This window comes from Nocardia sp. NPDC005825 (assembly GCF_040630175.1).
In the GTDB taxonomy this organism is placed as follows: Bacteria; Actinomycetota; Actinomycetes; order Mycobacteriales; family Mycobacteriaceae; genus Nocardia.
The window spans coordinates 1-55014 of the sequence record NZ_JBEXXC010000022.1 but is presented as its reverse complement, the minus strand read 5'-3'; the positions used below and the strand labels follow the sequence as shown (position 1 = coordinate 55014).

General features: G+C 69.4%; 58 protein-coding genes and 1 pseudogene (1 of these 59 only partly in view). 28 read left to right on the top strand and 31 right to left on the bottom strand.

Annotated features, from left to right (window positions below; genetic code table 11):
- Positions 1-175 carry the 5' portion of a CoA-acylating methylmalonate-semialdehyde dehydrogenase gene (locus tag ABZ382_RS34310; RefSeq protein ID WP_357097739.1) on the bottom strand. The gene continues 1325 nt to the left of window position 1, outside the view, so 175 of the gene's 1500 nt are visible here — the first part of the coding sequence; the start codon lies at positions 173-175; its stop codon lies beyond the left edge, outside the window.
- Between the two features lie 138 nt (positions 176-313).
- On the opposite strand from ABZ382_RS34310, the gene icmF reads away from it, so the two are divergent.
- The 4 genes from icmF (at position 314) to ABZ382_RS34290 (ending at position 6355) form a co-directional block, all read left to right on the top strand.
- Positions 314-3523 (top strand): fused isobutyryl-CoA mutase/GTPase IcmF, encoded by a 3210-nt coding sequence (icmF, locus tag ABZ382_RS34305; RefSeq protein ID WP_357097737.1) that lies wholly within the window; start codon positions 314-316, stop codon positions 3521-3523.
- 192 nt (positions 3524-3715) lie between these two features.
- Entirely contained in the window at positions 3716-4093 is a 378-nt protein-coding gene (locus ABZ382_RS34300; RefSeq protein WP_357097735.1) for a hypothetical protein, read from the top strand.
- Between the two features lie 146 nt (positions 4094-4239).
- Positions 4240-5316, top strand: coding sequence for an amidohydrolase family protein (locus tag ABZ382_RS34295; RefSeq protein ID WP_357097733.1), 1077 nt, complete (start codon positions 4240-4242; stop codon positions 5314-5316).
- A 52-nt stretch (positions 5317-5368) separates the two neighbouring features.
- A complete protein-coding gene (locus ABZ382_RS34290; protein ID WP_357097731.1) occupies positions 5369-6355 on the top strand; it encodes a methyltransferase in 987 nt (328 codons plus the stop codon).
- A gap of 28 nt (positions 6356-6383) precedes the next feature.
- Here the strand turns inward: ABZ382_RS34290 and ABZ382_RS34285 are convergent, their stop codons facing one another.
- Entirely contained in the window at positions 6384-7022 is a 639-nt protein-coding gene (locus ABZ382_RS34285; RefSeq protein WP_357097814.1) for a TetR/AcrR family transcriptional regulator, read from the bottom strand.
- Positions 7023-7156: 134 nt separating this feature from the next.
- On the opposite strand from ABZ382_RS34285, the gene ABZ382_RS34280 reads away from it, so the two are divergent.
- From ABZ382_RS34280 to ABZ382_RS34265, 4 genes are read left to right on the top strand one after another with little or no spacing between them, the layout of a single operon-like run.
- A complete protein-coding gene (locus ABZ382_RS34280; RefSeq protein ID WP_357097729.1) occupies positions 7157-7993 on the top strand; it encodes an SDR family NAD(P)-dependent oxidoreductase in 837 nt (278 codons plus the stop codon).
- Between the two features lie 22 nt (positions 7994-8015).
- On the top strand, positions 8016-8942 hold the full coding sequence (locus ABZ382_RS34275) for a ferritin-like domain-containing protein (protein ID WP_357097727.1): 927 nt from the start codon (positions 8016-8018) through the stop codon (positions 8940-8942).
- Positions 8939-9478: a hypothetical protein gene (locus ABZ382_RS34270; RefSeq protein ID WP_357097725.1), complete on the top strand. Its 540-nt coding sequence runs from the start codon at positions 8939-8941 to the stop codon at positions 9476-9478. Before ABZ382_RS34275 ends, ABZ382_RS34270 begins: the two co-directional genes overlap by 4 nt.
- Complete coding sequence (locus tag ABZ382_RS34265) at positions 9472-11010, top strand: NAD(P)/FAD-dependent oxidoreductase (protein ID WP_357097811.1); 1539 nt, start codon at positions 9472-9474, stop codon at positions 11008-11010. Before ABZ382_RS34270 ends, ABZ382_RS34265 begins: the two co-directional genes overlap by 7 nt.
- Positions 11011-11035: 25 nt before the next feature.
- On the opposite strand, the gene ABZ382_RS34260 is transcribed toward ABZ382_RS34265, so the two are convergent.
- On the bottom strand, positions 11036-11803 hold the full coding sequence (locus ABZ382_RS34260) for an SWIM zinc finger family protein (protein ID WP_357097723.1): 768 nt from the start codon (positions 11801-11803) through the stop codon (positions 11036-11038).
- Positions 11800-14634, bottom strand: coding sequence for a DEAD/DEAH box helicase (locus tag ABZ382_RS34255; protein WP_357097721.1), 2835 nt, complete (start codon positions 14632-14634; stop codon positions 11800-11802). The genes ABZ382_RS34260 and ABZ382_RS34255 overlap by 4 nt, the downstream gene beginning before the upstream one ends.
- A 198-nt stretch (positions 14635-14832) precedes the next feature.
- On the opposite strand from ABZ382_RS34255, the gene ABZ382_RS34250 reads away from it, so the two are divergent.
- Complete coding sequence (locus tag ABZ382_RS34250) at positions 14833-15195, top strand: hypothetical protein (RefSeq protein WP_357097719.1); 363 nt, start codon at positions 14833-14835, stop codon at positions 15193-15195.
- A 104-nt stretch (positions 15196-15299) separates the two neighbouring features.
- Complete coding sequence (locus tag ABZ382_RS34245) at positions 15300-15962, top strand: HNH endonuclease family protein (protein ID WP_357097808.1); 663 nt, start codon at positions 15300-15302, stop codon at positions 15960-15962.
- Here ABZ382_RS34245 and ABZ382_RS34240 read toward each other — a convergent pair.
- Positions 15903-16469 carry a helix-turn-helix domain-containing protein gene (locus tag ABZ382_RS34240; protein WP_357097717.1) on the bottom strand — a complete coding sequence of 189 codons (567 nt, stop codon included), beginning with the start codon at positions 16467-16469 and terminating at the stop codon, positions 15903-15905. The genes ABZ382_RS34245 and ABZ382_RS34240 overlap by 60 nt on opposite strands.
- 123 nt (positions 16470-16592) lie before the next feature.
- Here ABZ382_RS34240 and ABZ382_RS34235 point away from each other — a divergent pair, with 123 nt between their 5' ends.
- Positions 16593-17333: a class I SAM-dependent methyltransferase gene (locus ABZ382_RS34235; RefSeq protein ID WP_357097715.1), complete on the top strand. Its 741-nt coding sequence runs from the start codon at positions 16593-16595 to the stop codon at positions 17331-17333.
- Positions 17334-17351: 18 nt separating this feature from the next.
- On the opposite strand, the gene ABZ382_RS34230 is transcribed toward ABZ382_RS34235, so the two are convergent.
- From ABZ382_RS34230 to ABZ382_RS34220, 3 genes are all read right to left on the bottom strand, one after another.
- Entirely contained in the window at positions 17352-18173 is an 822-nt protein-coding gene (locus ABZ382_RS34230; RefSeq protein WP_357097805.1) for a sulfurtransferase, read from the bottom strand.
- 150 nt (positions 18174-18323) lie between these two features.
- Positions 18324-19532 (bottom strand): benzoate/H(+) symporter BenE family transporter, encoded by a 1209-nt coding sequence (locus ABZ382_RS34225; protein ID WP_357097713.1) that lies wholly within the window; start codon positions 19530-19532, stop codon positions 18324-18326.
- Between the two features lie 63 nt (positions 19533-19595).
- Complete coding sequence (locus ABZ382_RS34220; protein ID WP_357097711.1) at positions 19596-20096, bottom strand: Lrp/AsnC family transcriptional regulator; 501 nt, start codon at positions 20094-20096, stop codon at positions 19596-19598.
- Between the two features lie 179 nt (positions 20097-20275).
- On the opposite strand from ABZ382_RS34220, the gene pdhA reads away from it, so the two are divergent.
- From pdhA to ABZ382_RS34205, 3 genes are all read left to right on the top strand, one after another.
- Positions 20276-21355: a pyruvate dehydrogenase (acetyl-transferring) E1 component subunit alpha gene (pdhA, locus tag ABZ382_RS34215; RefSeq protein WP_357097709.1), complete on the top strand. Its 1080-nt coding sequence runs from the start codon at positions 20276-20278 to the stop codon at positions 21353-21355.
- Positions 21352-22335, top strand: coding sequence for an alpha-ketoacid dehydrogenase subunit beta (locus ABZ382_RS34210; RefSeq protein WP_357097707.1), 984 nt, complete (start codon positions 21352-21354; stop codon positions 22333-22335). The genes pdhA and ABZ382_RS34210 overlap by 4 nt, the downstream gene beginning before the upstream one ends.
- Positions 22336-22397: 62 nt before the next feature.
- Positions 22398-23768, top strand: coding sequence for a dihydrolipoamide acetyltransferase family protein (locus ABZ382_RS34205; protein WP_357097802.1), 1371 nt, complete (start codon positions 22398-22400; stop codon positions 23766-23768).
- Here ABZ382_RS34205 and ABZ382_RS34200 read toward each other — a convergent pair.
- Together ABZ382_RS34200 and ABZ382_RS34195 are read right to left on the bottom strand one after the other, a co-directional pair.
- Entirely contained in the window at positions 23765-24208 is a 444-nt protein-coding gene (locus ABZ382_RS34200; protein ID WP_357097705.1) for a thioesterase family protein, read from the bottom strand. The two genes, ABZ382_RS34205 and ABZ382_RS34200, sit on opposite strands and share 4 nt — an antisense overlap.
- A gap of 34 nt (positions 24209-24242) precedes the next feature.
- Positions 24243-25199 carry an AraC family transcriptional regulator gene (locus ABZ382_RS34195; RefSeq protein ID WP_357097703.1) on the bottom strand — a complete coding sequence of 319 codons (957 nt, stop codon included), beginning with the start codon at positions 25197-25199 and terminating at the stop codon, positions 24243-24245.
- A gap of 159 nt (positions 25200-25358) precedes the next feature.
- Here ABZ382_RS34195 and ABZ382_RS34190 point away from each other — a divergent pair, with 159 nt between their 5' ends.
- Positions 25359-26606: an MFS transporter gene (locus ABZ382_RS34190; RefSeq protein WP_357097701.1), complete on the top strand. Its 1248-nt coding sequence runs from the start codon at positions 25359-25361 to the stop codon at positions 26604-26606.
- Between the two features lie 3 nt (positions 26607-26609).
- On the opposite strand, the gene ABZ382_RS34185 is transcribed toward ABZ382_RS34190, so the two are convergent.
- Complete coding sequence (locus ABZ382_RS34185; protein WP_357097700.1) at positions 26610-27140, bottom strand: MarR family transcriptional regulator; 531 nt, start codon at positions 27138-27140, stop codon at positions 26610-26612.
- 59 nt (positions 27141-27199) lie between these two features.
- On the opposite strand from ABZ382_RS34185, the gene ABZ382_RS34180 reads away from it, so the two are divergent.
- Positions 27200-28639, top strand: coding sequence for an MFS transporter (locus ABZ382_RS34180; protein ID WP_357097698.1), 1440 nt, complete (start codon positions 27200-27202; stop codon positions 28637-28639).
- Between the two features lie 69 nt (positions 28640-28708).
- Here the strand turns inward: ABZ382_RS34180 and ABZ382_RS34175 are convergent, their stop codons facing one another.
- Genes ABZ382_RS34175 through ABZ382_RS34165 form a run of 3 tightly spaced genes read right to left on the bottom strand, consistent with a single transcriptional unit; the run spans position 28709 to position 30615 of the window.
- The gene (locus tag ABZ382_RS34175) at positions 28709-29347 is read right to left on the bottom strand and encodes a Type 1 glutamine amidotransferase-like domain-containing protein (protein WP_357097696.1); all 639 of its coding nucleotides are present in this window, start codon (positions 29345-29347) and stop codon (positions 28709-28711) included.
- A gap of 3 nt (positions 29348-29350) precedes the next feature.
- A complete protein-coding gene (locus ABZ382_RS34170) occupies positions 29351-30169 on the bottom strand; it encodes a maleylpyruvate isomerase family mycothiol-dependent enzyme (protein WP_357097694.1) in 819 nt (272 codons plus the stop codon).
- The gene (locus ABZ382_RS34165; protein ID WP_357097692.1) at positions 30166-30615 is read right to left on the bottom strand and encodes an HIT family protein; all 450 of its coding nucleotides are present in this window, start codon (positions 30613-30615) and stop codon (positions 30166-30168) included. Before ABZ382_RS34165 ends, ABZ382_RS34170 begins: the two co-directional genes overlap by 4 nt.
- A 325-nt stretch (positions 30616-30940) precedes the next feature.
- Between ABZ382_RS34165 and ABZ382_RS34160 the strand changes: the two genes are divergently transcribed.
- The 4 genes from ABZ382_RS34160 (at position 30941) to ABZ382_RS34145 (ending at position 34815) form a co-directional block, all read left to right on the top strand.
- The gene (locus tag ABZ382_RS34160) at positions 30941-32059 is read left to right on the top strand and encodes a Re/Si-specific NAD(P)(+) transhydrogenase subunit alpha (protein WP_357097690.1); all 1119 of its coding nucleotides are present in this window, start codon (positions 30941-30943) and stop codon (positions 32057-32059) included.
- Positions 32059-32376, top strand: coding sequence for an NAD(P) transhydrogenase subunit alpha (locus ABZ382_RS34155; RefSeq protein ID WP_357097688.1), 318 nt, complete (start codon positions 32059-32061; stop codon positions 32374-32376). The genes ABZ382_RS34160 and ABZ382_RS34155 overlap by 1 nt, the downstream gene beginning before the upstream one ends.
- A 3-nt stretch (positions 32377-32379) precedes the next feature.
- The gene (locus ABZ382_RS34150; protein ID WP_357097686.1) at positions 32380-33795 is read left to right on the top strand and encodes an NAD(P)(+) transhydrogenase (Re/Si-specific) subunit beta; all 1416 of its coding nucleotides are present in this window, start codon (positions 32380-32382) and stop codon (positions 33793-33795) included.
- A gap of 231 nt (positions 33796-34026) precedes the next feature.
- On the top strand, positions 34027-34815 hold the full coding sequence (locus tag ABZ382_RS34145) for a CPBP family intramembrane glutamic endopeptidase (RefSeq protein ID WP_357097684.1): 789 nt from the start codon (positions 34027-34029) through the stop codon (positions 34813-34815).
- Between the two features lie 318 nt (positions 34816-35133).
- Here the strand turns inward: ABZ382_RS34145 and ABZ382_RS34140 are convergent, their stop codons facing one another.
- The gene (locus ABZ382_RS34140) at positions 35134-35838 is read right to left on the bottom strand and encodes a polysaccharide deacetylase family protein (RefSeq protein WP_357097682.1); all 705 of its coding nucleotides are present in this window, start codon (positions 35836-35838) and stop codon (positions 35134-35136) included.
- Positions 35839-35900: 62 nt separating this feature from the next.
- Between ABZ382_RS34140 and ABZ382_RS34135 the strand changes: the two genes are divergently transcribed.
- Both ABZ382_RS34135 and ABZ382_RS34130 read left to right on the top strand, forming a co-directional pair.
- Complete coding sequence (locus ABZ382_RS34135) at positions 35901-36476, top strand: TetR/AcrR family transcriptional regulator (RefSeq protein ID WP_357097680.1); 576 nt, start codon at positions 35901-35903, stop codon at positions 36474-36476.
- A gap of 72 nt (positions 36477-36548) precedes the next feature.
- Positions 36549-37337, top strand: coding sequence for an SDR family oxidoreductase (locus ABZ382_RS34130; RefSeq protein WP_357097678.1), 789 nt, complete (start codon positions 36549-36551; stop codon positions 37335-37337).
- Here ABZ382_RS34130 and ABZ382_RS34125 read toward each other — a convergent pair whose 3' ends face one another.
- Positions 37338-37658 carry a co-chaperone GroES gene (locus ABZ382_RS34125; protein WP_357097676.1) on the bottom strand — a complete coding sequence of 107 codons (321 nt, stop codon included), beginning with the start codon at positions 37656-37658 and terminating at the stop codon, positions 37338-37340.
- A gap of 125 nt (positions 37659-37783) precedes the next feature.
- Here ABZ382_RS34125 and ABZ382_RS34120 point away from each other — a divergent pair, with 125 nt between their 5' ends.
- Both ABZ382_RS34120 and ABZ382_RS34115 read left to right on the top strand, forming a co-directional pair.
- Positions 37784-39103 (top strand): FAD-linked oxidase C-terminal domain-containing protein, encoded by a 1320-nt coding sequence (locus ABZ382_RS34120; RefSeq protein ID WP_357097799.1) that lies wholly within the window; start codon positions 37784-37786, stop codon positions 39101-39103.
- 46 nt (positions 39104-39149) lie between these two features.
- Positions 39150-39440: a GNAT family N-acetyltransferase gene (locus tag ABZ382_RS34115; protein ID WP_357097674.1), complete on the top strand. Its 291-nt coding sequence runs from the start codon at positions 39150-39152 to the stop codon at positions 39438-39440.
- A 4-nt stretch (positions 39441-39444) separates the two neighbouring features.
- Here ABZ382_RS34115 and ABZ382_RS34110 read toward each other — a convergent pair whose 3' ends face one another.
- Entirely contained in the window at positions 39445-39765 is a 321-nt protein-coding gene (locus tag ABZ382_RS34110) for a hypothetical protein (protein ID WP_357097672.1), read from the bottom strand.
- A gap of 318 nt (positions 39766-40083) precedes the next feature.
- On the opposite strand from ABZ382_RS34110, the gene ABZ382_RS34105 reads away from it, so the two are divergent.
- On the top strand, positions 40084-40608 hold the full coding sequence (locus ABZ382_RS34105; RefSeq protein WP_357097670.1) for a hypothetical protein: 525 nt from the start codon (positions 40084-40086) through the stop codon (positions 40606-40608).
- A 104-nt stretch (positions 40609-40712) separates the two neighbouring features.
- Here ABZ382_RS34105 and ABZ382_RS34100 read toward each other — a convergent pair whose 3' ends face one another.
- The 4 genes from ABZ382_RS34100 to ABZ382_RS34085 all read right to left on the bottom strand — a co-directional run bounded on the left by ABZ382_RS34100 (position 40713) and on the right by ABZ382_RS34085 (position 44415).
- Entirely contained in the window at positions 40713-41870 is a 1158-nt protein-coding gene (locus ABZ382_RS34100) for an acyl-CoA dehydrogenase (RefSeq protein ID WP_357097668.1), read from the bottom strand.
- Positions 41871-42012: 142 nt separating this feature from the next.
- Positions 42013-42708, bottom strand: a complete 696-nt coding sequence (locus ABZ382_RS34095) for a TetR family transcriptional regulator (protein ID WP_357097666.1) — start codon at positions 42706-42708, stop codon at positions 42013-42015.
- Between the two features lie 35 nt (positions 42709-42743).
- Positions 42744-43247 (bottom strand): 5-(carboxyamino)imidazole ribonucleotide mutase, encoded by a 504-nt coding sequence (gene purE / locus ABZ382_RS34090; protein WP_357097664.1) that lies wholly within the window; start codon positions 43245-43247, stop codon positions 42744-42746.
- On the bottom strand, positions 43240-44415 hold the full coding sequence (locus ABZ382_RS34085) for a 5-(carboxyamino)imidazole ribonucleotide synthase (protein ID WP_357097797.1): 1176 nt from the start codon (positions 44413-44415) through the stop codon (positions 43240-43242). The genes purE and ABZ382_RS34085 overlap by 8 nt, the downstream gene beginning before the upstream one ends.
- 169 nt (positions 44416-44584) lie before the next feature.
- Between ABZ382_RS34085 and ABZ382_RS34080 the strand changes: the two are divergent.
- A pseudogene (locus ABZ382_RS34080) lies at positions 44585-45064 on the top strand (GtrA family protein); the annotation flags it as partial.
- A gap of 34 nt (positions 45065-45098) precedes the next feature.
- Here ABZ382_RS34080 and ABZ382_RS34075 read toward each other — a convergent pair.
- The 6 genes from ABZ382_RS34075 to ABZ382_RS34050 all read right to left on the bottom strand — a co-directional run bounded on the left by ABZ382_RS34075 (position 45099) and on the right by ABZ382_RS34050 (position 50336).
- On the bottom strand, positions 45099-46451 hold the full coding sequence (locus tag ABZ382_RS34075; protein ID WP_357097662.1) for a HAMP domain-containing sensor histidine kinase: 1353 nt from the start codon (positions 46449-46451) through the stop codon (positions 45099-45101).
- Entirely contained in the window at positions 46448-47140 is a 693-nt protein-coding gene (locus tag ABZ382_RS34070) for a response regulator transcription factor (protein WP_357097661.1), read from the bottom strand. The genes ABZ382_RS34075 and ABZ382_RS34070 overlap by 4 nt, the downstream gene beginning before the upstream one ends.
- 38 nt (positions 47141-47178) lie before the next feature.
- Positions 47179-47592: a hypothetical protein gene (locus tag ABZ382_RS34065; protein ID WP_357097659.1), complete on the bottom strand. Its 414-nt coding sequence runs from the start codon at positions 47590-47592 to the stop codon at positions 47179-47181.
- Positions 47593-47705: 113 nt separating this feature from the next.
- Positions 47706-49016: a HAMP domain-containing sensor histidine kinase gene (locus ABZ382_RS34060; RefSeq protein WP_357097657.1), complete on the bottom strand. Its 1311-nt coding sequence runs from the start codon at positions 49014-49016 to the stop codon at positions 47706-47708.
- 87 nt (positions 49017-49103) lie between these two features.
- The gene (locus tag ABZ382_RS34055) at positions 49104-49781 is read right to left on the bottom strand and encodes a response regulator transcription factor (protein ID WP_040805082.1); all 678 of its coding nucleotides are present in this window, start codon (positions 49779-49781) and stop codon (positions 49104-49106) included.
- Positions 49782-49814: 33 nt separating this feature from the next.
- On the bottom strand, positions 49815-50336 hold the full coding sequence (locus ABZ382_RS34050; protein WP_357097655.1) for a PH domain-containing protein: 522 nt from the start codon (positions 50334-50336) through the stop codon (positions 49815-49817).
- 151 nt (positions 50337-50487) lie between these two features.
- Between ABZ382_RS34050 and ABZ382_RS34045 the strand changes: the two genes are divergently transcribed.
- Both ABZ382_RS34045 and ABZ382_RS34040 read left to right on the top strand, forming a co-directional pair.
- Complete coding sequence (locus ABZ382_RS34045; RefSeq protein WP_357097653.1) at positions 50488-51441, top strand: acyl-ACP desaturase; 954 nt, start codon at positions 50488-50490, stop codon at positions 51439-51441.
- 59 nt (positions 51442-51500) lie between these two features.
- Entirely contained in the window at positions 51501-52907 is a 1407-nt protein-coding gene (locus ABZ382_RS34040) for a protein kinase (RefSeq protein ID WP_357097651.1), read from the top strand.
- 30 nt (positions 52908-52937) lie between these two features.
- Here the strand turns inward: ABZ382_RS34040 and ABZ382_RS34035 are convergent, their stop codons facing one another.
- The 4 genes from ABZ382_RS34035 to ABZ382_RS34020 all read right to left on the bottom strand — a co-directional run bounded on the left by ABZ382_RS34035 (position 52938) and on the right by ABZ382_RS34020 (position 54968).
- Positions 52938-53738: a biotin--[acetyl-CoA-carboxylase] ligase gene (locus tag ABZ382_RS34035; RefSeq protein ID WP_357097650.1), complete on the bottom strand. Its 801-nt coding sequence runs from the start codon at positions 53736-53738 to the stop codon at positions 52938-52940.
- Between the two features lie 74 nt (positions 53739-53812).
- Positions 53813-54037 carry a hypothetical protein gene (locus tag ABZ382_RS34030; protein WP_357097648.1) on the bottom strand — a complete coding sequence of 75 codons (225 nt, stop codon included), beginning with the start codon at positions 54035-54037 and terminating at the stop codon, positions 53813-53815.
- A 161-nt stretch (positions 54038-54198) separates the two neighbouring features.
- Positions 54199-54543, bottom strand: coding sequence for a hypothetical protein (locus ABZ382_RS34025; RefSeq protein ID WP_357097646.1), 345 nt, complete (start codon positions 54541-54543; stop codon positions 54199-54201).
- Positions 54543-54968, bottom strand: a complete 426-nt coding sequence (locus ABZ382_RS34020; RefSeq protein WP_357097644.1) for a DUF1707 domain-containing protein — start codon at positions 54966-54968, stop codon at positions 54543-54545. The genes ABZ382_RS34025 and ABZ382_RS34020 overlap by 1 nt, the downstream gene beginning before the upstream one ends.
- Positions 54969-55014 lie beyond the last annotated feature (46 nt).

The following is a 55014-nucleotide window of genomic DNA, read 5'->3' as shown; positions in this document are numbered from 1 at the left end:
CCCAGGCGGGCTGCGCGGCGGCGGCGTTCGCGATGACCGCCTCGACCTCACTCTTGCTCGCCAGCGGCACCCGCGCCTGGACCTGGCCGGTGCTCGGGTTGAAGACGTCACCGAATGTGCCGGAGGTTCCCGGGACGTGCTTGCCATCGATGAAATGCGTGAGTTCGCGAACCATGCCCATCTCCAAAATCTCAGCCTGTCTCGAAGCTTGCGCGCCGATTGCGCGGTATGTGGCGATCCTATAGTTGGACATCCAAGTATTGGCTGTGGGATAATTCACAGCACCTACAGGCTCTCCGTGCGGAGGATTGGCATGCCAGATCTGCATGTCCCGGTTGATCCAGTGCGGTTCGTGACCGCCGCTGCCCTCTTCGATGGCCATGACGCGGCCATCAACATCATGCGAAGAATCCTTCAGGCCCAGGGAGCCGAGGTGATTCATCTAGGACATAACCGGGCCGTGCGAGAAGTCGTGGACGCGGCCGTCACCGAGGACGTACAGGGGGTGGCGGTCAGTTCGTACCAGGGCGGGCACATCGAATACTTCGAGTACCTGGCGCAGGCCTTGCAGGAGGCCGGGGCCGGGCACGTGAAGATCTTCGGCGGAGGCGGCGGGGTGATCATTCCCGAGGAGATCGCCAGGTTGCGGGAGTCGGGGGTGATCATCTTCTCCCCCGAGGACGGGCAGCGACTCGGACTGCCGGGGATGATCAATCAGCTGATCTCGGCGTGCGACGAGGATCTTTCGCGCACGCCGGCCCCGGTGGACGCGGTGCTCAGCGGGGATCGGGCGGCCTTGGCCCGCACCCTCACCTGCCTGCAACAGGGGACGCTGCCGGAAGCCGACCTGGCCGCCCTGACCGCCGCGGCGGCGGCGCGGCAGGTGCCGGTACTCGGCATCACCGGGACCGGCGGCTCCGGAAAGTCCTCTCTCACCGACGAACTCGTGCGGCGGCTGCGCACCGACCAGCAGGACAAGCTGCGGGTCGCGATCCTGGCGGTGGACCCCACCCGGCGACGCGGCGGCGGCGCGCTGCTCGGCGACCGGATCCGGATGAACGCCCTGGACGGGGAACGCGTCTACTTCCGGTCCCTGGCCACCCGGGGCGAGCGCGAGGTGCCGAACAATATCGACGCCATGCTGATCGCCTGCAAGGCAGCGGGATTCGATCTGGTGATCCTGGAGACCCCCGGCATCGGGCAGGGTGACGCGGCCATCGCCGAGCACGTGGACGTGTCGCTGTACGTGATGACGCCGGAGTTCGGGGCGGCCTCCCAGCTCGAGAAGATCGACATGCTCGATTTCGCGGATGTGGTGGCCATCAACAAGTTCGAGCGGCGCGGGGCCGAGGACGCGTTGCGGGACGTGTCGCGCCAGCTGGTGCGCAATCGTGAGGACTTCCACGCCCTGCCCGAGGACATGCCGGTGTTCGGCACCAGCGCGGCCACGTTCAACGACGACGGGGTGACGGCGCTCTACCAACACCTGACCGGGCTGCTCGCCGAACGCGGACTGCCACTGCAGGAGGGCGTGCTACCCCGGGTGGAAACCCGCGCCTCGACGCGGTTCGCGCAGATCATTCCGCCCGCGCGGGTGCGCTACCTGGCCGAGATCGCCGAGACGGTCCGGGATTACCACGCGGCGACCGCCCGGCAGCTCGAGGCGGCACAGCGGGTGCAGCGCGTCGAGCAGGTGCTCGCCGAACTGCCGGACGACGAATCCGTGCGCGATCTGCTCGCCCGGGCCGAGCGCGAGCTGGCGCCCGAGAACGCCGCCCTGCTGGCGGAGTGGCCCGCTGTCGCCGAGTCCTATCGCGGCGAGGAGCAGGTAGTGCGGGTCCGGGGCCGGGAGCTACGGACCGCGCTGCGCCGGGAGACCCTGTCCGGCAGCTCGATTCCGCGGGTGGCGCTGCCCCGCTTCACCGATCACGGTGAGCTGCTGCGGTTCCTGCGGTCGGAGAATCTGCCCGGACGGTTCCCGTTCACCGCCGGGGTGTTCCCGTTCAAGCGGGACAACGAGGATCCGGCGCGCATGTTCGCGGGCGAGGGCGACGCCTTCCGCACCAATCGGCGGTTCAAAGTACTGTCCGAACACGCCGACGCCAAACGGCTTTCGACGGCGTTCGACTCGGTGACCCTGTACGGGCACGATCCGGCCGAGCGGCCCGACATCTACGGCAAGGTCGGCACGTCCGGGGTCTCCATCGCCACGCTCGACGATATGAAGGCGCTCTACGCCGGATTCGATCTGGACGCGCCCAGCACCTCGGTGTCCATGACCATCAACGGGCCCGCGCCGACCATCCTGGCCTACTACCTCAATGCCGCCATCGATCAAGCGCGCGAGGAGTTCACGGCCGAGCAGGGCCGCGAACCCACCGACGCCGAGGCCGCGGACCTGCGCGCCCGCACCCTGGCCACCGTGCGCGGCACCGTGCAGGCCGACATTCTCAAGGAGGATCAGGGCCAGAACACCTGCATCTTCTCCACCGAGTTCAGCCTGCGCATGATGGCCGACATCCAGGAGTGGTTCGTGCGCAACGGCGTTCGCAACTTCTACTCGGTGTCGATCTCCGGCTATCACATCGCCGAGGCCGGGGCGAACCCGATCAGCCAGCTGGCCTTCACCCTCGCCAACGGTTTCACCTATGTGGAGGCGTATCTGGCGCGCGGCATGGACATCGACGATTTCGCACCCAACCTGTCGTTCTTCTTCTCCAACGGGATGGACGCCGAATACTCGGTGATCGGCCGGGTGGCGCGGCGCATCTGGGCGATCGCCATGCGCGACAAGTACGGGGCGGGCGAGCGGTCGCAGAAGCTCAAGTACCACGTGCAGACCTCCGGGCGGTCGCTGCACGCACAGGAGATGAGCTTCAACGATATTCGCACCACCCTGCAGGCGCTGATCGCGATCTACGACAACTGCAACAGCCTGCACACCAATGCCTACGACGAGGCGGTGACCACGCCCACCGAGGAATCGGTCCGCCGGGCGCTGGCCATCCAGCTCATCATCAACCGGGAGTGGGGGCTGGCGATGAACGAGAACCCGCTGCAGGGCAGCTTCGTCATCGACGAGCTCACCGATCTGGTGGAGGAGGCGGTGCTGCGGGAGTTCGAGCGGATCAGCGAACGCGGCGGGGTGCTGGGCGCCATGGAGACCGGGTATCAGCGCGGCCGGATCCAGGACGAGTCCATGCTCTACGAGCGCCGCAAGCACGACGGGAGCCTACCGCTCATCGGGGTCAACACCTTCCGCAATTCGCACGAGGAAGAACACCGGGTGCTGGAGCTGGCGCGCGGCACCGAGGCAGAGAAACAGTCTCAGCTGCAACGGGTCCGCGATTTCACCGAACGGCATCGCGACGAGGCCCCGGCCGCGCTGGCCCGGCTCGCGGCGGCCGCGGCGGGCGACGAGAACGCCTTCGAGGCCCTGATGGACGCCTCGCGGGTCTGCACCCTGCAACAGGTGACCGACACCTTCTTCACGGTGGGCGGGCAATACCGGCGCAACGTCTGATCCGCCCCCACCAGCACATCGACAGCATCCCCGCTGGCTATTGAAATATAGCGGGGTGCTATCGATTTCACCTTCCAGTTCACACTGGCGAGTGCAGGTACCACTCAGGGCGCATGCCAATTTCCAAGTGGCAGCAACTTGTCGGCTATACCGGAATGGTTCGGTTCGATTGCAGCTGACAGGAAGACGATCATGCGTAGAACAACCGTGAGAACCACCGCCAAGCTCGCCACCGTCACCGTGTCGCTCGCCGCGGCGGCCACCCTGTTCGCGGGTGTGGCCTCCGCCGACGCGCCGGACAGCACCCCGACTCAGGCCGCGCCGGTCTCGGAGGGCATCCAGCTGGATCCGGTCACCACCAACCCGAATGCCATGTTCCCGGACCCGGCGCTGAACGGCGCTGCCGCGGGCGCGCTCACCGGCAGCGCGGGCGGTGCGGCCCTGGGCTCCGTCGTCGGCTCCATCCCCGGCGCGATCGGCGGATCCGCGCTGGGCGCCCTGATCGGTGGCGGCATCGGCGCCCTGGTCGGCCTGCTCGACCCGAACGCCATCCCGCAGGTCCTGCCGTGACGTTCGACTGACCTCCGGCTTCACCCGCTGTGCCGCGCCCACCTCGCCGGGCGCGGCACAGTCGTGTGTGGGTGTCCGATTCCATGGCCCGAAGCGGGTGCGCGTGAAACAATCCGGGGCAAGCTGACCCAGACGGAAGGCACCCCATGGATCTCGCGGGAATGACGGTCGTGGACGCGCACATTCATCAGTGGGATCCACTGACGACCCCGCGCGAATTCAGCGCGCTGGCCAAGCTGTTGCGGTACGTGCCCGTGCCGATCGACCTGGCCAAGCGATTCGCCCCCCGGCGCGATCGCGAGTTCGCCGGCGATCCCACCCCGGTCATGCATCCCTACCTGCCGCGCGACTACCAGTCCGACGCGGGCGACGTGCCGGTCGAGGCCATCGTGCACATCGAGGTGGAGTGGGTCGGCAACGGCCCGCTCGGGCCGGTCGACGAGACCCGGTGGGTGGCGAGCCTGCCGTGGGGCGTGGACACCCCCGCCCTGGGCGCGATCATGGGCGCGGCCGATCCGGTCGCACCCGAGTTCGCCGAACTGCTGGACGCGCATCTGGCGGCGTCCCCGCGATTCCGGGGCATTCGCTCCCGGGTCGAGTACCACCCGGACCCGGACGTGCGGAAGACCCGCAAGACACCGGGCACCCTCACCTCCCCCGCATTCCTGGACGGGTTCGGCGCGCTGGCCGACCGCGGGCTGGCGTTCGAGGCCTGGGTGTACTCGGGCCAGTTGCCCGAGGTGGCGGCGCTGGCCGAGCGGTATCCGGACACCACCATCGTGCTCAATCATCTCGGCACGCCCGCAGGCATTTTCGGGCCGGTCGGACGCCATACCGGCCGGAATCCGAGTGAGCGGCGAGAGCTGTTCGTGCGCTGGCGCGACGACCTCGCGGCGGTGGCGGCGCACCCGAACGTGGTGGCGAAGGTGAGCGGGCTGGCGATGCCGATTCTCGGGCATCCGGTCCCCCGGCGCGGCGAGCCGACGCCGGTTCCGGTACTGCTGGAACGGATTTCGCCGATGCTGGAGCACGCGCTCGACGTCTTCGGCGCCGACCGCCTGATCTGGGGCTCGAATTTCCCGGTGGACAAGCCGATTACGAGCATCCCCCATGCCGCGACCGCGGTGGCCACCGCGCTGGCGGAGCACGGGGCCGACGACAAGGCCATCGAGCAGGTGTTCCGCCGCAATGCCGAACGGATCTACGGCATCGACATGCTCTGAATTTGCCGGGTCCGGCCGTGGCGGCGCGTCGCGCTGGCTATCGTGATGCGCCATGGAGCGGATCCTGCGGATCGGAATGGGTTTCTGGGAGTCCCGGACCCTGCTCAGCGCCGTCGAACTCGGGGTGTTCACGGTGCTCGGGCATCGCCAGCTGACCGCCGAGCAGCTGCGGCGCGAACTCGGCCTGCACCCGCGGTCCGCCCGGGACTTCTTCGACGCGCTCGTCGCCATGGAGATGCTGCGCCGCACCGACGACCGGTACGCCAATACCGCCGACACCGCCACCTACCTGGACAGCAGCGGCAGCGAGTACATCGGCGGCTTCCTGGAGATGGCGGCGGCGCGGCTGTACCCCTTCTGGGGCCATCTGACCGAGGGCCTGCGCACCGGACTACCCCAGAACGAGGCCCGCGAGGGCCGCGACCTGTTCAGCGAGCTGTACCGGGATCCCGAGCGGCTCTACGACTTCCAGCGCGCCATGACCGGGCTGTCGCTGCCCGGCGCGCACGTCATCGCCGAGGTCTTCCCGTGGCAGCGCTGGAAGACCGTGGCCGATATCGGCACCGCCCAGGGCGCGCTGCTGCGCACCGTGCTGGAGACCAATCCGCACCTGCACGGCATCGGCTACGATCTGGCCCCCGTCGAGCCGATCTTCACCGATTACATTGCCCCGGTGGCGGATCGGAGCAGCTTCCGGGCCGGGGACTTCTTCGCCGAGGAGCTGCCCGAGGCCGATGTGCTGGTCTTCGGCCACATCCTGCACGACTGGGATCTCGACACCAAGCGCATGCTGCTGGAGAAGGCCTACCGCGCGCTGCCCGAGGGCGGCGCGATCCTGGTGTACGAATCCCTCATCGACGATGATCGCCGGACCAATCTGCCCGGCCTGCTCATGAGCCTCAACATGCTGATCGAGACGCCGGGCGGCTTCGACTACACGGCCGCCGACCTGCGCGGCTGGCTCGCCGACGCGGGGTTCCACGACCCGCAGACCGAGCACCTCGCCGGGCCCGAATCGATGGTGTGGGCGGTCAAATAGCGGCGAGCGGGGCCCGGCCGGGCATCGGTCAGGGCAGCGCCAGGTATTCCGCGCCGAGCAGATCGGCCGCGTGGCTCACGTGATCGACGATGCGGGCGGCGTCGGCCTCGATGATCCCGGCCCGCCAGGCGGTCAGCAGTTCGATGAAGCCGCCGATGCTCATCAGCACGCCCATGCGCAGATCGGATTCGTCGACACCCGGGCGCAGGTAGGGGCGGGCGGTGGCGATGAGCAGGTCGGTGGCCTCGGTGAGCAGGGCGGTGCGGCGCTGTTCGAGCACGCGGCTGCCGGAGTGATCGCCGAACAGGATGCGGGCCGGGCCCTCCGATTGCAGTTCCACGGCGCGGGCGATGGCCAGGTGCAGGATGCCCAGCGCGGGGTGCGCGAGATTGTCGGCGACCACGGCCGACAGTTCGCTCAGCACCTGGAATCCGACCTCGTCCCAGACCGCGCCCAGCAGGTCGTCCCGGTCGGCGAAGTGCTCGTAGAAGTAGCGGTCGTTGAGGCCCGCGCGGGTGCACACGCCGCGCATGGTGACCGCGGCCCAGCCGTGCTCGAGCCAGATGTCCAGGGCCGCCGCGATCAGCCGCTCGCGGCGTTCGGCCCGGCGCTGCTCCTGGGTGCGGCCACCCCAGGTCCCGCCACGCCGGGCGGGTGTCGCGGACAGGTCGGTCGTCGCCGTCGCGGGCACGTCCATAGTTGACAAAATAGCGCATCCGGAGCCTAATTGGTGGCAGGTGCGGCCAGTGGTGGCACACGCCACCACTTGACTGCCCGGATGGCACGCTCCCGGGAGTTCCCATGCGACTCAATCCTTTCGGCGGAACCCACCGCACTCGACAGGCGGACGCGGTGGTGACCGGTGCGGGCAGCGGCATCGGCCGCGCCTTCGCCCTCGAGATCGGCAAGCGGGGTGGACGGGTCGTCTGCTCCGACCTCGACCCCGACCGCGCCCGTGAGACCGCCGAACTGGTCGGCGACATCGGCGGCAAGGCCTTCGACACCGGCTGCGACGTGCGCAGCCTGGACCAGGTCAGCACGCTCGCGAACACCGCCGAGGAATGGTTCGGCAAGAGCCCGGACCTGGTGGTCAACAATGCGGGCATCGGCCGCGGCGGCACCGTCATCGGCGAGACCCCGCCCGGGGAATGGCATCAGGTGCTCGACGTGAACCTGTGGGGCGTCATCCACGGCTGCCACGTCTTCGCGCCCCGGCTGCGCGCCGCCGGGCACGGATCCATCGTGAACGTCGCCTCCGCCGCCGCCTTCGGATCCGCGCCGCGCATGGCCGCCTACAACGTGTCCAAGGCCGGGGTGCTGGCGCTGTCGGAGACGCTCGCCGCCGAGCTGTCCGGCACCGGCGTCACCGTCACCGTGCTCTGCCCGACCGGGGTGAGAACCAATATCCTGGAGGGCGTTTCGATCGGCGACGAGACCGTGCAGCTGTGGGGCGACCGCCTGCTGCGCTGGACCGGACGCCCGCCCGCGGCCATCGCCCGCGCCACCCTCGACGCCGTCGACCACGGTCAGCTGTACGTGGTCCCGCAGCTCGAAGCCAAGGCGATCTGGCAGTCCAAGCGACTGCTGCCCGAAACCTACACCCGCGCCGCCGGATTACTGGAGCGGCTGGTGCGGTAGCCACGCAACGAGGAGCAGAACAATGGCGTTCGCGTATTCCGACATGCTCACCGTCGTCCGGGACCGGCAGTGGGCGCTGGCCGACATCGACTGGGACGCACCGGGAGCCGAGCTCATCACCGAGGAGCAACGTCCGGCGCTGACCACCTTCATGGCCGATCTGGTGTGGATCGAGCACGTGGGCGCGCGCGGCTTCGCCGCCCTCACACTGCACGCACCGGACGGCCCGCTCAAGGAGATCTACCGGCACTTCCACGCCGAGGAGCAGAAGCACGCCAATGCCGAACTGGCGTTGATGCGCCGCTGGGGCATGCTCGACGGCGACGCGATGCCGCTGCCCAACAAGAACATTCAGCTCGTCATCCAGTGGCTGGACCGGTACGGCGACCACCTGTCGCTGCCGGTGCTGGGCACCGTCATCCCGTCCCTGGAATGCGCGCTCGACGGCGCGCTGGTCAAGTTCCTGCTCGACGAGGTCCGGGATCCCCTGTGCCACGAGGTGTTCCGGCACATCAACAGCGACGAGTCCCGCCACCTGGCCGTCGGGTTCCAGGTGCTCGAGCAGCTCGGTGCCGGACCGATGCGGCGCATCGCCATCGAGACGGCGGGGTTCGCGCTGCGGCCCAACCTGCTGATGGGGGCGCTGCTGTACACGCCGCTGCTGTCGCGCATGTCCACCAACATCATGGCCATGGGGCTCGACGAGGAGAAGCTCTGGAATGCCGTGCGCCGCTACGAGAAGGCCGGCGAACGCAGCCCCGACATCAAGCGGCTGCCGCTCTATCACGTGGTCCGCCTGCACGGCATGGCCACCATCAATCGCCTGCAACCGATCCAGGGCCTCAACGACGCCCTGAACAAAGCCATCGACAGCATCCCCGGGCGACTGCTGCGCCGCCGCACGCCGTCCTGGTCCAAGGCCCTGACCTACGAGCCGGTGGCGAAATGACCGCGCCGATCCGGGACGGTTCCGGCCGGGCCCGGGCCCCCTACACCGGGCCGACGCTGCACTGCGCGCACTGGCGGGATCAGCGCGAACTCGACGGGCTGCACGTCGCGGTCGTCGGCGGCGGCCCGGCCCTGGCCCGGGTGGTGCCGCCGGTCGTGGCCCGGGCCCGCCGGGTGACCGTCTTCCAGCGCGATCCGCTGTGGATCCTGCCCGCCCCGCCGCTGCCCGGCCTGCCCGCGCTGCTGCGTCTGGCGCCCGCGGACCTGCTCGCCGCGCTCCCCGGGCAGGCTGTGCTGCGCCGCGTGGCCGCCGCGAATCTGCGGGTGCAGATCGGGGATTCGTGGCAGCGGCGGCAACTCACCCCCGACAAGCCCGCCGGGGTGCGGGTGCACAGCCGCTACTACCGGGCGCTGCGGCAGCCCCATTGCACGCTCATCAGCTGGCCCATCGCCCGGCCGGCGCCGCTCGGGATTCGCACCGTGGACGGTGTCGAGCATCGGGTGGACTGCATCATCTACGCGGAGGACGCATCGTGACAAGGACCGTGGTCGATCATCAGATCGTCATCGTGGGAGCGGGATTCTCGGGGATCGGGACCGCGATCGCCCTGCGCAAGGCCGGATTCGACGACTTCGTCATGATCGACGAGGCCGACGGGCCGGGCGGGACCTGGCACTGGAACACCTATCCCGGTATCGCCGTGGACATTCCGTCGTTCAGCTACCAGTACTCGTTCGAGAAGCAGAACTCGTGGTCGCGGGTGTACGCGCCGGGCCGGGAGCTGAAGGCCTATGCCGAGCGGTGCGTGCAGAAGTACGGGCTGCGGCCGCGAATCCGGTTCGGCGCCACCATCGAACGCGCCGACTTCGACGACGACCTGCATCTGTGGCGGCTGCGCACCAGTGACGGCGACGAGCTGACCTGCCGCTTCCTCATCGGCGCGACCGGGGTGCTGACCCGCCCGAAACTGCCGGACATCGCGGGGGCGGAACGGTTCCGGGGCGTCACCATGCACACCGCGCGCTGGGATCACGACATCGACCTGCGCGGCAAACGGGTCGGGATCATCGGGACCGGGGCCTCGGCCATCCAGATCATTCCCGAGATCGCGCCGCTGGTGTCGGAACTCGTGGTCTTCCAGCGCACCCCGATCTGGTGCCTGCCCAGGCCCGACGCGCCCATGCCGCCGCTGGCCCGCGCACTCATGCGGCTGCCCGGCGGCCAGTTCCTCACCCGCTGGATCAGCCAGGCGTTCGTGGAACTGACCTTCCCGCTGTCGGCGCACTACTACAAGGTGCTGCCGATCGTGAAGCTCGGCGAGCGCACCGGGCTCGCGCACCTGCGGGATCAGGTGCGGGACCCCGAGATTCGCGCGAAACTCACCCCCGACTACGCGCTGGGCTGCAAGCGGCCGTCGTTCTCCAACGACTATCTGAAGACCTTCAACCGCGAGAACGTCACCCTCGAGACCGATCCCATCACCGAGATCACCGCGAGCGGCCTGCGCACCACCGGCCGCCACCACCAGGTCGACGTGCTGATCATGGCCACCGGGTTCAAGGTCATGGAGTCGGGCAATATGCCCACCTTCGACCTGCACGGCAGTGGCGGACTGCGACTGGAGGATTGGTGGGACACCCACCGGTTGCAGGCCTACGAGGGCGTCAGCGTGCCCGGGTTCCCGAACTTCTTCACCATCATCGGGCCCTACGGCTACAACGGGGCGTCCTACTTCACGCTGATCGAGATGCAGACCACCCACATCCTGCGGCTGCTCCGCCAGGCCCGCCGCCAGGCCGCCACCCGGGTGGAGGTCACCGCCGCCGCCAACGAGCGGTACTTCCAGGAGATGATGTCGCGGCGCGGCACCCAGGTGTTCTGGCAGGACAGCTGCACGCTGGCCAACTCCTACTACTTCGACAAGAACGGGGACGTCCCGCTGCGGGCCATGAGCACGCCCGAAGCCGCCTGGCGGGCAGCCCATTTCGACCTGAACGACTACACTTTCGCGGCGCCCGGCGGACGCCGCACCGATGATCGGCCCGCCACCCGGACGGCCACGGCCTAGCCCGGAGCGGGCCGACGAGCAGCCCTCAGCGGTCGAGCGATCGGTAGAGGTCGCGCAGTTGCCGCAGCCCGGCGGCGACGGACTGCTCGTCCTCCGCGGTCATGCGCAGGGCCTGGCGCAGCAGCACCGGGTCCAGATCGTCGGGGGCCGGATGGAATTCGGGGTCCGGCAGCGTGGGCAGCGCCGTGTGCTCGCCGTACAGGTCGCCGCAGTCGAGGGTCTCGCTCTGCAGCAGACCGCCGATGAGGTCGTCGAGCCGGATCCCGCGCAGGGTGAGCAGGTCGGTCGGATGCTCGTCGAGCCGCTCCGCCACCACGTAGCAGATGGCGGCCGCGTGCTTGCAGGGCCAGCTGTGATCCGGGCAGCTGCAGGAGAAGTCGAGTTCGGACACCGTCGTCGGCAGCAGCAGCGGGCCCAGCGCCCGGGGCAGCGTGCCCGCCGCGATCTCGCCCAGCATGCCCGGCGACTCGCGCACCGCGTCCGCCAGCTCCTCCAGGTGATGGCGGTCGAAGGTCCGCATGGTCAGCACGGAGACGAAGGGGCGGGGCTGACTGCCCTGCACCTCCGCGGTCACCATGCCCTCCTCGAGCCGGTAGTTGATCACCTGGCCGGTGCGGGCGTAGGAGCGGCCGCGCGAGAGCCGTCCGGCGTCCGCGACCTCCTCGACAGCGTCCAGAAACGCCCGGCCCCACCAGGTCCGGGCGAAGGCGGCGCCGCGACGGCTGCGCGCGGGCACCCCGCCGCGCACCGGGCGACGCTTGCCGTACCCGCCGAAGTCGATGACATCGTTCATTCGCCGACCGCCTCCGCTCCCAGCGCGAACAGTTCCCGCAGCTCCTCGTCGCCGAGTTCGGTGATCCAGTGCTCGCCGGCGCCGACGGTGAGATCGGCCAGCTGACTCTTGCCCTTCAGCATGTCGTCCACCCGCTCCTCGATGGTGTCGACGCAGACCAGCTTGCGCACCTGCACATCCCGGCGCTGGCCGATCCGGAAGGCGCGGTCGGTGGCCTGGTTCTCCACCGCCGGATTCCACCAGCGGTCCAGGTGCACCACGTGATTGGCGGCGGTGAGATTGAGGCCGGTGCCGCCGGCCTTGAGCGACAACAGCATCAGCGGCGGGCCGTCGCCGCCCTGGAAGTCCTCCACCATGGCGTCGCGGGCCTGCTTGCTCACCCCGCCGTGCAGGAACGGGACCTCGGCCCCGAAACGCTCGGACAGGAAGGGGGCCAGCAGTTTTCCGAACTCGGCGAACTGGGTGAACATCAGCGCGCGTTCCCCGTCGGCGATCACCGATTCCAGGATGTCCTCGACCAGCGCCAGCTTCCCGGACCGGTGCTGACCGCGGCGCAGCACCGCCGAACCGTCGTTCAGATAGTGGGCCGGATGGTTGCAGACCTGCTTGAGCCGGGTCAGCGCGGCCAGCACCGCGCCCTTGCGTTCCATGCCCTCGGCGGCCTTCAGCTTGGCCGACATATCGTCCAGGACAGCCTGATACAGCGCCGCCTGCTCCACGGTCAGGTTGGCCCGCACCGTCATCTCGATCTTCTCCGGCAGATCCGAGATCACCGCCGGATCGGTCTTGACCCGGCGCAGCACGAAGGGCGACGTGATGGCACGCAGCCGGGTGACGGCGTTCTCGTCGTGCTCACGCTCGATCGGGACCGCGAACCGGGCGTGGAACTCCGATGCCTTGCCCAGCAGTTTCGGGTTGGCGAAATCCAGGATCGATCGCAACTCCTCCAGGCGGTTCTCCACCGGAGTTCCGGTGAGCGCCAGGCGATGTCGCGCCGGGACCAGCCGGGCCGCCCGCGCCTGACGGGTCCCGGCGTTCTTGATGTGCTGCGCCTCGTCCAGCGCCACCCGCTGCCAGTCCTGCCGCTTCAGCTCCTCCACATCGCGGGCCAACAGGGCGTAGGTGGTGACCACCAGATCCGAATCCGCCACCGCCGCATCCAGTTCCGCGCCCGCGCGGCGGGCGGGACCGTGGTGCACCAGCACCCGCAGATCCGGGGCGAAACGTTCGGCCTCCCGCTGCCAGTTGCCCACCACCGACATCGGGCACACCAGCAGAGTGGGTCCGGGCGGCGCGGCGGCCGTCTCCCGCTCGTGCGCCAGCAGGGCCAGCACCTGCACCGTCTTGCCCAGGCCCATGTCGTCGGCGAGGATCGCGCCGCAGCCCAGGCGGCTCATGGTCGCCAGCCAGGCCAGGCCGCGCTGCTGATACGGCCGTAGCTGGGCCTTCAGGCCGACCGGGTCGGGGACGGGCTCGGTGGCGCGTTCACCGTCGAAAAGTTCCGCGGCCCAACCGGTCGCGGTGACCTCGTCCAGCGGCACGCCGATCACCGGATGCGCGGACAGTTCCGCGAACAGGCCGCCGATGGTGGTCTCGGTGCCGTCGGTGCGGCCCGAGACGTAGTCGGCGGCCGCGGCGAGCATGCGATGGTCGGCCTGCACCCAGTCGCCGCGCAGGCGCACCAGATCCGATTTCGCGTCCACCAGTCGCGCCATCTCCGCGGGCGTCAGCACCGTGTCACCCAGCGCCAGCTCCCACCGGAACGACACCAAACCCTTGAGCCCCACGGCGGTTTCGGTGGCCGCCGGGCTCTGCACCCGCAGCTTCATGGTCGGCGCGGCGACCCGCCAGGCGCGGGGCAGCATGAGGCGCACCCCGGCGGCGGCCAGCGCGTTCGCGCCGTGCGCCACCAGGTCCATGACCACCTCGGTCGGCAGGAACAGGTCCATGCTGCGCGGATCGCCGGGCAGGTCCCGCAGGCGCGGATACACCTCCTTGGCGGCGGCCAGCTTCTCCCCGGCCAGCCGGGTCAGCACCGGATCGCCGGGTAGCAGCACCGGTTGCGGCGCTTCACCTTCGACGCGCAGGCAGACCTCGAGCCGCCAGAGCTCACCCGGCTCGTCGCCGTCGGGTTCCAGCAGTCGCAGCACCAGATCCGGTTCGCCCGCGGTGAGGCTGGTCCGCCAGTCCTCGAGCACCGCCGCCACCCGATGCGAGCCGGTCTCCAGCGGTGTCGCGTCCAGCAGGGCCCGCAACAGCGGATGCGGCACCGAATCCGGCGGCGCGGAGCCGATCTCGGGGTCGCGTGCGGAAATCCATTTCCGGGCAATGGGATCGGTCAGCTCGGCGACCAGGTTCTCCAGGATGTCGGCGGGTCTGCCGTGGTCCTTCAGCGCCGAGGGCATGGCCACGGCCAGCTCGGCCAGCCAGGCCCGCTGCCGCTGCCCGCCCACCAGCCGCCACCGCGCCCACCATTCCCCGTCGTCGCGCCGGATCTCCGGCACGATCCGCCCCGCCCGCACCCAGCGCTCGATCCCCCGCGCCACATGCCCCAGATAGCGCAGATCCCCCGCCACCGGCCAGTGCGGCGGCAGCTCCCCCAGCAGCACCCGGGTCGCCGCCTCCGGGGCCAGCGCGTGCGCGCGCACCCGGGCCCGTTCCTGGCCGTACTCTCCCGCCAGCGTGACCTCGGCCCAGTGTCGCCACCTGGCCGCCCGCACCACCGACCGCAGCGGCTCGGGCAGCTTCTCCGTCTCGTCGGCGAGCACGAAGCCGTCCGGGTCGTGCCACAGCACCAACCCGGACCCGGGCGTCCACAGTCCGTGCAGCATCCGACCATCCAAGCAGCCCGCTCCGACAGGGCCCGCGCTACCCGCGAGTCAGGTCCCTCTTTATTTCTGATCGGATACGGCACATACTGGATAAATCCGCAGGTCACCGCAGGTCGGTGACACCTGTGTGCGCACCCGACATCACCGCGACCCAATCCGGGGCCGTGGCACTTTCGAGACCGTAGGGAGGCCGTGAAGATGACGATTCTGCTCCAAGTGCTCGAGCAGGCCTTCACGCCCACGACTTCGTGGGAACGGCGGAAATTCACCTTCGTGGATGCAGGCAAGATCGTGGGGATGCGCCTGGACGGGCAGTCCGGGGTGTGGCTGGATCTGTCCAGGCCCGGTGAGTCGCAGCGACTCGCCCGCACCCCGGATCCGCGCGACTCCATCACATTCCTGCTCACCGTCTTCGCCAAGATCGCCGAGTGCGAGGACCGGGGCGGCTCGTGGCTCATCGGGCACGACGGCGCGCACGTGGATTCCATTGCGGCCACGCGCTTTCCGCCACAACTGTCGGAAACGGCGGCCGACGACATCCTGGCGCACGCCTGGCTGTAACCCGCCGCGGGGGTGCGAAGTTCGAGTGACGGCCCGCTCCAGCGGGCGGTAGCGATACACCTGATGCCGTGTGGCTCAGAGGCGCGACTTCGCTGCTCGGCACGGTGGCCATCCTGTTCACGGTCCTGGGGTGCGGGACCGTCGGGCAGGTGACCCCCGCGCCGGGCAGCCCTACCCGCGTCCAGCTCGAACGCCTGCTCACCGCCGTGGTCACCGTGCCCACGCGGCCGCGACCCGGCGGCTACCAGCGTGGATGCGGCCACGGGCAGGGGTGTGTGTTCGGTCCGGCCTGGACCGACGATCACGACGGCCCGGGCGGGCACGACGGGTGCGACAGCCGCAACAGCGTGCTGGCACGCCAGCTCACCGAGGTGGTCCTGCGGCCGGGCGACGCCTGCGTGGTGGTCGCGGGGGCATTGAACGATCCGTACACCGGGCGGCACATCGCGTTCGAGCGGGCGGCGGCCAAGGCCGTGCAGATCGACCATGTGTATCCGCTGGCGGCCGCATGGGATCTGGGCGCGGCGGGCTGGCCGGTCGCGCGGCGGGTGCGGTTCGCCAACGACGTCGACTACAACCTGCTGGCGGTGGACGGAAAGACCAACCAGGACAAGGGCGATCGCACGCCCGGCGACTGGCTGCCGCCCGCGCGGGCGAATCGCTGCTTCTACGCGGGCAAGTATCTGACCGCCGCCGGCCGGTACGGGCTACCCGTCACCGCCGCCGACCGCGCCGCCCTCGCGGGCGTCGCCCGCGGCTGCCCATAGCGCGGCGAAATGCCGGTACGCCTGCTCGGCGGTCAGCTCCTGGGCCGGATCCATGACCGATTCGAGCAATCCGTAAAGCCCCCAGGAAAGAAAGGTGATCGCGACGGACGCCGCGGCGGGGTCCGTGCCCAGCAGCGGGGCCAGATGCTCGGTGAGCAGTTCGGCGTACATCTGCCGGATCGACCGCAGCACTGTGGCGTTGGCGCGCGGGCCGACCAGCGGCCGGTACACCTCGGGGTGGGCGTCGATCAGACGGAACAGGATCTCGATCGGCAGCAGCGGCGGCGGTGGGCCCGGGTGGCGGGCCACCCGCGCCGAAATCTCGGCCCGCACATACTCGATACAGCTGACCAGCAGCAGATCGTCCTTGTCCCGGTAGTGCGCGTAGAAGGTGGAGCGGCCGACATCGGCGCGATCGATGATGTCCCGCACCGTGATTCGCGCGTACGGGCGGGACAGCATGAGTTCGATGAGCGCCCGGTGCAGGGCCGCGCGGGTGCGGCGCACCCGGCGGTCGTCGACCGGGTCCGGAGCCGTTCCGGGACGGATCCCGGTTGAGTGTCCCGAAACGTACGCATTCGGGGAAACTGCTTCTGGCCTGGCATTTCCCATCCTTCGATGATGGAACGCATGACCCAGAACAAGCAAGTGTCCGATATCGACACCCGGTCCGTCGGAGCCCTGATCACCTGGCCGCGCGGCTACACCCTGCTCACCGACGTCTTCTTCCTCGGCCGCGGCGGCAGCCTGGCGCGGCACTTCGCCACCACCGCGGGCATCCGGCCCGGCGATCATGCCATCGACATCGGCTGTGGTCCGGGACGGCTGGCCAATGAGCTGGCCCGTCAGGCGGGGCCGCACGGGCGGGTGGTCGGCGTCGATCCGTCCGCGCCGATGATCGAGTACGCCACCGCCCACGCCGCCGCGAACTGCGTCTTCGAACTGGGCGCGGCCCAAGCCCTGCCCCATCCCGACGCATCCTTCGACGTGGCGACGTGCACCTTCGCCATGCACCACATCGCCGAGGCGGATCGGAACGTAGCGCTGGCGGGCTTCTTCCGAGTGCTGCGCCCCGGCGGCCGCCTGCTGCTCGCGGACACCCACCCGGCGACCACGGGCGTGCGCGGACTGGCGATTCGCGCCATGGCCGGGCTCGCCGCGCATCGCGGCGGCCGTGATCACGGGCACGGCGACAACGGTCACGGTGGAGCCGAAGGTCACGGGCACACGCACGACGGCCCCGGCGACCCGCTGGCCGCGGTCGATGTCCGCCGCTACCGCACCGCGTTGACCGAGATCGGTTTCACGGCAGTCGAATTCCGCACCGGCCCCTTCGCGACCGGCATCCTGACCGCCGTCAAACCCGAGTGAACGGTCGAACCCCGGGGATCAGGCCGGTTCCGCGCCGGTCGCGGCCGGGCGCTTGGGGTCGTTGGACCACTGCGACCACGAACCCGGGTACAGGGCGGCGTCGATCCCGGCCACGGCCAGCGCCGCCACCTGGTGGGCGGCGGTGACCCCGGAGCCGCAGTACACCGCGACCGGTCCGGAGCCGAAACCCGCGAAGCGGGAGGCCAATTCGGCGAGCGGCCGGAAATGCCCGGCGGTAGTGAGGTTCTCGGCGGTGGGCGCGCTCACGGCGCCCGGAATGTGGCCCGCGCGGGGATCGACGGGCTCGGTCTCGCCGCGGTAGCGCTCGCCCGCGCGGGCATCCAGCAGCAGCCCCGGCCAGCCGGCCGCGCCATCGGCGTCGATGGTCGGCATGTGGCCGGGAGACAGCACCACCGTGCCGGGTTCCGGATCGGGCTCGTCACCCGCGACGACCTTGCCCCCGGCCGTCTCCCAGGCAGGCAGCCCGCCGTCGAGGATGCGGACATCGGCCAGCCCGGCCCAGCGCAGCAGCCACCAGGCGCGCGCGGCGGCCATGCCGCCGGTCGCGTCGTAGACCACCACGGTGTCGCCGTCGGAGACGCCCCAACTCCGCGCGCACTTCTGCAAGTGCGGCAATTCCGGCATGGGGTGGCGGCCGTGCGCGGCCGACGGCGGATCGGCGAGTTCGGTTTCCAGATCGACGAAGACCGCGCCCGGAATATGCCCGTCCAGATAGTGCTGCGGCCCGTCCGGATCCCCGAGCGCCCACCGCACATCCAGCAATCGCACCCGGCTCCCGCCCGCTCCCAGCAGGTCCGCGAGCTCCGCAACCGAAATCAGCACCGAACTCAAGCCAACTCCTCTTCGCCGATTCACCGCATCATGACGTCGATCGCCTCCACCCTAGCCAGCCCCGGCCGTCCTCCGCAGCCGCGCGCCCCGGCGCGACGGATTTCTCCACACCGTCCGCGCAACAGCGCGATTCGGGCATCAGGCCTGGGCCGGGGGCAGGAACCAGCGGACAACCAGGCCCGCGACCAATGCCCAGAAGGCGGCGCCGACACCCAGCAGGGAGATGCCGGAGGCGGCCACCAGGAAGGTGAGGGCGGCCGCGGACCGATGCGCGGCGGGCGTGAGCGCGGCGGTCAGCGCGCTCGCGAGGGTGGCGATGAGGGCAAGTCCCGCAACGGTTTCCAGCACGCCCTTCGGAGCGGCGGCGACCAGCGCGACCAGCGCGCCCGAGGCCAGCGCGAGCAGCAGATAGGTGCAGCCCGCGGTGTAGGCCGCGACCCAGCGGCGCTTCGGATCCGGGTGCGCGGACGGGGCCGCCGAGAGCGCGGCGCTGATGGCGGCCAGGTTGATGGCGTGCCCGCCCGCGGGTGCGCCCAGCACGGTGCCCAGACCGGTGACGGTCATGGCCGCGCGCCACGGCACCCGATAGTCGAAGGTGCGCATGACCGCCGTGCCCGGAATGTTCTGCGCCGCCATGGTCACCACGTACAGCGGCACCGCGACGCCGATCAGGGCCTGCCAACTCCAGTGCGGCACGGTCCATTCCACCCGGGGCAGCATGGCGGACAACTCCAGGCTCCGGTGCCGCACGGCGATGTCGATGCCCGACCCGACCGCCGCGACCGCGAAGGCCGCCAGCACCGACCAGCGCGACGCGAAGCGTTGCAGCACAAGCCAGGTCACGATGACCGGCACCACCACGGCCGGGCTCACCGGCAGCGCCTTCACCGGCGCGAGGCACAGCGGCAGCAGCACCCCGGCCAGCATGGCCTGCGCGATCTCGACCGGAATGGCGGCGATGAGCGCACCCAGGCGGTCCCAGAATCCGGTCAGCACGATGAGTCCGCCGGCCACCGCGAACGCGCCGACCGCCGCGGCCCAGCCGCCCGCCACCGCCCCGGTGCTCGCCAGCAGGGCCGCGCCGGGTGTGGACCAGGCCAGCGTGATCGGCATCCGATACCGGCGGCTCAGCACCAGCATGCCGACCGCCTGGGTCACGCACACCGCCAGCAGGCCCGACGCCGCCTGCGCCGACGTGGCTCCCATGGCGGTGAGACCCGCCAGCACCACCGCGAACGAACTGGTGAAACCGACCAGCGCGGTGACGATTCCGGCTCCGATCGGCTGCCCGGGCCCGGCCGCCGGTGGGCTCTCGACCTCGGCGGCGGGAGTGACGCTGGTGCTCATGGGGCTATCGTCGCGGTCCAGTCACCCGCAGGTCTGCGGCCAATCAGCCGAAACTGGACTGAATTACGCGCGCCCGCCGGCCGCCAGCCGTTCCAGCAGCGGCGTGATGCGCGGCCCGACCAGCGACTGCATGACCAGCGCCATATTGGTGCGCTCCACGCCCGGGATCTTCAGGATGCTGCCCGCCACGCGGTACAGATCCTCCGCGTCGGCCGCCACCACCCGGACCGTCAGATCGGTCGGCCCGGTCATGCCGCAGACCTCGGTGACCTCCGGGATCTCGGCGAGTTCGGCCGCCACCGCGTCGAGCCGATGCTGGTCCACCACCACCGCGACGAAGGCGGCCAGGGAGTAGCCGAGCGCCCGCGGGTCCACCCGGCGCTCGAACCCGGCCAGCACCCCGCTCGCCTCCCAGCGCGCCAGTCTGGCCTGCACGGTATTGCGGGAAAGCCCCAGGCGGGCGGCCAGTTCGACACCGGTCGCGCGCGGGTTCGCGACCAATTCCAGCAACAACCGGGCATCGGTGGCGTCCAGCGGCGCCGGATTGGGCTCCCTGCTGCTCATGAGGATCAGTATGACACCGACAAAGGCGAATCGACCGTGCATTCTGCTCAGTTCTGCGCGTCAGACTTGCGCAGATCGCCATGCGGAGGATGCTTGTGGTACAGGACACACATTGGTTTGCCACACGGACACAATCCCGCGGTCGAAGCGATGTCACCCGGTGTCAGGAGGCGATACCCATGCCCGACAAGAACACCTATCCGGTCCAGCTCATCCAGCCCGACGGACAGCGCGTCCACGATCGCGGGCACGCCCCGCTGATCGCCGATATCGACGGCCCGCGCCTGCGCGCCCTCTACACGGACATGGTCGTGGCCCGGCGCATCGACACCGAGGCCACCGCCCTGCAACGGCAGGGCCAGCTCGGACTGTGGCCCCCGCTGCTCGGCCAGGAGGCGGCCCAGATCGGCTCGGCCCACGCCCTCGAAGCCGACGACTACGTGTTCTGCAGCTACCGCGAGGCCGGCGTCGCCTACTGCCGCGGCGTCGCACCCGAGGACCTCACCCGGCTCTGGCGCGGCGCCGCGCACTCCTGCTGGGACGCCGACGCGGTCAGGATGACCAATCCCGCCATCGTCGTCGGCTCGCAGGGCCTGCACGCCACCGGCTACGCCTACGCCGCGCACCTCGAGGGCGCGGAGATCGCCACCATCGCCTACTTCGGCGACGGCGCGACCAGTCAGGGCGATATCGCCGAGGCGCTCGGCTTCGCCGCCACCTGGTCGGCCCCGGTGGTGTTCTTCTGCCAGAACAACCACTGGGCGATCAGCGAACCGGTCCGGGTGCAGAGCGCCACCCCGATCGCGAATCGCGCCCTCGGCTACGGCATCCCCGGCGTCCAGGTCGACGGCAACGACGCGCTCGCCGTGCTGGCCGTGACCCGGCAGGCGCTGCGGCACGCGCGGGCGGGCGGCGGACCCAGCTTCGTCGAGGCCATCACCTACCGGATGGGCCCGCACACCACCGCCGACGACCCCACCCGCTACCGCACCGCCGCCGAACTCGAACTCTGGCAGCGCCGCGACCCCATCGACCGGATGCGACGGCTGCTGGAACGAGAGAACCTGTGGGACAGCGCCTTCGCGGCGACGGTGGCCGAACGCGCCGACGACGTCGCCGCCCGGCTGCGGACCGCCACCCTCACCATGCCCGACCCGGACCCCGACCAGCTCTTCGACCACGTGTACGCCACCCCGCATCGGCTGATCGAGGAAGAACGCCGCGAGTACGCGGCCTACCTGGAGGGAGTCGGACGATGAAGACCACGTTCGCCGGAGCGATCAACCACGGGCTGCGCCGCAGCCTGGAGGACGATCCCAAGGTCGTGCTCATGGGTGAGGACATCGGCCGTCTCGGCGGCGTCTTCCGGGTCACCGACACGCTGCAGAAGGATTTCGGCAACAACCGCGTCATCGATACTCCGCTGGCCGAATCCGGAATCATCGGAACCGCTTTCGGAATGGCTTTGCGGGGTTTGCGGCCGGTCTGTGAAATCCAGTTCGATGGATTCGTGTATCCGGCGTTCGACCAGATCGTCTCGCAGGTCGCGAAAATTCACGCCCGGACCCGCGGAAAAGTGGTCGCGCCCATCACCATTCGCATTCCGTTCGGCGGCGGCATCGGGTCGGTGGAGCACCACTCGGAATCGCCGGAGGCGTATTTCGCGCACACGGCGGGGCTGCGGGTGGTGTCGCCGAGTAATCCCGCGGACGCCTATCTGATGATCCGGCAGGCCATCGCCCTCGACGATCCGGTGATCTTCTTCGAGCCGAAACGCCGGTACTGGGACAAGGCCGAGGTGGATGTCGAACGGCTCGACCACGACGGCGGAATCGCGCTGGACCAGGCGCGGATCTGCGCGGCCGGGGAGGACGCCACCATCGTGGCCTACGGCGGCACCGTCGCCACCGCGCTCACCGCCGCCGATATCGCGGCGTCGGAAGGACATTCGATCGAGGTGATCGATCTGCGCAGCCTCTCGCCCATCGATTTCGACACCATCGAGGCCTCGGTGCGGAAAACCGGGCGGCTGATCGTGGTGCACGAGGCGCCCGTATTCGCCGGGCTGGGAGCCGAAATCGCGGCCCGGATCACGGAACGCTGTTTCTACCATCTGGAATCGCCCGTATTGCGCGTCGGTGGCTTCGACATCCCCTATCCCCCGGCTAAGCTCGAGCGGCACCACCTGCCCGACCCCGATCGCATTCTCGCCGCGGTCGACCGCACGCTCGCCGCTTAACCCGCTCGCCGCACGAATGGTTACCGCACGGAGGAAGCCCGGTGGATAGTCAGCAGCAGGTCATGGAATTCCGTTTGCCCGATCTCGGCGAGGGCCTGGCCGACGCGGAATTGGTGTCGTGGGCGGTCGCGCCCGGCGACAGCGTCGCGCTCAACCAGGTCATCGCGGAGGTCGAGACGGCCAAGGCCCAGGTGGCGCTGCCCAGCCCGTACGCGGGCACGGTGCTGGAGCTGCTGGCCCAGCCCGGCGACACCGTGCCGGTCGGAGCGCCGCTGATCCGCATCGGCGTGGCCGCCACGGAATCTGCGGACGCCGCGGCGGAAGCCCCGGAGGCTCCGGCCGAACGGCAATCCGTGCTGGTCGGTTACGGCCCCGACACCGAGCCGGTCTCCCGCCGCGCGGCCCGCGCGGCGACCGCGCGCGGCATGGGCTACGACGGTGCGGAGGGGCTCGGCAGTTCCGCACCCGCCGGACGGCCCGCCGCCACGCCCGCCGCCCGGAAGCTGGCCCGCGAGATCGGGATCGACCTGAGCACCGTGATCGGCACCGGACCGCAGGGCGCGGTCACCCTCGAGGATCTGCACGGCATGCGGCCGGAATCGATGAGCACGGGCCATATTCCGATCCACACCCCGCCGCCCGCCACCCTCACCGCGCTGCCCGCCACCCAGGCCGCGCCCGAGGTGACGCCCATGCACCCGGCGCTCGGCGGCTCCCGCGCCGTCCCCGCCGAGCGCGAGACCCGCACGCCGATCAGCGGCATCCGCAAGCGCACCGCCGCCGCCATGGTGGCCAGCGCCCAGCACATTCCCCAGGCCAGCACCTTCGTGACCACGGATTTCACCGCGTCCATGGAGCTGCTCGAGCATCTGCGCACCACGCCCAGCTTCACCGGGCTCACCCTCACCCCGCTGGCCCTGGTGGCCCGGGCCGCGCTGGCGGCGCTCACCGAGTTCCCGGAGATCAATGCCCGCTGGGACGAGGCGAATCAGGAGATCGTCACCAAGCACTACGTGAACCTGGGCTTCGCGGTCGCCACCGAACGCGGGCTGCTGGTGCCCAATCTCAAGGACGCGCAAGGGTTCACGCTGCGCGACCTGTGCCTGGAGATCGCCGGTGTCGCGGCCAAGGCGCGCAGCGGCACCGCCACTCCCACCGACCTGACCGGCGGCACCTTCACCATCACCAATGTGGGCGTGTTCGGCGTGGACACCGGTGTGCCGCTGGTGAATCCGGGCGAGGCGGCGATCCTGTGCCTGGGCTCGATCCGCAAGCGGCCGTGGGTGCATCGCGACGAACTGGCCGTGCGCTGGGTGACCAGTCTGGGCCTGAGCTTCGACCACCGGATGATCGACGGCGAGCAGGGGTCGCGGTTCCTGGCGAGCGTGGCCGCCCTGCTGGAGGATCCGCTGACCCTGCTGAGCCGGGTCTAGCCCGCGGCGGACTCCGGGACCACCAGCGGCTCGGCGGCCGCCCGGATGACCGCCGGGATCGGCACCGGCTTGCGGGTCTGCTCGTCCACGTAGACGTGTGTGAAGGTGCCGGTGGCGGCCAGCTCCAGGTGGTCGCCGCCGTCGCGGAAGATGGCCAGCTCGTAGTTGATGCTGGAATTGCCGAGCCGCGCCACCCGGATGCCGACCCGCAGCATGTCCGGGAAGCTGATCGACCCCAGGAACTTGCAGGAGGTCTGGGCCACCACGCCGATCGCGTGCAGGTCCCGGATATCGGTGCCGGTCGCGCTGATCAGCCAGGCGTTCACGGCCGTGTCGAAGTACGAGTAGTACGTCACGTTGTTCACGTGCCCGTAGTGGTCGTTGTCGGCCCAGCGCGTGGGAACCGGCCACAACACGGGGTATCCATGATCCTGCGTCACACCGCGACCCTAACCCGGCGGACCGGTCCGGTGGTCAGGCGGAGCGCGCGTCGGGAGTGGCGCGGTGGTCGCGAGGGCTGATGCCGTAGTGGCGCTTGAAGGCGGTGGACAGGGCGAAGGCGCTGCCGTAGCCGACGCGGCGGGCGATGGCCTCGAGGGTGGCGTCGGATTCCTGGAGCAGGTCGGCGGCCAGGGCCAGTCGCCAGTCGGTGAGGAAGGCCATGGGCGGCTCGCCGACCAGTTCGGTGAAGCGGCGGGCCAGCGCGGCGCGGGAGACCCCGACCTCGGCGGCCAGCGAGGCGACCGTCCACGGATTCGCGGGATTGTGCTGCATCAGGCGCAGGGCCTTGCCGACCAGCGGGTCACCGTAGGCGTGATACCAGGCGGGGGCGTCGGAGCGGGAGAACCAGGCGCGCAGCGCGGCGATCAGCAGCAGGTCCAATAGTCGGTCCAGCATGACCCCCTGCGCGGGCAGATCCTTGGCGGCCTCGTCGACCAGCAGATCCAGCACCCGGGAATCGATTTCGCCGCGGCTCAGCACCGCCACCGGGGGCAGTGCGCGCAGCAGCCGGCGACTGGCCGCGGACTCGTGCTCGTAGGTGCCGGTCACCAGCACGGTCTGGGCGTCGGCGTTGGTGCCCCAGCTGCGCACGCCCAGACTCAAGGCCTCGCACAGGACTTCGCCGTCCATCGTGGTGGTGACATTGCCGGGTTCGATGAGCACCTGCGGCGGCGTGTCGGGGTCGTCGGCCATCGAGTAGTGGTCGGGCCCGCGGAAGATGGCGATATCGCCCGCGCGCAGCTGCCGCGGCGGAGCGGGCTTGCCGCCCTTGGGTTCCGGCATCACCCAGCCGCCGCCCCGCACCACCGCCACCACGGTCAGCGGGGCCTCGTCCCGGATCCGGAGCGACCAGGGTGGGTCGAACGACGAGCGCATCACGAATGCCGCTCGCGCCCGTGGACCTTCGAGCAGACTGGCCAACGCATCCATGACAAAGACGATGGCAAATGCCCGCGCGCTTCTCAACCATGTTCGTGTCGGCCGAATCCCGGTGTGCCCGAAACACGGCCGGTTCCGAGCCCGGGATCCGGACGATCCGAGCGTCCGGGACGACCCGGTGAGCCTGGCGCACCCGGTAGCGTCGTACCGATGGCCGCCGCGACGCCCACTCCCCGCCTCCGCAAGGCGCGCCTGGCACTGTTCGCGGTGTTCGGGCTCAACGGCATGCTCTCGGCCGTGTGGATCGTGCACATCCCCGCCGTCACCGCGCGCGCCGGCGTCTCACCGACCGTGCTGGGCATGCTGATCCTGCTCATGGCGGCCTGCGCCATCGTGGGCATGCAGACCGCGGGGCCGCTGGCGGACCGGGTGGGCAGCCGCACGCTCACCGCGGCGGCCGTCACGCTGCTGGCCCTGACCCTGCTCGGCCCGGCGCACGCCGCCTCCCCCGTCGCCCTCGGACTGTTCCTGTGCGCCTTCGGTTTCGCCAACGGCGCACTGGACGTGTCCATGAACGCGCAGGCGGTCCATATCGAGCGGGCCTACGCCCGGCCCATCATGTCCGCGTTCCACGCCTTCTTCTCCTGCGGCGGATTCCTCGGCTCGGCCTTCGGGGCGGCCGCTCAGCACGCGCACTGGTCCCTGCCCGCCACCTTCACCCTCACCACGGCGATCGGCCTCGCCGTCACGGCCGTGGCGATCCCCGCCCTGCTCCCGCACACCGCCCCGGCGGCGGGCGACGTGCCGGGCACCTATGTCGATCCGGCGGCGGCCCAGCATCTTCCGGCCGACGAAGCCCCGGCACCGGCGTCCGGGGGCAAGCCCTCGGGGCGGATCGGATGGAAGGTGGTGGCTTTGGGCCTGATCGCGTTCGCGCTGCTGATGGCCGAGGGCGTCGCCGCGGACTGGAGCGCCCTGCAGGTCCGCGATCGGCTCGGTGTCGACGCCGGCGCCGCCGCGCTGGCCTTCACCGCGTTCTCCCTGACCATGACCATCGGCCGGTTCGGCGCGGACCGGGTGAGCGGCCACCTCGGCCGGGTGGGCGTGCTGCGCTGGGGAACGGCCGTGGCGGCCATCGGTTTCGGGGTCGTCGTGCTGTCCGGGTGGCTGCCGCTGACCGTGGCGGGGTGGGCCTTGTGCGGGATCGGCCTGTCGGGCGGCGTCCCGCAGGTGTTCACGGCCGCGGGCAATCTGGGCTCGGCGACGGCCGCGACCGATATGTCGCGGGTCTTCGGGCTCGGCTATGTGGGCCTGCTGGCCGGTCCGGCCGTCATCGGCTGGCTCGACAAGCTGGTGCCGCTGACCGCGGCCATGACGGTGCCGCTGGTCGCGATGGCGTTGTGCGCGTGGGGCGCTCGCGCGGTCGCCGCGCCGGTTCCGGCGCCGGCGACCGACTGAGGCTCAGGCCGACGGGCGGTCGCGGGCGGTGGCGCCCAGGTCGCCGATCGCCTCGGCGTGGTCGAGGAAGGCGTCCACCATGCGGTGATTGAGGACGGCGACGGCCTCGAGGTCCTCGGGCGTCCAGTCGGCGAGGGCCTCGGCCATCCAGCCGCGCATCACCTCGCGCACGGCCTCCACGGCCCGGCGGCCCGATGCGGTCGGACCGACCCGCTGGGCGCGACGGTCGTCCGGGTCCTGGACGCGTTCCACGTACCCGGCCTTCTCCAGGCGCTGGATCTGGCGGCTCACGTGCGGGGCCTCCACGTCCAGGCGGGCGGCGAGCTCACCCAGCCGCATGGGTTCGGGGGCGTCGGCGAGCAGGCGCAGCAGCGGGACGCTGGCCCGGTCCATGGTCAGGCCGCACTGCACCATGGCCTTGTCGTGGCGGCGGACCCGGGTCAGCAGATAGGCGACCCGGGCCAGCGCGCGTTCCAGTTCGACGATGTGACCTGCGTCAACTTCGATGGCGGGAATGGCTTCCGGTCGCGGCATGTGGTTATCTTACGAAACCCATTTACTTAATTTTGGTAAGTAAACCAAAGGACCATTCCATGACTACGACCGCTGTCGGTCAGGTCGACGTGTCGAAACCCGTCGAACCTTCGAAGGCCCACCTCGGCCTCACCCTGCTCGCGTTGTCCGCGGCCGGTCTGGTCGTGTCCTTGCAGCAGACCGTCGTGATCCCGCTGCTGCCGCGCTTCATCGTGCAGTTGCACACCGACGTCGCCGGGGTCACCTGGCTGTTCACCGCCGCGCTGCTCTCCGGCGCGGTCGCCACGCCGCTGCTCTCCCGCTTCGGCGACATGTACGGCAAGAAGCCGATGGTCATGGTCACCATGGGCGTGCTCATCGTCGGCTCGATCGTGTGCGCCTTCGCCACCACGCTGCCCGTCTACATCATCGGCCGGGCACTGCAAGGCATCTCGTCGGCCATGATCCCGCTCGCCATCGGCATCATCCGCGACACCTTCCCGCGCGAAAGACTGGTCCGCGCAATCGGAGTCGTGTCCGGCACCATGGGCGTCGGCGGCACCATCGGTCTGCTGGCCACCGGTGTCATCGCCGACCACACCACCAACCCGCACCCCGTCTTCTGGCTGACCGCGGCGCTCGGCGTGGTCGCCACCGTGCTGATCCAGGTGAGCGCCAAGAACAATGGCGTGCGCCACGGCGGCAAGCCCGACTTCATCGGCGCGGCGCTGCTGGCCGGGCTGCTGATCTGCCTGCTGCTCGGCATCAGCGAGGGCCCGCGCTGGGGCTGGGGCTCCACCTCGGTCATCGGCATGTTCGCGGCCGCCGCGGTGCTCACCGCCGTCTGGGTGTTCGTGGAGCTGAAGGTCGAACAGCCGCTGGTGCGCCTGCAGCTGCTCGTCGGCCCGCAGTCGCTGTCGGCGAACGTGGCCTCCGCGCTGCTCGGCTTCTCCATGTTCGGCGCGTTCTCGCTGGTCTCCAACTTCATTCAGACGCCCGCGGACCAGGTCGGCTACGGCCTGTCCGGGACCGTGCTCTCGGTCGGCCTCTACGGCATCCCGAGCGCGGCGCTGATGACCTTCTTCTCCTTCAACACCGGCCGCATCTCCGCCAAGATCGGACCCGCCTACACCCTCGCCATCGGCGCGACCTTCGCCGGCCTGTCGATGGGCTGGCTGGCCTTCTCGCATGGCCACGGCTACGACATGGTCATCGCGAACGCGTTGCAGGGCATCGGTTTCGGCATCGGCTACGCGGCGCTGGGCACCCTCGCCGTGCAGCACGTGCCGATGAGCGAGAGCGGCATCGCGTCGGGCATCAACTCACTGGTGCGGACCGCGGGCGGCTCGATCGCGGGCGCGATCACCGGCTCGATCCTGACCGCCCACGTGCTGAAGCTGGGCGCGCACGCCGTGCCGACCGAGGGCGCGTACGTCGCGAGCTTCGCGACGCTGGCCATCGGCGCCTTCGGCGCGGCGGCCGTCGCCCTCGGACACGGCCTGCGCCACAAGGGAAACTGACAACTCTCCCCGGAATCCGGAAAGCCTGCGCAACCCTCGTTGCGCAGGCTTTCCTGCTCTGTACCCGGTTCAGGTCAGCAGCGTCGTGCTCTCGCCGTCGACGACGACCACGTGATCGTCGGTGAGCGCCCAGTGCGGGATGCCGTCGGAGACGTAGTCGCGCACCAGCTTCCGGGACAGGCCCTGCGGATCGGTCGGGGAATCCAGGTGCGGGACGATGCGGCGGTCGACCAGGCCGAGACCGTCCCAGCGCGGCTCGACACCACAGGCGGTGCGGACCTCGTCGGGGTCGTCGATGGCCTCGATGCCGTGGAAGTCGGGGGTCATCACGCAGGCTCCCGCGCTGTAACCCGCGTACACCAGGGCGTCCTCGGCGAGCAGCTTCCGCAGGGCGAGATCGGCTCCGCTGCGGGCGAACTGGGCGCGCAGCACGAAGGTGTTGCCGCCGCGCACCCACACCGCCGGGAACTCGCGCAGCCGTTGCTCCACCGCGTCCGGGCGGCCGAGATAGTCGCGCAGGTCCAGGACCTCGGGCTGGAAACCCAAGCGGCGCAGCGGAACCAGATCGCTGGTGACCGCGCTCCGCCAGGCCGAGGGCCAGGCGTCACAGGCATTGGCGATGACGGCCACCGGGCCGGGCGCACCCGTCAGTTCGAGCAACCGCCGCTGGTGCGCGCCGAAACGGTAGCTGGACAGGAACAGTCGCACGGGTCAGATGGTGAAGGCGAGGCTGCGGACCAGGCGGTTGCCGAGGTCCGTGTCACCGGCGAGAGTGATCTCCCCCGCGTGCGCGTCGGCGGTGGTGCGGCCGCCGCGCAGCCGGGCGAACAGGCGCGAGTCCAGGGTGACGACCGTGGTGGCCGGACCGTCGAGCGCCTCGACCAGGTTCGCCCGGCCGCCGTCGACGGCCACGTGCAGGGTCTGCGGCACCGGACCGGTCAGCTCGAAGGTGATGCGCGAACCGTCGCCCGCGCCCGCGCCCTTGACCGCGGCCCGGCCGAGCGCGGTCAGCAGTTCGGCGTAGGCCTGCGCGCCCCGCGCGCCGCCCTCGTCGACCGTGACGCCGAGGGCGTCGGCGATGTCGTGCTCGTGCATCCAGCAGTCGAACAGGCGGATCCGCATGAACCGGCCGTAGGGGGCCATGCCCACCGGGGTCGGCACGAGTTCGGCCCACGCCTCCGGGGTGGTCTGCTCGAGGGCCTTCAGGCGGCGGCCGGTGACGTCGAGGAAACGCTCCAGCAGTTGCGTCCCGGCGAGCGGGCGCAGGGATTCGATCCACTTCTCGTTGAGCGCGCCGATGTCGTTGCGGATGTGCTCGCCGGACACCTCGGTGTCGGGGGTCGGCTCGCCCAGCAGCAGCGATTCGGTGCCGACCACGTGGGCGATCACATCGAAGACCGTCCAGCCCGGCAACGGCGATGACGTGCGCCACAGGTTTTCGTCCAGCCCGTCCACCAGCCGGGTGAGGGCGTCCCACTGGTCGGATAAAAGGGCGGTGATCTCGGCGCGGTCCGGCACCGTGTCGGTCATGCGGTGGTCTCCCTTTCCTCGTCGGCGAGCCGGTCCAATCCGGCTCGCAGTGCCGCGGCGGTGCGCTCGGTGTCGTGCGGGCGACGCAGCACGAAGCCCTTCGCGAAGCGCAGGGTGTCGCCGTGATGGCGGGGAATCACATGCAGGTGCACGTGGTGAACGGTCTGGAAGGCGGCCTTGCCGTCATTGATGAGCAAGTTCGCGCCGTCGGCCGTGAGGCCGGCCCGGCGCATGGACTTGGCCAGACGATGGCCGAAGCCGAACAGGCGGGCGCCCATCTGCGGGTCGAGCTCGTCGAGATCGGTCGCGTGCCGCTTGGGGATCACCAGGGTGTGCCCCCGGGTGATCGGCCGGACGTCGAGAAAGGCGACCAGATGGTCGTCCTCGAAGATCTTGGTCGCGGGTGCGTCGCCCGCGACGATCCGGCAGAAGATGCAGCCACTCACCATGCAGACATTACGGCGTACAGGTGATGCGCGACACCCCCTACTCGACCCCGACACGGGCACAACGGAACCAAGAGCTACTGACCAGTAGCATCAGGGATCCGATCGCGTTCGACGCCGGGAGAACCCCGGCCGAGCACGGAGTTGTCCGGTTTTCTCGCCACACCATGTGATGGGCATCTCGGCTACGCTCACCGCGAACCAGGTACAGTTGCGAGAATTCTCACGAACTTACTGCACAGTAAGTTCGGACCACCGTTCAACCGGTGACACGGCTTGGAACCGACAGGTGGCCTGGACTCACCACGAGAAGGAAGTTTGACAAGTGGACACAACGCAGAGCGCACAGACCGCTGCGCCCCGCGGTGCGCGCGTCGGAGTGGTTCGCGAGACGAACCCGGACGAACGACGCGTCGCATTGGTGCCGAAGATCATTCCGGCCCTGCTGAAGCAGGGTGTCGAGGTGATCGTCGAGGCCGGTGCCGGTCTGGGCGCGTTGATTCCGGACGAGGCGTACACCGAAGCCGGTGCGACGCTGGGCGATCCGTACAGCGCCGACGTCGTCGTGAAGGTCGCGCCGCCCAATGACGGCGAGATCGGCAAGCTCGCGCCGGGCCAGACCCTCATCGGGTTCCTCGCGCCCCGCAACGCCGACACCAAGATCGGTGCGCTGAAGGCGGCGGGCGTGCAGGCCTTTGCCGTGGAAGCGATTCCGCGTATCTCCCGCGCCCAGGTCATGGACGCGCTGTCCTCCCAGGCGAATGTCGCCGGCTACAAGGCCGTGCTGCTCGCCGCGTCGGAATCCACCCGATTCTTCCCCATGCTGACCACCGCCGCGGGCACCGTGAAGCCGGCCACCGTGCTGGTCCTCGGTGTCGGTGTCGCCGGTCTGCAGGCCCTGGCCACCGCCAAGCGCCTCGGCGGCCGCACCACCGGTTACGACGTTCGCCCCGAGGTCGCCGACCAGGTGCGCTCGGTCGGCGCGCAGTGGCTCGACCTCGGCATCGACGCCGCCGGTGAGGGCGGGTACGCCCGCGAGCTCACCGACGACGAGAAGGCTCAGCAGCAGCAGGCCCTCGAGGACGCCATCAAGGGCTTCGACGTGGTCATCACCACCGCGCTCGTCCCCGGCCGCCCGGCCCCGCGCCTGGTCACCGCCGCCGCCGTCGAGGGCATGAAGCCCGGCAGCGTGATCATCGACCTGGCCGGCGAGACCGGTGGTAACTGCGAGTTGACCGAACCCGGCAAAACCGTTGTGCGCCACGGCGTCACCATCGCCTCGCCGCTGAACCTGCCGGCCACCATGCCGGAGCACGCCAGCGAGCTGTACTCCAAGAACATCGCCGCCCTGCTCGAGCTCATGCTGAAGGACGGTGCCCTGGCACCCGATTTCGAGGATCAGGTGCTGGCGGATTCCTGTGTGACCCGTGAGGTGGAAGCCTGATGTACACCGAATTGTTGGCGAACATCGCGATCCTGGTGCTGTCCGGGTTCGTCGGTTTCGCCGTGATCTCCAAGGTGCCCAACACCCTGCACACCCCGCTGATGTCGGGTACCAACGCCATTCACGGCATCGTCGTGCTCGGCGCGCTGGTGGTCTTCGGCAAGATCGAGCACCCCTCGGTCCTGATGCAGATCATCCTGTTCGTCGCCGTCGTGTTCGGAACCCTGAACGTCATCGGCGGTTTCGTCGTGACCGACCGCATGCTGGGCATGTTCAAGGCGAAGAAGCCTGCTGCGCAAGAGAAGGCGGGCGAGTAACCCATGGACAACCTGGTCAATATTCTGTACATCGTCGCGTTCGCGATGTTCATCTACGGTCTGATGGGTCTCACCGGCCCGAAGACCGCGGTGCGCGGCAACCTGATCGCGGCGGTCGGCATGGCGATCGCGGTCATCGCGACGCTCATCTCCATCCGCGACACCAACAACTGGATCCTGATCGTGGCCGGTCTGGTCGTCGGTATCGGTCTGGGCGTTCCGCCCGCGCGGTTCACCAAGATGACCGCTATGCCGCAGCTGGTCGCCGCGTTCAACGGCGTCGGCGGTGGCACGGTCGCGCTGATCGCGTGGGCCGAGTTCCTCAACACCAAGGGCTTCTCCCAGGTACACGAGCAGCCGTCGGTGCACATCGTGATCGGCTCGCTGTTCGCGGCCATCATCGGCTCGGTCTCCTTCTGGGGCTCGATCATCGCCTTCGCCAAGCTGCAGGAGCTGCTGTCGGGCCGCCCGATCAGCGTCGGCCGCCTGCAGCAGCCGCTGAACCTGCTGCTGCTCGCCGGCGCGATCGCCGCGGCCGTGGTCATCGGCATCGGCGCCACCAATGACGGTGTGCCGCAGTACTGGATGATCGCGGTGCTGGTGCTCGCCGGCATCCTCGGCCTGATGGTCGTGCTGCCCATCGGCGGCGCGGACATGCCGGTCGTCATCTCGCTGCTCAACGCCCTGACCGGTCTGTCGGCCGCGGCCGCGGGTCTGGCGCTGAACAACACCGCCATGATCGTGGCGGGCATGATCGTCGGCGCGTCCGGCACCATCCTGACCAACCTGATGGCCAAGGCCATGAACCGGTCCATCCCCGCCATCGTCGCGGGCGGATTCGGCGGCGGCGCGAGCGCTCCCGGCGCCTCCGGCTCCGGCGAGCAGAAGCAGGCCAAGGCCACCTCCGCCGCCGACGCCGCGATCCAGATGGCCTACGCCAACCAGGTCATCGTGGTCCCGGGTTACGGCATGGCCGTCGCCCAGGCCCAGCACGCGGTCAAGGAGATGGCGGCCCTGCTCGAGGCCAAGGGCGTCGAGGTCAAGTACGCCATCCACCCGGTCGCCGGTCGTATGCCCGGCCACATGAACGTGCTGCTGGCCGAGGCCGAGGTCTCCTACGACGCCATGAAGGAAATGGACGACATCAACGGCGAATTCGCCCGCACCGATGTCGCCCTGGTCATCGGCGCCAACGACGTCACCAACCCGGCCGCCCGCGAGGACGCCTCGTCCCCCATCTACGGCATGCCCGTGTTGAACGTCGACCAGGCCAAGTCGGTCATCGTGCTCAAGCGCTCGATGAACTCCGGCTTCGCCGGCATCGACAACCCGCTGTTCTACGCCGACACCACCTCCATGCTGTTCGGCGACGCCAAGAAGTCCGTCGGTGCGGTCACCGAGGAACTGAAGGCACTGTAACCGCGCGCCAGGTCAATGGCCCGTGCCCCGAAAGGGACACGGGCCATTGCCGTTTCACGTGTCGGTGGGGATGGTTCGCCCAACGCCGGAGTCCACGCAGATCACATCGGCGATCTTGGCAACGTGATGCGTCAGGCGGACCCGCGTGCACGGCAGACAGCATGAGTAGCGAATTGTGAGTTACGACTTTCCGCGCAGGTTGCTGGATGTGAATCATCTATGTTTACGGCCATGAGCACACCCCTGAGCCAGGCGGCGGTCACCCGCACCGGTCGCCGCCTGTCTTACTCGATGTTTGCTGTCGTCGTCCTCGCCTACCTCGTGATCATTCAGGGCGGCGGGATGCTCATGAAGCACCTCAGCGGTGAGAACGACCTCCTGTCCACCCGGGGCGTCTTCTACGGCATGGTCATCCCACTCGGCGTGGCGCTGGCGTTCACCTACGCCGTCATCGGCTACCTCGGTTGGTTGCGGCCCGTCCTGCACGATGACCGCCCCACCCGATCCTGGGTGCGGGTCGTGCCGATCGTGTTCCTCGTCGCGATCGCCGGCGGCATCAGCTACAGCGCGCTCTCCCAGAAGAGTTGGCTGTATGTCGTAGTCCTGCTGATCGCAACCCAGTTCGTCGGCTGGGGCGAGGAAGGCATGTTCCGCGGCATCGGCGTCGTGGTCCTGCGCGAACACGGACTCACCGAAGGCCGTGTCGCCCTGTGGTCGAGCATCATCTTCGGCGCGGTACACCTGACCAACGCCCTCACCCACGGCGCTTCGGCACTGTTCCAAGCGGTCGCGGTCAGCCTCGCAGGCTACTTCTTCTACCTGATCCGCCGCGTAACCCACGGCAACATCGCGAATTCCGTCATTCACGGGTTGTTCGACTTCTCCATAATCACCGGGACAGCGATCCTGGCCGACCAGACCACCTACTCCGGAGCCCTGCTACCAATCTTGGTCTACCCGGTGCTCGCGATCATCCTGCTGCTCAAACGGCGCACAATCGAACCAGCCACGACCGACTGACGACACTCCGCATTCGGCAGGAGCGGACGTTCCGGGTCCGAGCTGCGTGGCGTCGGACGCGCGCAGTTGCGTTGTGCCAGAGGATGGTTAGGGTCTGGATGACAGGATCATCGGGAGTGGGGGCGGGTTGTGTTTGTGGTTCGGGTGTGGCGGTTGGTGGTTGCGTTCGTGGCGATTGGGGTCACGGGGGTGGTTGGTGAGGCTACGACGATGTGGCTTGGGTTCACCGTTCTGTTCGCGATTCTGATCGGGGGGATTGTGTTCGAGAACAAGGTTATTCGGCGCAAGGTGCGGTGAGCTGGTTCGAACGGGTTCGGGTCAGTTGCCGATCAGCTGGGAGACCGTGACGAAGCGGTAGCCCTGGTCTTGTAAGGCCTTCGCGATGCGGGGGATGGCGGCTAGGGATGGGTCGCCGGTGGGGTACATGGTGTGCAGCAGGATGATCGAGCCGGGGCGGACGTTGGCGAGGGTTTCGGTGACGATCTCGTCGGTGGTGGGGGTCTTGCCGGAGTCGGGTTCTACGTCCCAGGTGACGGTGGTTCGGTTGTGTTTGGAGAGGTACCACGGGAGGGCGATCAGTTTCTTGCCGTTGGGCGGGCGGAAGGTGATCGGGCCGCGGTAGCCGGTTTTCGAGATCTCGGTGTCGGTGCGCTCGACCTCGTCGCGGACGAAACCGGGGGTTACGAAGATCATGCGTTCGTGGTGGTAGGTGTGGTTGCCGATCTCGTGGCCGGAATCGGCGATGGCGCGGCCCTCGTCCGGGTGAGCGGCCAGTTCACTGCCGATGAGATAGAAGGTGGCGGGGATGCCTGCGTCGGACAATGCCCGAAGGATCGCCGGGGTGCGGTCGGTGGGGCCGTCGTCGAGGGTGAGGGATACGACCTTGTCGGTGGTGTCGACTCGGGAGATCAGGCGCCCGGCCACCTGGTAGGTGCGGGAGTTCATGAGGACGTAGAGTCCGGCCGAGATCAGGGCCAGGACCACCAGGGCGAGCGCGCCCGTGACGAGGAGCCTGCGTTTCATCGGCGCGAGGGTACCCGAAACAGTTATTGACCCTGAGGTCTAAAACGCCTAGGGTCGAGTGCATGGGCAGGCCACGCAACTTCGACGCGGACACGGTGGTGGATCGCGCGATGGAAGCGTTCTGGACCCATGGGTACGCCAATACCTCGCCGGCGCAGCTCGCGGACGCCACCGGGGTCGCGAAAGGCAGTCTCTACAACAGCTTCGGGAGCAAGCGGGAGTTGTTCGACCTCTGCTTGGCCCGATACGACCGAATGGGGGCCGAGCTGGCGCGGGACGTGCTGAGCGGGCCGGGTACCACCCGGGAACGGCTGCGCGACTGGATGCGGCTGATCGTGGACAGCGATCTGGCGCGCGAAGTGCGGCGCGGGTGCCTGGTGGCCAATACCGCCTTGGAACTCGGCGGACACGATCCGGAGGCGACCAAGGCGGTGACCGCCGCGCACGGGCACATGGTCGAACTGTTCACCGAACGTATCGAGCAGGGGCAGCGCGACGGCGACGTCCGGGCCGACCTCGACGCGCGGGCCTACAGCGAGTATCTGATGAATGCCGTTGGCGGGCTCCGCATCTCGGCCAAGATCTCGGACGCCGAGACCTTGTACCGAATCATCGACACCACCCTGTCCACCCTCTGAATCCACGGTCGCATCCTGCGGCCCTTCCTTTTACCCTAGTTTTTGACCTACAGTTCAAGAAAGGTACGGATCATGGATCTCGGACTGAACGGCAAGACCGCACTCGTCACCGGCGCCAGCCGCGGCATCGGCCTCGCTGTCGCCGAAGCACTGGCCGAGGAAGGCGTACGGGTCGCCGGCGTCGCCCGCACCATCACACCGGAACTCGAAAAGGTCGCGGCGGCCACGGTTTCCGCGGACCTGAGCACCACCGCGGGCGCGCTGGCCGCCGTCGAGACGGCCCTGGCCGAGCTCGGCGGCATCGACATCCTGGTCAACAATGTCGGCGGCGGTGACGCCGACCAGCTGACCCTGGGCGGCTTCCTCGACATTCCGGAAGACCAGTGGCGCACGCTGTTCGACCTCAACCTGTTCGGCGTCGTCGCCATCACCCGCGCGGCGCTGCCCAGCATCATCGAACGGCGCGGCGCGATCGTCACCGTCTCCTCGATCAACTCCCGCCTGCCCGCGGTCGGACCGGCCGGCTACAGCGAGGCCAAAGCCGCGCTCACCGCGTTCGGCAAGCGACTCAGCGAGGAGTTCGGCCCGCAGGGCGTCCGCGTCAACACCGTCTCGCCGGGACCGGTCGGCACCGCCATCTGGCGCGGGCCCGACAGCCTCGGAGCCCGCCTCTCCGCCGCCAACGGCATTGCGCAGGAAGACTTCCTGGCGTCCATGCCCGCCCAGTTCAATATCGCCGCGGGGCGGATCGCCGAAGCCGGGGAAGTCGCCGCGCTGGTGACCTTCCTGGCCTCCGAGCAGGCCGCCATCATCAATGGCGCCGACTACATCATCGACGGCGGCATTCTCAAAACGGTCTGATCAGAGGTAGAGGCCGGTGCCGTGTTCGGGGTGGGTGTTGGCGACGGCGTGCAGATCACGTTCGCGCAGGACGTAATACGCCTGCGCCTGGATCTCCACCTCGAACTGGTCATCGGCGCTGAACAGCACCTGGTCGCCCACGCCCACCGCGCGCACGTGGGAGCCGACGCCGCACACTTCGCCCCAGGACAGGCGCTTGGCGACCTGGGCGGTGGCGGGGATGAGGATGCCGCCGCTGCTGCGCCGCTCGCCCGCCTCGGGGCTGAGTTTGACCATGACGCGGTCGTGCAGCATTTGGATTTCGAGCTTGGCATCGGACACCGCGGCAGTTTAACCGCGCGAGAATGTCCGGTTCCGCCCCGGTGCCCACCCGACCGCGTAGGTTCGGAACCGTGACGGGCCGAATCTCCGATATCGACGGGCTCCGGGCTCTCCTTCCCGCGGGCATGGTGGTGACCGATCCGGATGTGCTGGGCGGTTATCGGCAGGACCGGGCACTGGATCCGGATGCCGGGACCGCGCTCGCGCTGGTGCGGCCGCTCACCACCGCGCAGGTCGCGGCCACCGTGCGGTGGGCGGCCGAACATCGGTTGCCGATCGTGCCGCGCGGGGCCGGCACCGGGCTCTCCGGCGGGGCCACCGCCCAGAACGGGGCGCTGCTGCTGAGCACCGAGAAGATGCGTGAGATCAGCGTCGACACCGTGACGCGGACGGCGGTGGTGCAGCCGGGACTGCTCAACGCCGAGGTGAAGCGAGCTGTCGCCGACAAGGGGCTCTGGTATCCGCCGGATCCCTCCTCCTTCGAGATCTGCTCCATCGGCGGCAACGCGGCCACCAACGCGGGCGGGCTGTGCTGCGTGAAGTACGGCGTCACAACCGATTACGTGCTCGGTATGGAAGTCGTGCTCGCCGACGGGACCGTGGTACGGCTGGGCGGGCCGCGGCTCAAGGACTCCGCGGGCCTGTCGCTGACCAAGCTGTTCGTGGGCAGTGAGGGGACGCTCGGCATCATCACCGAACTGACCCTGCGGCTGCTGCCCGCGCAACCGCCGCAGTCCACGGTGGTGGCGAGCTTCCCGACGCTCACCGCCGCCACCGACGCCATCCTGGCCATCACCGGCCAATTGCGGCCCTCCATGCTGGAATTCATGGATTCGGTGGCCATCAACGCCGTCGAGGACGAGCTGCGGATGGGGCTCGACCGGCAGGCGGCGGGACTGCTGGTGGCGCGCTCCGACGCCCCGGGCGAGCATGCCGGGCACGAGGCCGACCTCATGCTGGCGGCGTGCGAGAAGGCCGGGGCCACAGAGGCTTTCCGCACCGACGATCAGGAGGAGGGCGAAGCCTTCTGCGCGGCACGGCGATTCGCCATCCCCGCCGTGGAGCGCAAGGGGCCGCTGCTGCTCGAGGATGTCGGGGTGCCGCTGCCCCGGCTGGGGGATCTGGTCAACGGGATCGCGGAGATCGCGGCAAACCGGCGGGTCCTGATCTCCGTCATCGCGCACGCGGGCGACGGCAACACCCACCCGTTGATCGTGCACGACCCCACGGACCCGGAAGAATCCGAACGGGCCCATCTGGCATTCGGCGAGATCATGGATCTGGCCATCGCCCTGGGCGGCACCATCACCGGCGAACACGGCGTCGGCCGCCTGAAGAAGCCCTGGCTGCCCGACCAGCTCGGCCCCGATGTGATGGGCCTCACTCGCCGGATCAAGGATGCGCTGGATCCGGACGGGATACTCAATCCGGGTGCGGTGCTGTGACGGCCCCGCCGGAACAATCCGCATCACAAGGGAGTTCACACAGGTCATGAGCACCAAGCTGGAACACAATGCCGACGCGACCCGCTACGAGATCTACCTCGACGGCACGCTCGCGGGCTACGCCGACTACGCGGAGAAGGTCGACGGCGACGTCAAGGTCCGCGATATCCAGCACACCATGACCTTTCCCGAGTTCCGGGGCCGCGGCGTGGCCGCGCAGGTGGTGGAGTACGCGTTGCGGGACGCCCGCGCCGAGGGCTTCTCGATCGTCCCCACCTGCTGGTATGTGGAGAAGTACATCGGCGAGCACCCCGAATACGCCGATCTGGTGGCCTGATTCGCTAATTGGCGCGGTGGTGTCGGCGCTGCCAGACCCGGAAATGCCGGTCGGCGCTGCCCACCATCGCCTCCCCCACCTTCGCGTCGTCGAATCCCGGCAACGACTGCAACTTCGTCAGGAACACGGTGTCGGCGGCCGAGTAAGGCACCACGCACCCTTTACCGGTCGCCCCGATGAGCACGAAGAACACGTCCCCGGCGAACGGCCCGTCCGCCGCGGTGATGATGCGCACTTCCGCCAGTTCCGTCCACGCGACCTCTTCCACCCGCCCGTCGGCCAGTGTCCGCCGCACGAAGGTGTCGTTGATTTCGACTCCGGACATGGCTCCATAGTGCCCCCAGCATCCCGGCCCGAACAGCCCCCGAACCCGGGCTTCACCTGAGGAAGCGAGAAAGAAAAGCCCTGGCGAACCCCCCTGCCGCACATCGAGGGCGAACCGTTTCCCGGAGCAATTCTCCAGCTATTGAAGAGTTTTCGACGTGCCGCGATCCCGCGCGTCATCCGGGCAACCGCTGATTCGTCCACAGCGATTCACAGCAGATTCCATGCTGTGTGAAGTATTTACATTTCACCAGGCGGGTTAGTGTCCCGGAGCCCCCTCGACACAGGGGTTTTCGACAACTCGGGAGACACAATCCTTATGAAGAAGTCGGTTCTCGCTCGATCGGGCGCCGGAATCGCCGGGGCCGCGGCCGTCGCCGCCGTCACCATCGCGATGGCCCCCGCCGCCTCGGCCCAGATCGCCATCACCACCTCGACGGCCTACTGCGCCGACACCACCTACACCGTCACGCTGCCCGCGGCCGACGCCGCCGCCATGGCGAGCCAGTACGGGGACAACAACTTCGTGCTGCAGGCCACCAACACCAGCACCAATGTCACCTGGTGGTCGGCCGCGCAGGCCTCGGTCTCCGGGCAGGACCTGACCTTCCAGTGGACGCCGTCGCAGTCCATCCCGGCCTCGGGGACCGCCACCGGCACCTGGAGCCTGTTCATCACCGAGGCGCACGTCGCGGCCACCGCGCTCGGACCGGTCTCGGTCACCGTCGTGCAGACCGCGCCGCAGGGCACCACCTGCCTGCCGCAGACCAGCACCGGCAGCTCGACGCTGACGCCGCTGGGCAGCATCATCAGCAATCTGCTGAGCAGCCTCTCGGCCCAGTAGACGCGAACTTCGGTCCAGCCCAACCCTGGACCGAAGCGACCGGAGGCGGCCCGAACGAAAGTCGGTGCCGCCTCCGGGTGTTCGTCACGCCGTCCGGAACGGAATCAGCGCAGGATCTGGCGGGACATGACCAGACGCTGGATCTGGTTGGTGCCCTCGTAGATCTGGGTGATCTTGGCGTCGCGCATCATGCGCTCCACCGGGAAGTCGGTGGTGTAGCCGGCGCCACCGAAGAGCTGGACTGCATTGGTGGTGACCTCCATGGCCACATCCGAGGCGAAGCACTTGGCGGCCGCGGAGATGAAGCCCAGGTTCTTCTCGCCACGCTCGGCGCGGGCGGCCGAGGTGTACACCATGAGGCGGGCGGCCTCGACCTTCATGGCCATGTCGGCCAGCATGAACTGGGTGTTCTGGAAGTCGGCGATGGCCTTGCCGAACTGCTTGCGGTCCTTGGTGTAGGCGATCGCGGCGTCCAGCGCGCCCTGCGCCAGACCCACGGCCTGCGCGCCGATGGTCGGGCGGGTGTGGTCCAGGGTCTGCAGCGCGGTCTTGAAACCGGTGCCCGGCTCGCCGACGATGCGGTCGCCCGGAACCTTGCAGTTCTCGAAGTACAGCTCGGCGGTCGGGGAACCCTTGATGCCCAGCTTGTGCTCGAGCGGGCCGACCACGAAGCCCTCGTCGTCCTTGTGGACCATGAACGAGGAGATGCCGTTGGCGCCCTTGTCGGCGTCGGTCACGGCCATGACGGTGTACCAGTCGGACTTGCCGCCGTTGGTGATCCAGCACTTGGAGCCGTTGATGATCCAGCCGTCGCCGTCCTGACGGGCGCGGGTGCGCATGGAGGCGGCGTCGGAGCCGGCCTCACGCTCGGACAGCGCGTAGGAGGCCATCTTGCCCGCGACGATGTCGGCGAGCACCTTGGTCTTGAGCTCCTCGGAACCGTTCAGGATCAGGCCCATGGTGCCGAGCTTGTTGACGGCGGGGATCAGCGAGGAGGAACCGCAGACGCGAGCCACTTCCTCGATCACGATGCAGGTGGCGACCGAGTCGGCGCCCTGGCCGCCGTACGCCTCGGGCACGTGCACGGCGTTGAAGCCGGCCGCGTTGAGGGCGGTCAGCGCCTCCTCGGGGAAGCGGGCGTTGCCGTCCACGTCCTTCGCGTAGGGGGCGATCTCCTTCTCACACAGGCCGCGGATGGCCTCGCGCAGCTCGTGGTGGAAGTCCTCGAGCTGGAACAGGTTGAAATCGGGGTTGCCCGCCATGGGGTTGTCTCCTGGTCGTCGCCAACTTATGCGGCACTCAGTGCCATTTGAAGCCGAGTATACGCCGCGATATCGCGGCCACGTGCGAGTACTGCCTCACAAGGCCGTGGCACGCAGTGTCAAATACTCCACTGCGGTTACTTCACAGCGTATCGAGACGACGGGCCAGCAGGTCCGCGACCTGCCGAGGCGCCAGATCACGGGGGAACACCGCCACCACCATCTGATCCGCACCCGCCGCGGCCTCGCGGCCCGCTCCCCCGCGCGGGATCGCAGCCAGAGCCGACCGCAGATCCTCCGGACTGGCCGCGGACTCGCCGCGCACCATGCGGCGCAGCAGATAGTTGTGGGTCGCCGTCACCGCGGCGGTGAACTGCACCAGCGCCAGATCCGAAGTCCCCGGCAGGGTCCGGCGCAGGTAATCGGTGAACAACCGCTCGTAGCGGAACACCGTCACGATCTCGCGCTCGCGCAGGGTCGGCACCTGCCGCACCACCCCGTAGCGGCGGGCCGCGAGGTCACGCCACTGCGTGAACCGCTCGAACACCTCGACCACGGCCTCGCACACGGCATCCCAGGCATCCCCGCGCGCGGCCTCCAGGAACGCCCGCGCCTGCGTCAGCTGCGACTCGTGATCGGCGAAGACCACATCCTCCTTGGACCGGAACTGCCGGAAGAAGGTGCGCCGCGAGATCCCCGCGGCCTCCGCGATCTCGTCGACCGTCGTTGCCTCGTAACCCTTCTCGGCGAACAACCGCAGCGCCTGGTCCACCACCGTCAATCGGCGTTCGGTCGAATCCGCGTCGGCGCGCGGCCGCGCGGGCTGGTCGTTGGGCATCCGCCAACGGTAGCCCGGCGCGGGAGCCCGGTGGCTCAGCCCAGCAGTTTGGTCCGCAGCGCTTCGTCCTTCTCCAGGACGAGGGTTTCCAGGTTCGCCTGGAATCGCTCCATGCGCGAACGCAATTCGGGGTTCGCGGTGGCCAGGATGCGCGCGGCCAGCAGGCCCGCGTTGCGCGCCCCGCCGATGGAGACGGTGGCGACCGGCACACCGGCCGGCATCTGCACGATCGACAGCAGCGAGTCCATGCCGTCGAGGTACTTCAGCGGCACCGGGACGCCGATCACCGGCAGCGGGGTGGCCGAGGCGACCATGCCCGGCAGGTGCGCCGCGCCGCCCGCGCCCGCGATGATCACCTTGATGCCACGGTCCGCGGCGGTCTTGGCGTAGTCGAGCATGCGCTGCGGGGTGCGGTGCGCCGAGACCACGCCCACCTCGAAGCGGATCCCGAACTCGGCCAGCGCTTCCGCGGCGGCTTCCATGGTGGGCCAGTCGGAGTCCGACCCCATGATGAGGCCAACCTGGGCGGTGTCAGTCATGGTGCGGATCCCATCCGTCGGTCCAGATCGCGTGCGACATCCAGTGCGCCGCGCGCTCGGCTTTCTCCCGGGTCTCGGCGACGTCGTCGCCGAGGACATTGATGTGGCCGATCTTGCGGTCGGGGCGTTCGCCCTTGCCGTAGAGGTGCACCTTGGCCTCGGGGAGGCGGGCCGAAAGATGGTGCAGGCGTTCGTCCATCGACATCTCGGGGGCCTCGGGCGCGCCCAGGATGTTCGCCATCACGGTGACCGGGGCCAGCGGCCGGGTGCTGCCCAGCGGGTAGTCCAGGACCGCGCGCACATGCTGCTCGAACTGGCCGGTGCAGGCGCCGTCCATACCCCAGTGGCCGGAGTTGTGCGGACGCATCGCGAGCTCGTTGACGAGCAGGTCGCCGGAGTGGGTCTCGAACAGCTCCACCGCCATGGCGCCGGTGACGCCCAGCTCGGCGGCCAGCCGCAGGGCCAGCGCCTCGGCCTCGGTGGCCTTCGCCGACGACAGGTTCTGGGCGGGCGCGATCACGACCGCGCACTGGCCGTTGCGCTGCACGGTCTCGACCACCGGCCAGGCCGCGGCCTGACCGAACGGGGACCGCGCCACCATGGCCGAGAGTTCACGCTTCAGATCCACCTTGGCCTCGGCCATCAGCGAGACCCCGTGCGCCAGCTGGTCCTCGATGATCGGGGCGGCCTCGGCGGCGTCGGCAGGCATCCAGACGCCACGGCCGTCGTAGCCGCCGCGCACCGCCTTCAGCACGAAGGGCCAGCCGTGCTCGTCGGCGAACGCGACGGCGTCGGCGACCGAGTTCACCTCGGTGTAGGCCGGGATCGGCACATCCAGCTCGGCGAGCTTGCGGCGCATGCGCAGCTTGTCCTGCGCGAAGATCAGCGCCTGCGGTCGCGGCTGCACGTTCACGCCCTCGGCGATCAGCGCCTCGAGGTGCTCGGTGGGCACGTGCTCGTGGTCGAAGGTCAGGGCGTGCGAGCCGACCGCGGCCTTGCGCAGCGCGGTCAGATCGTGGTGGCTGCCGAGCACGACGTCCGGGGTGACCTGCGCGGCCGGGTCGTCGGGCCGTTCGGCGAGCACGCGCAGCCGCTGGCCCAGCGCGATGGCCGCCTGGTGGGTCATGCGTGCCAGCTGGCCGCCGCCGATCATGGTGACGGTGGGCATCGCGGAGGTATCGAAGGAACGGGCGCTCACGCTGCACTATGTTGTCATGACACCCACCGGCGGCTCCCCCGCGGGTCGCGTGACAGGTATCGGCGAGTCTCCCCGGAGGGTCACTGCCCCGATTTGTACCGGCCCGACACAGCCGAGTCGAGAGACGTAGACTCGCACCGTGTCATTTGTCGATGAAGTGGTCAATCGCCTGCCCGCGCCGCTGCGGGACCTCGCGGACCGCCATTACGAACTCCTCAAGTTCGCGATTGTCGGTGCGACCACGTTCGTCATCGACCTCGGAATCTTCTACGTCCTGAAATGGACGATCATGGACACCAAGCCCACGGTGGCCCGCATCATGTCGGGCATCGTCGCGGTCATCGTGTCCTACATCCTCAACCGGGAATGGACGTTCGACAAGCGCGGTGGTCGCGAGAAGCACCACGAAGCGCTGCTGTTCTTCCTGGTCAGCGGTATCGGCGTCGGCCTGGCCGCGCTACCGCTGTGGGTGTCGAGCTACGTGTTCGACCTCCGCCAGCCCAATGTGAGTTTCACCGTCGAGAACATCGCGGACTTCTTCAGCGCCTTCATCGTCGGCAACCTGCTGCAAATGGCATTCCGATTCTGGTCCATGAAGAAGTGGGTCTTCCCGGACGAAATGCAGGAACTCCAGGACGAATTCGAGGACCTGGTCAACGAAGAGCAGCTGGGTCACAGCTGAGCGTGACGGTCAGGCGGACGCCGCCTGCCGGACTTTCCCCGATTGTCGCGGTTCCACCGTGTAAGCGGGCCTGCTGAAGGACCAGCGCGAGACCCAGTCCACTGCCGGGGGTCACACTCGCCCGATAGAAGCGTTCGAAAACACGCTCGCGGTCCGCGGCGGGAATGCCGCCGCCATTGTCGTCGATGGTGAGGATCGCGACACCGCCCTCGGAGCGCGCCGCGATCTCGATGCGATCGGCCGCGCCGTGCCGGACCGCGTTGGCGACGGCATTGTCGACGACCGAGCGCAGGCCCGCGGCCAGGCCGCGCAGGCGGATCGGCTCGACCGCGTCGGCCACGATGGTCACCCCGGGATACTGCCGCCGGGCATCGTCCACCACCTGGTCGACCACCTCCCCCAGATCGAGATCCGCCCAATCGGATTCGGTGGTGAGATCGCCCACCGCGAGTCGTTCCAGCGCGTGCAGCGTGGCCTCGACCGAACTCTGCGCACTCAGCACGTCGTCGAGGATCTCCGCGCGTTCGGTCTCCGAGAGCGGCATGGACCGCAGTACCTGCAGATCGGTGCGCATGGCGGTGAGCGGGGTCCGTAATTCGTGCGCGGCGGTGGCGGCGAAATCGCGGGCGGTGACCAATGCCTCGTCGGTGTGCCGGCGCTCGGTGGCGATGCGACCCAGCATGGTGTTCATGGCCTGCGCCAATTCCGTTGTCTCACTGGCCACGGGGTGGCGCGGGGTCTCCACCGCCAGGCCCTCGCCGAGCCCGGCCGTCGCCGCGGTCAACCGGCGCAGCGGGACCACCGCGCGATGCGCGGCCAGCCAGCCCAGCACCGCCGCCAGCGCCACCCCGGCGACGCCGATCAGCACGATCCGGATGCGTTGCCGGGTGGCCGAATCCGAGGCGACCTCGGTGGGAACGGTCAGCGCGACCGGCTCGCCGTTCAAGGCCACGGTGCGCGAGAACTCCGCATTCGGATTGCCCGGATCGATGCGGGTGATGAGCAGGCCCGGCGACGGGGAGGTCGGCAGCGCCGGCAAGGCGGTCGGCAGCGGCGCCGGAGTGCCCGGCACCGGTTGCGCGGGAACACCCGGTTCCGGCGGGTGCACGGTGTCGGCGGGTGCCAGCGCGATCGCACTCACGATGCGGCCCACCTGATTCGACGCCTCCGCGGGCGCGAACGCGAACAGCACCACCGACATGACCGCCACCACCACCGCCGCCGTCGCCGCACTGGCCAACGCCACCCGGGCGCGCAGGGACAGTGCCATCCCGCCGGGGAGGGACTGAGCCACCCGGCCGCGCAGCCGCGGTCGGCGGATCACGGTTCGGTCCGCAGGACGAATCCGACACCGCGCACGGTGTGGATCAGGCGCGGGCAGCCGGTGTCCTCGAGCTTGCGGCGCAGGTAGGAGACGAACACATCGACCACCTTGGTCTGGGTTTCGAAGTCGTAGCCCCACACGCGATCCAGCAGCTGGGCCCGCGAGAAGACCTGCCCGGGCGCCGAGGCCAGCGCGGCGAGCAGATCGAATTCGCGTTTGGTCAGGTCGAGCGGACGGCCGTCGATGGAGGCGCGCCGCGCGCCCGGCAGCACGGTCAGCGGGCCCACCACGATCCGATCGTCGGCGACGTGCGCGGGCGCGGGAGCCCGGCGCAGCATGGCGCGCAACCGGGCCACCAGCTCACCGAGGTCGAAGGGTTTGGTCAGGTAGTCGTCGGCCCCGGCTTCGAGCGCGTCGATGCGGTCGGTGACCTCCGCGCGGGCGCTGAGCACACAGATCGGGATGTCGTTGCCGAGCGCGCGCAGGGCCGTGACCACGCCCACCCCGTCCAGATTCGGCATGTTCAGGTCCAGCAGCACCGCCTGCGGGGCGTCAGTGGTGATGTGGCGCAGCGCGGCAGCCCCGTCCGCCGCGGTCTCGACCTCGAAACCGGACATCCGGAGCCCCCGCGCCACCGAGGCCAGCACCCTGGCGTCGTCATCCACGATCAGAATCCGGGGACCCGTCATGGGATCAGACGATACGGGCGCGGACCGAGAGAACCCGATCAGCGAATCGGGTCGATCACGATGGTGTCGGACGGCGCGTGACCGTCCGGCACCGTCACCACCGGACCGCCCGGGAAGTGCGCGCCCGGCTGCGCCGGGAGGGCGGGCACGCCCGGGCCGATCGGCTCGCCGGGCTGGAGCCGGCGCACGGTGACATTGCCGTCTCGGTCCTTGATGATCACCATGCCGGGCTCGGACGGGGTGCCCGGCAGGGCGGGCAGGGCCGGCAGGGCCGGCCCGAGCGGCAGGGCGGGCTGGGTGGCGAGGGCCGGGCCCGCATTGCCCGTATCCGCCGCTCCGGCAATCGAATCGGGAGTGTCCGCGGAGGCGGTGGCGGGCAGGGCCAGCACGGTGAGGGCGGCCGCCCCGACGACTCCGGCGGTCACGGTGCGGCGAACGGTGGACGTGGGCATGGGATCTCCTGTTCTTCGTCGACGATCGCTCGTCGGTTCCTGATGACGGGACCCAACGTAGGAACCGAGTTCTCAGGGCCGGATAACGAAGAGTTAGAGAACCGATAGAAGAATCAGCGCGGCTCGGTGCCCGCCGGGATCGGCCGCGACGCCACCCCCGACGAGCCGAGGAACACCGCGAACAGGGCGGGGCGGCGGCGCTGCAGCTCCAGTCGCCCGCCGTCGGCCTCGATGAGCGCGCGGGCCAGGGCCAGCCCCACACCGGTGGACCCCGCCGCCGAGAAGCCGCGGTCGAAGATGTGCGGCGCCAGCTCATCTCGCACCCCGTCGCCCTCGTCGGCGACCTCCACCACCACCAGCGGTTCGCTGTCGTCCATGCGGCCCGCCACCGTGCGCACCGACACCGTGCAGGTGCCGCCGCCGTGCATGAGCGCGTTGTCGACCAGCACCGCCAGCGCCTCCCGCAGGCGCGAACCGGTCACCGGCGCCTTCAGGGTCGGGTCGCCGAGCAGCACCAGTTTGCGGCCGGCCTCGGCGAAGGGATGCCGCCATTCCGCTACGACACTGCGCAATTCGGCCACCACGGGCAGCGGATCGCGTTCGGCCGCGCCCTCGTCGCGGGAGGCGCGGACCAGTTCGTCGATGGCGTCGGTGAGCCGATCCACCTGCGCCATGGCCTCTTCCGCCTCGTGCACCACGGCCGGATCGGCGTGCGCGGACAGTTCGTCCAGGCGCAGCCGCACCGCGGTGAGCCGGCTGCGCAGCTGATGCGAGACGTCGGCGACCAGCGCGTGCTCGCGTTGCAGCCGGCCCGCGATCTCCACCGTGGCCGAATCCAGCACGTCGGAGACGCGATCCAGTTCGGTGATGCCGTGCCGGCGCGGGTCGGCGCGGAAGTCGCCCATGGCCAGCCGGGCCGCGCGGGCCGCCACGTCCCGCAGCGGGTCGGCCACCCGGCGCGCGGTCACCACCGCCACCGCGATGCCCGCGCCCAGCGAGATGAGCACCAGGCCCAGCACCGCGCCGAGCGCCTGCCGCTGCATGGAATGCATGGGGGCGGAAGGGATCTCGAGGCGCAGCGAGCCGTTGATGCCCATCGACCAGGACTCGGCCAGCGGATCGGCCACCGTCTCCGCGCCGATGTCGATCTTCTTGTTGTTCTCCGACTGGGTCGGATAGATGATGGTCAGCTTGCCGTTGGCCGGGATCAGCAGCCGCACCGCCTTGGTGTCCAGTTCGCCGTACACCATGCCGTCGTGCTCCTGCCGCATCACCTCTTCGGAGATGCTGTTGAGCCGGTTGCGCAGCTCGTTGCGGCTGATGTCCTCGACCCACTTCCAGGCCGTGAACGCCAGCGGCACACCGAGAACCAGGGTGGTGAGGGTCAGCGCGGCCACCATGGACAGCAGGATCCTGCGTCTCATCGTCGAGATGCCTCGCTTCGCCGGGGCTTCGGGGTTCACACGCGCACGGAACAGCACAACAGATCAGATCAGCAGAGATTCCAACGGCTAGTCGGTATTGAAGCGGAAGCCTACGCCGCGCACGGTCACGATACGCCGCTCGGCCACCGGACCCTCGTCACCGATCTTGCGGCGCAGCCACGACATATGCATGTCCAGGGTCTTGGAGCCGCGCAGATCCGCGTCCCCCCACACCTCGCGCAGGATGGTCTCGCGCGAGACCACCTGCCCGGCGCGGTCGATGAGCACCTTCAGCAGCTCGTACTCCTTGTTGGCGAGGTTCACCTCGATGCCGTTCACCAGCACCCGGCGCGCCGCCGGCTCCAGCCGGATACCGCCCACCTCGACCGCCTCGTCGCCGATTCCGCTGCGGCGCAACAGCGCCCGCACCCGGGCCAGCAGTTCGGCCAGCCGGAACGGCTTGCCCACATAGTCGTCGGCGCCCGCGTCCAGGCCGACTACGAAGTCCACCTCGTCGGTGCGCGCGGTCAACATCAGCACCGCCAGCTCCGCGCCGCGCGCCCGCACCTGACGGCACACCTCGAGCCCGTCCATGCCGGGTAGCCCGAGATCCAGGATGAGCAGGTCGTGACCGCCCTCGAGCGCTCGCTCGAGCACCGCGGGACCATAACTCTCCACGGTCACCGAATAGCCCTCACGGCCCAGCGCCCGCGACAGCGGCGCGGCGATGGCCTCGTCGTCTTCGGCCAGCAAAACTGCGGTCACGGTATCAGCCTACGGGTACGCACCGGCGGAACCCTAGAAGCCGCCGCCGTTCGGATTCTTCTGCACCACATCGAAGACCTGGTGGTAGAGCAGGTTGTGCACCCGCTGCACATGCGGAATGTCGTCGTACTCCAGCGGATCCTCCGACGCCGACCCGATGATCAGGGTGCCGGTGCCCAGCATGCGGTCGAACAACCCATGGCGGAACTGCACATTCGAGATCCGGTTCATCGGAATGTCGATGCCGGTGTGGGTGAGCACGCCCTGCCGGATCAGCACCCGCCGATCGGTCACGATGAAATGCGTCGATTTCCATCGGATCAGCGGAGCGACGCTGCGCCACAGCACGATCCCCGCCCACAGCGCGAGAATGCCGAGGAGCAGGCCGGTTCGGAGGCCGTCGTCGGTATTACGCGCCGCCACCCCGGCGCCGAATCCGGCCAAAGCCGTGATCAGGATGAAAGTCACAGCGGGCCAGAACAACATCTTCCAATGCGGATGGCGATGTAGGAGCAGCACCTCTTCGGGGGCCAGTGCCTCCTCCGGATAACCCATGCCGAAACCCTATCCCGCCGAGATGCCGGAATGCCTCACGCGGCTCCGGGGACCGGGGCACAATCGTGCGGTTGCCGGTAGCATCGTCGGCACGCGTTTGCCGTTCGTCATCAGCAGGCTTCACCCGGTGTGCAAGACACAGGAGGCGTGTGTGACCCGAGAGTTGACGCAATACCAGATACTCCGCGAGCTCGAACCCGTTGCCGAAGAGAACCTGAACCGGCATCTGTCGATGGCCAAGGATTGGCACCCGCACGACTACGTGCCGTGGGACCAGGGCCGCAATTTCGCCGCCATGGGCGGCGAGGACTGGGATCCGTCGCAGTCCACGCTGTCCGAGGTCGCCAAGGTCTCGATGATCACCAATCTGCTCACCGAGGACAACCTGCCCTCCTACCACCGTGAGATCGCCGAGAACTTCACCCAGGACGGCGCCTGGGGCACCTGGGTCGGCCGCTGGACCGCCGAGGAGAACCGCCACGGCATCGTCATGCGCGACTACCTGGTGGTGACCCGCGGCGTGGACCCGGTCGCCCTCGAGCAGGCGCGCATGATCCACATGACCGGTGGCGCGCAGTCGCCCGACGAGTGGGGCGGTTTCCTCGACAATGTCGCGTATGTGACGTTCCAGGAGCTGGCCACCCGCGTCTCCCACCGCAATACCGGCCGCGTCTGCGACGACCCCATCGCCGACCGCATGCTGCAGCGCATCGCCGCCGACGAGAACCTGCACATGATCTTCTACCGCACCCTGTGCGGCGCGGGCCTGGACCTGGTTCCGGATCAGGCGATCGACGCCATCACCCGGGTGCTCACCGGTTTCGTCATGCCCGGATCGGGCATGCCCAACTTCCGCCGCAACGGCGCGCTGATGGCCAAGCACGGCATCTACGACCTGCGCCAGCACCTCGACGAGGTGGTCGCGCCGGTACTCAAGAACTGGAATGTCTTCGAACGCAACGACTTCGGTCCGGCCGGTGAGCAGGCGCGCGAGAAGCTGGCCGAATACATGGAAAAACTGGGCAAGGACGTCGTCAAGTTCGAGGAACAGCGCGACCGCCTGCTGGCGCGGGAAGCCGCCCGCGGGGAGCTGCAGACCGCATGACCGTCACCCGCGTGCGGCGCGGGTGAAATAAATTCGGTTCGCTATGGTAGTCCCCCAGTGTGACGAGAGGAACTCCGTTGGGGGATGGCTATCTGGGCCGATACCGCCTCGACGAACTGCTCGGCAGCGGCGGGTCGGCGGAAGTGTGGCGTGCCCACGACACCGCGACGGATCGCACCGTCGCGCTGAAGCTGCTGGCGCCCGTGCTGACCGCCGACCCCGAATACCGGGAACGGTTCGAACGAGAGGCGCGGGCCGCTTCGATGCTGCACGGACCCCACGTGGTGGCCGTGCACACCTACGGCGAGCTCGAGGGGCGACTGTTCATCGAGTCCGAGTTCGTCGACGGCCTCGATATCGAAGCCCTGCTCGAATGGGAGGGGCCGATGGCCCCGGACGCGGCCGTCGGGCTGATCGCGCAGGTCGCCTGCGCCCTCGACGAGGCCCATGCCGCCGGGCTGGTGCACCGCGACGTCAAACCGCAGAACATCATCGTGGCGCCCGACGACGTCGCCTATCTGATCGACTTCGGCACCGCGCTGCAGGACGGGCAGACCGCCATCACCCAGACCGGCATGCTGGTGGGCACGCCCGCCTACATGGCGCCCGAACGCTTCGACGGCACCGTCTCGGTCCGCTCGGACATCTACTCGCTGGCGTGCGTCCTCTACGAATGCCTCACCGGGGAGCGGCCTTTCCGGGTCAAGAACCCCGCGCAGCTCATGCGCGCCCATCTGGAGCGGGTGCCGGAACCGCCGTCCGCGCGCTCCCCCGATGTCCCCGCGGCCCTCGACCGCGTCGTCGCGCAGGGGCTGGCCAAGAATCCGGCCGAACGGTACGCCACCGCAGGCGAATTCGCGGACGCCGCCCGCGCGGCGCTCACCGAGTCGGCAGTCCCCGCGGCCGCCGCCGAGCCGGAAGCCGACGACCGGGCCACCGTGAGCATTCCGATGCCCCGCCCGCCCGCTCCGGCGAAAACCACCGCCGGACAGCGCAACTCACCCGAACCCGACCCGGACACGCGAACCGTCGCGCTGCCGATGGCATCACTCACCGCCGCGCCCCCGCCTGTCCGCGGCTGGACGAGACAGCGCAAACTAGCCGCCGCCGGGGTCGCCGTCGCGGCGCTGGTACTGGGCGTGGTCTGGATCAACGGGAGCTCCGCCGACACCGAGCCCCGGCACACGCGGGTACCCGGCACGATCGCGAAAACGCCGGTTCAGGAGCCGATTCCGACGACGACCGAACAGCCGGTGCAGGAGCAGCTCCCGCCGCCGGAGCCGAGCGAACCGGTCGCCCCCGAACAGCCCGCACCGGTCGGGCCCGTCATTCCGCTGCCGACCGTGCCGTGGAACCTGCCCGGCCTCCCCGACCTGTCCAATATCCCGAATCCCGACCTGTGGCCCGACACCAATCCCCGCAAGCCGGGCGGCGCCCGCCCGCACGGCGGCGGGAACAAGCAGTAGCGAATCCGGGTGCGGCGGAACAGCTTCCGCTCAGTACTCGGCGCGCAGGTGCGTGACGTCACCGGCCGAGACGGCGCGGTCGCCGACCAGCAGGCGGCCGTTCTCGTCGATACCGGTGGCGACTCCGGTGAGCACCTCGCCGCCCGGCAGTTCCGCGCGAACCTGCGCACCGAGGGTGGCGCAGCGTTCCCGGTAGGCGGCCGCCAGCTCGGTGATGTCCCAGCCCGCGGCCTCCCAGACGGTGAAGCGGCGCGCGAACTCACGCAACATGGCCTGGGCCAGCGCGGTCCGATCGACGTCGGGCGCGCCCGCCAGCAGCAGCGAGGTGCCGTGCGGGACGGGCAGTTCGGCATCGGTGAGCGAGACGTTCAGGCCGACGCCCACCACCACCGCCGGATCCGGGCCCACGGCCGCGATCTCGGCCAGGATGCCGGCCAGCTTGCGCCCGTCCACCAGCACGTCGTTGGGCCACTTGAGGACCGCCTTCAAACCGGTCTCGGCCCGCACCGCGTCCACCACGGCGATCCCGGTGAGCAGCGGCAGCCAGCCCAGCACCGCCGGGTCGATGCCGCGCACCCGCACCAGCACCGACATGGCGATCTGCGCCCGCGCGGGGCTCACCCACTGCCGGTCGTGGCGGCCGCGGCCGTGCTCTTGCGCCTCGGCGATCAGCACCAGCCGATCGGCACTCGAATCCGCGGCCCGCGCAACCAGATCCGCGTTGGTCGAACCGGTCGACTCGACCACCTCGATGGCCGAGAAGAATCCCAGCTCCGGCGACTCGGCAATGCTCCGGCGCAGTACATCGGCGTCCAGCGGCGACCTCTCCATGACCGGAACGCTACTCTCCCGCGAAACGCGAGAGGGGCGGGCCCGTATCGGACCCGCCCCGGCGCGTCGCCGCGCTAACGCCCCGCAGGCGCGGCGTCCGTCATGGACGCGAGCGCGAGGAACAGCTCGGCGAGGGCGCGCTCGGAAATATCCTCGTACGCGCCGTCCGCCTCCCCGCACTCGTCGTCGGTCTCGTCGAATGCCGGGTCGGTCACGGTCGGTTCCGGGTCGCGTATCCGCCACGCGGTGAACGATCCCGCCGCCGCCCGTTCAGCCTGGTGTCTGCTCCATTCCCACATAACCGCCTCCCCTGGTCGTCGGTTCCGGATGCGATTCCAGACTGACGCACGACAGGGGCCGGGCACGAGTGATTTTCCGGCGGAAGAACACGATTACCGCTGGTGAACAGATGTTTTCGGGAGTTCGATCAGATTTCCGGACCGGACAGCCGGACGACATCTCAGGCGTCGACGGGCTCCAGGCCGAGCGCGCCCGCGGTGAAACGGCGGACCGAGACCAGGCCGTCCTCGAGGGCGGAGTCGTATCCGGTACGGGCCCAGCCGGTCACGGTCGCGGTGCCGTCGGCATTGGGGCGCACGCCGATCTCGGCGACCAGTTCGGCGGTGGTGGGCACGCACACCGCCCACGAGAAGTGGCTCTCGTCGGCCCATTCCGCGGTGCGGCGCTCCACATAGCCGGGGTCGGTGATGCCGCCGTCGGCCAGGGCTGGGCGGTCGTCGATGCGCTCGTCGGCGCGCAGGGCCCGCAGATACCAGCTGCCCGCGTTGATCTCGATGGGTTCCATCAGTCCTCCTGTCCGCGGTCGAGCCGCCGCCGTCGATCCCGGCGCTCGCCCCGCCTGCGGCGTTCCCGGCCGCTCTCCCCGAACAGCACCGCGCCCGCCAGCGGGATGAGCAGGAACACCCACCACTGGTGCGTCACGAAGAACAGGATCACCGCGAGGATCGGGATGACCGGCATGATCCGCTCGGGCGGAATCGACCCGAACGGCATCCGGCGCGGCGCCGGAGCGGGCTTGTCCGCCACCGGTTCCGGCAGATCGGTGAACACCTGCTCCAGGTCGCCACGGGTCAGCGCCGCGGCCACGACGCCACTGCGTTCGTCGAACTCGGCCACGCTGAGCCGTCCCGCCGCGAAGTGGTCCGACAGCCGTTTCATCGCGTCCTCGCGCTCGACGGTGCCGATACGGATCTCCGGTGGTTCAGCCATGCCACGACATTAGCGCGAGTGGCGGGGGGGCAGCTGGGGTGGGGGC

Bases quoted from the DNA above. Each gene is read 5' to 3' on its own strand.
- icmF (WP_357097737.1), top strand. From the start codon at position 314: ATGCCAGATCTGCATGTCCCGGTTGATCCAGTGCGGTTCGTGACCGCC.
- ABZ382_RS34300 (WP_357097735.1), top strand. From the start codon at position 3,716: ATGCGTAGAACAACCGTGAGAACCACCGCCAAGCTCGCCACCGTCACC.
- ABZ382_RS34295 (WP_357097733.1), top strand. From the start codon at position 4,240: ATGGATCTCGCGGGAATGACGGTCGTGGACGCGCACATTCATCAGTGG.
- ABZ382_RS34290 (WP_357097731.1), top strand. From the start codon at position 5,369: ATGGAGCGGATCCTGCGGATCGGAATGGGTTTCTGGGAGTCCCGGACC.
- ABZ382_RS34280 (WP_357097729.1), top strand. From the start codon at position 7,157: ATGCGACTCAATCCTTTCGGCGGAACCCACCGCACTCGACAGGCGGAC.
- ABZ382_RS34275 (WP_357097727.1), top strand. From the start codon at position 8,016: ATGGCGTTCGCGTATTCCGACATGCTCACCGTCGTCCGGGACCGGCAG.
- ABZ382_RS34270 (WP_357097725.1), top strand. From the start codon at position 8,939: ATGACCGCGCCGATCCGGGACGGTTCCGGCCGGGCCCGGGCCCCCTAC.
- ABZ382_RS34260 (WP_357097723.1), bottom strand. From the start codon at position 11,803: ATGAACGATGTCATCGACTTCGGCGGGTACGGCAAGCGTCGCCCGGTG.
- ABZ382_RS34255 (WP_357097721.1), bottom strand. From the start codon at position 14,634: ATGCTGCACGGACTGTGGACGCCCGGGTCCGGGTTGGTGCTGTGGCAC.
- ABZ382_RS34250 (WP_357097719.1), top strand. From the start codon at position 14,833: ATGACGATTCTGCTCCAAGTGCTCGAGCAGGCCTTCACGCCCACGACT.
- ABZ382_RS34235 (WP_357097715.1), top strand. From the start codon at position 16,593: ATGACCCAGAACAAGCAAGTGTCCGATATCGACACCCGGTCCGTCGGA.
- ABZ382_RS34225 (WP_357097713.1), bottom strand. From the start codon at position 19,532: ATGAGCACCAGCGTCACTCCCGCCGCCGAGGTCGAGAGCCCACCGGCG.
- ABZ382_RS34220 (WP_357097711.1), bottom strand. From the start codon at position 20,096: ATGAGCAGCAGGGAGCCCAATCCGGCGCCGCTGGACGCCACCGATGCC.
- pdhA (WP_357097709.1), top strand. From the start codon at position 20,276: ATGCCCGACAAGAACACCTATCCGGTCCAGCTCATCCAGCCCGACGGA.
- ABZ382_RS34210 (WP_357097707.1), top strand. From the start codon at position 21,352: ATGAAGACCACGTTCGCCGGAGCGATCAACCACGGGCTGCGCCGCAGC.
- ABZ382_RS34205 (WP_357097802.1), top strand. From the start codon at position 22,398: ATGGAATTCCGTTTGCCCGATCTCGGCGAGGGCCTGGCCGACGCGGAA.
- ABZ382_RS34195 (WP_357097703.1), bottom strand. From the start codon at position 25,199: ATGGATGCGTTGGCCAGTCTGCTCGAAGGTCCACGGGCGCGAGCGGCA.
- ABZ382_RS34190 (WP_357097701.1), top strand. From the start codon at position 25,359: ATGGCCGCCGCGACGCCCACTCCCCGCCTCCGCAAGGCGCGCCTGGCA.
- ABZ382_RS34185 (WP_357097700.1), bottom strand. From the start codon at position 27,140: ATGCCGCGACCGGAAGCCATTCCCGCCATCGAAGTTGACGCAGGTCAC.
- ABZ382_RS34180 (WP_357097698.1), top strand. From the start codon at position 27,200: ATGACTACGACCGCTGTCGGTCAGGTCGACGTGTCGAAACCCGTCGAA.
- ABZ382_RS34170 (WP_357097694.1), bottom strand. From the start codon at position 30,169: ATGACCGACACGGTGCCGGACCGCGCCGAGATCACCGCCCTTTTATCC.
- ABZ382_RS34155 (WP_357097688.1), top strand. From the start codon at position 32,059: ATGTACACCGAATTGTTGGCGAACATCGCGATCCTGGTGCTGTCCGGG.
- ABZ382_RS34150 (WP_357097686.1), top strand. From the start codon at position 32,380: ATGGACAACCTGGTCAATATTCTGTACATCGTCGCGTTCGCGATGTTC.
- ABZ382_RS34145 (WP_357097684.1), top strand. From the start codon at position 34,027: ATGAGCACACCCCTGAGCCAGGCGGCGGTCACCCGCACCGGTCGCCGC.
- ABZ382_RS34140 (WP_357097682.1), bottom strand. From the start codon at position 35,838: ATGAAACGCAGGCTCCTCGTCACGGGCGCGCTCGCCCTGGTGGTCCTG.
- ABZ382_RS34135 (WP_357097680.1), top strand. From the start codon at position 35,901: ATGGGCAGGCCACGCAACTTCGACGCGGACACGGTGGTGGATCGCGCG.
- ABZ382_RS34130 (WP_357097678.1), top strand. From the start codon at position 36,549: ATGGATCTCGGACTGAACGGCAAGACCGCACTCGTCACCGGCGCCAGC.
- ABZ382_RS34120 (WP_357097799.1), top strand. From the start codon at position 37,784: ATGGTGGTGACCGATCCGGATGTGCTGGGCGGTTATCGGCAGGACCGG.
- ABZ382_RS34115 (WP_357097674.1), top strand. From the start codon at position 39,150: ATGAGCACCAAGCTGGAACACAATGCCGACGCGACCCGCTACGAGATC.
- ABZ382_RS34110 (WP_357097672.1), bottom strand. From the start codon at position 39,765: ATGTCCGGAGTCGAAATCAACGACACCTTCGTGCGGCGGACACTGGCC.
- ABZ382_RS34105 (WP_357097670.1), top strand. From the start codon at position 40,084: ATGAAGAAGTCGGTTCTCGCTCGATCGGGCGCCGGAATCGCCGGGGCC.
- ABZ382_RS34100 (WP_357097668.1), bottom strand. From the start codon at position 41,870: ATGGCGGGCAACCCCGATTTCAACCTGTTCCAGCTCGAGGACTTCCAC.
- ABZ382_RS34095 (WP_357097666.1), bottom strand. From the start codon at position 42,708: ATGCCCAACGACCAGCCCGCGCGGCCGCGCGCCGACGCGGATTCGACC.
- purE (WP_357097664.1), bottom strand. From the start codon at position 43,247: ATGACTGACACCGCCCAGGTTGGCCTCATCATGGGGTCGGACTCCGAC.
- ABZ382_RS34085 (WP_357097797.1), bottom strand. From the start codon at position 44,415: ATGCCCACCGTCACCATGATCGGCGGCGGCCAGCTGGCACGCATGACC.
- ABZ382_RS34070 (WP_357097661.1), bottom strand. From the start codon at position 47,140: ATGACGGGTCCCCGGATTCTGATCGTGGATGACGACGCCAGGGTGCTG.
- ABZ382_RS34065 (WP_357097659.1), bottom strand. From the start codon at position 47,592: ATGCCCACGTCCACCGTTCGCCGCACCGTGACCGCCGGAGTCGTCGGG.
- ABZ382_RS34060 (WP_357097657.1), bottom strand. From the start codon at position 49,016: ATGAGACGCAGGATCCTGCTGTCCATGGTGGCCGCGCTGACCCTCACC.
- ABZ382_RS34050 (WP_357097655.1), bottom strand. From the start codon at position 50,336: ATGGGTTATCCGGAGGAGGCACTGGCCCCCGAAGAGGTGCTGCTCCTA.
- ABZ382_RS34035 (WP_357097650.1), bottom strand. From the start codon at position 53,738: ATGGAGAGGTCGCCGCTGGACGCCGATGTACTGCGCCGGAGCATTGCC.
- ABZ382_RS34030 (WP_357097648.1), bottom strand. From the start codon at position 54,037: ATGTGGGAATGGAGCAGACACCAGGCTGAACGGGCGGCGGCGGGATCG.
- ABZ382_RS34025 (WP_357097646.1), bottom strand. From the start codon at position 54,543: ATGGAACCCATCGAGATCAACGCGGGCAGCTGGTATCTGCGGGCCCTG.
- ABZ382_RS34020 (WP_357097644.1), bottom strand. From the start codon at position 54,968: ATGGCTGAACCACCGGAGATCCGTATCGGCACCGTCGAGCGCGAGGAC.